Raw genomic sequence first — 56,564 nt, 5'->3', positions numbered from 1 at the left:
GCAGAAGGGTGTCGCCGCCTTCGCCGAGGTCGAGCCGGGCTCGGCGATGCTCACCCAGGTCATCGGCTCCCCGGTGGTCGCAGCGCTCCGGCAGGACATCAACGACAAGAAGATCCTCACCCTGCCGCTCGGCTGGTCGTCCACCCTGCTCGGCCAGGACTACGTCCAGGTCGTCGGCCCCACCTACGACATCGACATGGTCAGCGCGGTCGACTTCCTGACCCGCAAGGCCGGCCTCGCCTCCGGCGACAAGATCGGCCACGTCTACTTCGAGGGCGAGTACGGCGAGAACGCCCTCACCGGCGCCAAGTACGCGGCGCAGCAGCAGGGCTACAGCATCGTCGAGCAGAAGATCAAGGCCACCGACACCGACCTCGGCGCCCAGGTCACCGCCCTCAAGCAGGCCGGGGTCAAGGCGATCCTGGTCAGCGCCGGACCCAAGCAGACCGCCTCCCTGGTCGGCCTGGCCGCCGCCCAGGGGCTGACCGTGCCGGTGGTGAGCAGCGCTCCGGGCTTCGCCCCGCAGCTGCTCGACAGCGCGGCCGCCCCCGCCCTGGAGAAGATGCTCTTCCTGGTCAGCGGCTACCCGGCGCCGAGCGCCGACACCCCGCGGATGCGTCAGCTGGTGCAGGACTACCAGGCCAAGTACCCGGGCGCGCCGGTCGACAGCGGCGTGGTCAGCGGCTGGGTGTCCGCCCAGGTCGCGGCCGAGGCGCTCACCGACGCCTGCGCCGCCAAGGACCTCACCCGGGAGGGCATCGAGGCCGCCCACCGCAGCCAGAAGGCCCTGAACATCCTGGACGTGCCGCTGGACTTCACCGACGCCGCCAAGCCGTCGGCGTACGCCTCCTTCATCCTCAAGCCGTCCAAGCAGGCCACCGGCGGCCTGGCGATCCTCGAACCCGCCCACGAGGTCGCGGCCACCCGCGGCTACCCGCTGCCCAAGGGCTGATCAGCCGGGCGGCCGGGCCGACGGCCCGGCCGCCCCCGCTCCCGACTCCGACGAAAGAGCCCGCACGTGTCGCTCTCCCTCGCCTGTGTCCTCGCCGAGGCCGCCCGCAGGCACCCCGACCGCACCGCCGTGATCGACGGCCCGCTCCACCTGACGTACGCCGAGCTGTGGGCCGACGCACTCGCCCGCGGCGCCGCGCTCGGTGCACTCGGTGTCCGCCCCGGCGACCGGGTCGCGCTGATGGTCCCCAACACGGTGGACTTCCCCCGCGCCTACTACGGCATCCTCGCCGCCGGGGCCGTCGCCGTCCCCGTCCACCTGCTGCTCACCCCCACGGAGGCGTCCTTCGTCCTGCAGGACAGCGGGGCGCGGCTGCTGCTCGTCGACCACTCGCTCACCGGGCCCGGCGCCGAGGCCGCCTGGCTGGCCGGCATCCCCGCCGTCGGCGTCGGCGCCCCCGAACCGGCGCGCCCCGGGCCGGCCGGCCCCGCGGCGGACGCCGACCCGGGCTGGCAGGGCGTGCTGCCCCGGCTGGAGGACACCGCGGCCGAGCCGCTGCGCACCTACGTCGGCCGTCGGCCCGAGGACCCGGCGGTGCTCCTCTACACCAGCGGCACCACCGGCCGGCCGAAGGGCGCCGTGCTCACCCAGCTCAACCTGGTGATGAACGCCGTCGTCAACGCCTTCGACGCCAACGACGTCACCCCCGACGACGTGGTGCTCGGCTGCCTCCCGCTGTTCCACGCCTACGGGCAGACGGTCGCGATGAACACCACCTTCCGGGTCGGCGCCACCCTCGTCCTGATGGGCCGCTTCCAGCCGGAACGGGCCCTCGACCTGATGGCCCGCCACCGGGCCACCGTCTTCCACGGTGTGCCGACCATGTTCGTCGCCCTGGTCGACACGGCCGCCCGCCGCCGGCCGGAGGACCTCGCCCTGCGGATGTGCGTCTCCGGCGGCGCCGCACTGCCGCTGGCCGTCCTGGAAGGCGTCGAGGAACACCTCGGCGCGCCCGTCTTCGAGGGGTACGGGCTCTCCGAGACCTCGCCCACCGCCGCGGTCAACCAGCCGCACTTCGGCCGCCGCGCCGGCACCGTCGGGCACCGGATCTGGGGCGTCGAGGTCGAGATCGCCCGCCCCGGCACCTCTCACCTGGAGCTGCTGCCCACCGGGGAGATCGGCGAGATCGTCGTCCGCGGCCACAACGTCTTCGCCGGCTACCACGGCCTGCCCGAGGCCACCGCCGAGGCGATGGTCGACGGCTGGTTCCGCACCGGCGACCTCGGCACCCTCGACGAGGACGGCTTCCTCACCATCGTCGACCGCACCAAGGACGTGGTCATCCGCGGCGGCTTCAACGTGTACCCCAGCGAGGTCGAGGACGTGCTGATGCGGCACCCGGCCGTCGCCCAGGTCGCGGTGATCGGGCTGCCGCACCCACTGCACGGCGAGGAGGTCTGTGCGGTGGTCGTCCCGGCGGACCCGGCCGCACCGCCCTCCCCGGAGGAGATCGTCGCGTGGGCGGCGGAGCGGCTCGGCCGCCACAAGTACCCGCGTCAGGTCGAGATCGTCGCCGAACTGCCCCTCGGCCCCAGCATGAAGGTCCTCAAGCGCGAACTCCGCCGGACCTTCGCCCCCGCAACGCACTGAAAGGCCGCGCCCCCTTGTGGTTCGCCCCCGGCGTGGGCGGTGGCGTCAGCCGACCAGGGCGGCCCGGCGGGTGGCGGGGCGGTGGAGGGCGGCCGGTGCGGTGGGGAGGGCCGGGCGGTACTGGGCGAGTTCCCGGGCCCAGGCCCGCAGCAGCGGCTCGTAGCGGTAGCGGCCGGGCTCACGCGCCGTCAGCAGACCTGCGTCGGCGAGGCGTTCGAGGGTCCGTTCGGCGCAGGCCGGGGGCTCGCCCAGCATCCGGGACGCGACGGCGAGCCCGACGGTCGGGCTCGGGGCGAGTGCGAGCAGTCGGAAGGCGCGGGCGGCGGGGGCGTCGAGCGTCTCGATGCCGGCGGCGAAGGCGGCCCGTACGTCGAGGCTGCCGAGGCTGAGCTCGTCGAGCGCGCGTTCTTCGTCGGCGAGCCGGTCGGCGAGGTGCCGGACCGTCCAGGAGGGCCGGGCCGCGAGCCGGACCCCGCAGATCCGCAGGGCCAGCGGCAGCCCCCCGCAGGCAGCGGCGAGTTCGGCGAGGGCCTGTGGTTCGGCGGCCGCCCTGGCCGGGCCCACGAGCCTGGTGAGGAACTGCCGGGCCTCGTCCTCGGGCAGCGGCCCGAGGTGGACGGGGTGCGCGCCGTCCAGGTCGGGGAGGCGGTTGCGTGCGGTGACCAGGGCGGCGTTCTGCGGGTCGGCCGGCAGCAGCGGGCGGACCTGGAGGCTGTCCCGGGCGTCGTCCAGGACCACGAGCATCCGGCGGCCGGCGAGCAGCGAGCGGTAGAGCGCGGTCCGCTCCTCGGTGCCGGCCGGAACGGCCGCGGCCGGGATGCCCAGGGTGAGCAGGAAGCTGCCCAGGACGGCGCGCGGGTCGGCGGGCCGGTGCCGGTCGCCCCGCAAGTCGGCGTAGAGGGTGCCGTCCGGGTGGGCATCGCGGGCGGCGTGTGCGGTGTGCTGGACGAGGGCGCTCTTGCCCGCGCCGGGCTGCCCGGACACCACGGCGATCAGCGGCGAGTGCCGGTGGGCGGAGAGCCGCCCGGCGAGGTCGGCGGTGTGCGCGGCGCGTCCGGTGAAGTCGGTCAGGCCGGGCGGAAGTTGGAAGGGCGTCACCAGGGCGGTGCGGGCCGCCACCACCGTACGGGCCCGGGCGGGCCGCTCGGGCCCGTCCAGGTCCGGGTCGGCGCGCAGGATGCTGCGGTGCACGGTGCGCAGTTCGGCGCCCGGGTCGACGCCGAGTTCGGTGGCGAGGATGCGGCGGACCTCGCCGTAGACGGCGAGCGCCTCGGACTGGCGGCCGCCGCGGTACAGGGCGGTCATCAACTGGGCCCAGAACCGTTCGCGTTCGGGATGGGCTGCGGTCAGCCTGCGCAGCTCCCCCAGGAGTTCGGTGTGCCGGCCGAGGGTGAGCCCGGCGTCGAGCCGGGCCTCCAGGACGTCCAGCCGGGCCTCGGCGAGCCGGTCGGACTCCGCGCGCCGCAGGGTGTCGGAGGGGACGTCGACCAGGGCCGGGCCGCGCCACAGGCCCAGTGCCTCGTCGTAGCGGGCGGCGGCCTCCTCGGCCTCGCCCCGGCGCAGGGCCTGGTGGCCGAGGTCGCGCAGCGCGGTGAAGCGGTCGGCGTCGAACTCCTCGGCGGCCACGTCGATGCAGTAGCCGCCGGCCTCGGTGCCGATCCGCGGCCCGGCCTCGCCGAGCGCCTTGCGCAGGCGCATCACGTAGGTGCGCAGGGTGGTGGGCGCGGAGCGCGGCGGCCGGCCGTCCCAGACGGTGTCCGCCAGCACCCCGGCCGGCACCACCTGCCCCCGCCGGACGAGCAGTGCCGCCAGCAGGACGCGCTGCTTGGCCGCCGGGACGGTGCGGTCGCCCGCACCGTCCCGCACCGTCAGCGGCCCCAGGATCCCGAACTCCATCCCCACTCCCCACACCACAGCGTTGCGGCGCCCCCCGGCGCCGCACTCCGATTTCTATGCGGGAAGCGGTTGGCCGGGGAGTCCGTCCGGCGATGGCCAATCAACTCCGTTCACTGGCTGCTCCTCCGGCGTTCGGGCGGCGGGCTGCGGGGAATTGACCGGAGCCCCGTCCGGGCTCGGCCGGGGCACCGGTCAATCAATTCCGGCGACGGCGGCGGTCAGCCGCAGTGGCTCCAACCGCTGGTCCAGGTGGTGCCGTTGTACGAGCCGCCCCAGTCGACGCAGCTCGCGGCCGCCGGGAGGGTCACCGGCCCGGCGTAGTAGGTGAAGTTGCCCGGATTGGACGCCGAGCCCCCGCCCTGCACCTCGAGGGTGGCGTTCATCGGCACCGCCCCGGTGGGGGAAGTCGCTAGGGTCACCACGCAGTTGCGTCCACTCGCGGCCTCGTACAGCAGGTAGGCGGTCGCGCCGCCGAGCGAGTGCGAATCGATCACGCCGAAGCCCGGGCCGCAGACCTGGGTCGGGGTGTACGGGTTGGCCGTGGACGCCGCCACCGGGCTGATGTAGCCGTCGATCCGGTAGCCGTCGGCGGGGTCGACCGTGCTCGGCACGCTGCCGACCGCTCGCTGGGCGGCCGGGATCGTCACCGAGACCACGGAGGAGCTCTTCGCGAACGCCACCTCGCCGACCGCGTTCGGGTCGCCGTTCCAGTCGCCGTTGGCGGTCACCACCGAGCCGTCCGCACCGACCGAAGTCACGATCGCGACATGGTGGATGACGGTGCCCGAGCCGCTGCCGGTGCCGTAGATGACGGCGTCGCCCGGCTGCGGGACGTACGAGGCCGCGGTGTGCAGGGTGCCGTGGTTCTGGCCGTACGTGCGGAAGCTCACCGCCGAGGCGTCCAGACCGGCCACCGACAGGCCCGAGTTGCGCCAGGCCCAGATCGCGAAGTCGGCGCACCAGTACTCCGGCACACCCGCGTAGCCGGCACAGCTGTGCTCGAACTGGTCACCGCCCAGGGTGTTCCTGGTCGGGGTGTTGGCGCAGGTGCCGGCCGTACGGCCGACGTTGGCGGCCGCCAGCCTGGCCGCGTCGGAGGCTGCGGCGGACGCTGTCGCGACGGCCTTCGGGGTGGTGGCGGAGGCGGTGGCCTGCGGCGCCGGGGCGAAGGCCGTCAGGCCGAGAGCGAGGGCTGCGGCGGCGGCCACGGGGGCTATCCGGCGCAGAACGAGCATGGGTTTCACCGGACTCCTCGTGAGGCGGAGGTACGGGCGGACGCGGCACCGGCCGCGGGGAGTCTCCGCCCGCCTGCACCTCCCGCATCCTCCGAAACCCCCGTAGCGTCCCCGTTGCGCCACCACCGACACCGCAGGTGCACCAGGGCAACCGGTCGACCCCGATCGACCACCAGCGTGCGTTCACCTGGCGAACGCGCCCCTGCGGGCCCGGTCAGCCCTGCTTGAGGTCGGGGTAGCGACAGGCGGCCTTGCGGGCGCGGGTCAGCTCCGTCTCGGAGAGTTCCGACCCCGTCATCGCGGTGGCGATGCCGTTGCGGGCGACGAGGCGCGAGTCGGCGACGGCGGTCGGCCCGTCGCCGCCGAGGCAGGCGACGGCCACCACGGGGATGCCGGCTCCCCCGCCCTCGGCGGGTGCGCCGGGCTTCCAGGCCACGGTGAAGCCGGCGGCCGACTCGGAGGTGACGCCGAGTTGCTGCCACTGCGGGGTGGAGCTGCCCGCGCGGGGGAAGTAGGCGGCGTAGCCGACGATCGCCACGTGGTCGCCGGTGGCGCGGAGTTCGAGGGTGCCGGGTTCGCCGGTCCGGACGCCGGCGGTGAGGGTGATCGAGGAGGGCGGGGCGATGCCGTCCGGACAGTCGACGGGCTGGGTGCCGGCGGGCGGATTGCCGTGGACGACGGCGGAGGAGACGTAGCCGCCGGTCGCGATGCGGAACCACCGGATGTCGGGCGAGCCCGAGGTGGCGTCGACGACGACGTCCCCCAGGCAGTAGCCGGTGAAGGCGAGTTTGCAGCCGGAGGGCACCTGGGCGACCACGTCCGCGGCGAGGCTGGCACCGGCGCGGAGGCGGGTGACGGCGTTGTAGGTCTCGCCGCCGAAGAGGCCGGGCGATGCGGCGGGGGCCGGGCAGCCGACGCCGGTCGGCGCTGCCGCGGCCGTGCGGGCGTTGCCGTGGTCCGAGGAGGCCGACCGCAGGGCGACCAGGGCGATGACGGCGGTGAGGGCCAGTAGGGCCACGGTGCCGGCCGTTGTCCAGCGGGCCGGCCAGCGGCGGGTGAGCAGGGTCGCGGGCGGCTCCACGAGATCGACTGAGGTGTCGACCGCCACCCCTGCGGCATCGCCTAAGTCGCCCCCGGGACGGGCCTCGTACGGCCCGCTGCCTGCGGGCGCGTCGGCTGCCCTCTCCGTACGGGCGGGCGCGGCAACGGTCTCGACGGCCCCGGGCCGGACGGCGGGCTCCACGGCACCGGTCTCCACCGCACCGGGCCCGGCAGCAGCGGGCCCGGCGGCCGGGGCGGCCAGCTTCCGGTCGGCCTCGTGCCAGCGCCGCGTCCACTCCTCGACGTCGCCGCCGCAGGCACCGACGTACGCCTGGGTGACCTCCAGGCTGGGCAGCCGGACGCCGCCCGCCGCGTCGCTGAGTGTGGTGGCGCCGAAGCCCGCGCGCTCGGCCAGGACGCGGTATGTGGGGTTGCCGGCCCGCTCCCTGACGATGCGCAGGTCGTGGGCGAAGGCCTGTATGGGGCCGTCCGCCGGATCGACGGGGCGCGGTTTGCGGGCCACAAGGTCTCCTCAGCTGACGGGTCGACAGTCGTTCGAGAAACTTCCGGGTCGCGCCCGGTGTTCCTTCACCTCGTGAACAGATCGCGTGGATCTGATCACGGAGACGTACAAAACATACATGACATGGACATATCCACAGCATGCCGGGAGGCCTGTTGTGCACACGCTACCCCGGCGCTACGCCGGAGCTACGCCCGGAGGTGAGGCTTCGTCAGGGGCCGCGTCCGACGCCGCACCGGGCGCGGCCCCGACCAGACCGCCTCACCACCGGGGAAGCCCTTGACCGACGACACCACCGGAAGCAGCCGTGCTGCCGACGCCGCCGCGGTGGACCTGCTGGTCCGCACCTACCCGCCGGAACTCGTCGACGCAGTGATCGCCTCCTGCGGCCGCACCGAACGCCAGCGCCGGCTGCTCCCGGCCCGGCGGATGGTCTACTTCGTCCTCGGCATGGCGCTGTTCTCGCCCGACCCGTACCTCGACGTGATGCGCCGCCTCGAAGGCGGCCTGCGGCAGGCCGGACTGAGCCAGCCCGGACCGGCCGCGGGAAAGGCCGCCATCTTCCAGGCCAGGGAGCGCCTCGGCAGCGGCCCCCTCGAGGAGTTGTTCAGAACCGCCCCGCGACCGAGCGCCGCCGTCCCGCGCGCCGCCGACCCGCAGTGGCGGGGCCGCCCGCTGCGGCTGCTGACCGAGCACCGCACGGCGCCGACCGAACGCACCGGCCCCGCACCCCGCCTGCCCGTCGCCGGGCTGGTGGACTGCGCCACCGGTGAGATCCTCGACGCACTCTGGGACGAAGCCGGCGCACCGGCAACGCTGTTGCGCTCCGTCGAGCCCGGCGCGCTGCTGGTCTCGGACGGCCCCGCGCCGGACCGCGGGATGGCCGCGGCGGCGGCCGCCCGCGGCCTGGGCACCGTCTGGCGGCTGCCGACCGCACGGCTGCCGCTGCAGCCCGAACGGCGGCTGCCGGACGGCACGTTCCTCGTCCGGCCGCGCGGGCTGCCGCTGCGGGTGATCGGGCCCGGCACGGTGACCAACCTGCTCGACCCGGCCCAGGCTCCCGCCGACGAGCTCCTCGACGCCGTTGCCGCCGCCGCCCGGCGCAGCCCCGCGCTGGGCAGGGCACTGCTCGCCTCCGGGCCCGCCGCCGCGCCGCTCACCAGCCGCACCCCCGACGGCATCGACCAGGAGCTGTACGGACGCCTGCTCGTGCACAACTCCAACCACGCCGGTGCCTCCGACCGGCTCGCCCCGGGCACCGGCCAGGCACGCCTCGTCAGCACCTGCAACGAGAACGCCTCGCTGCGGTTCGGCTGATCGCCACCGGCCGGCCGGGCCCGCTCCCCGGCCGGCACCGGCCGCGCCTGCACCAGGCCGGCCGCAACTGCCGTGCCCCGTACCCGGTTCCGGCGCCCGCCCGGACGCCGTGCAACCACCAGCACATCCCACGAGGAGCCTCCAGGCATGCCCGGTCCGTCCCGCCTCCCGACCGCCCTGGCGGCCGCCCTGGGTGCGGCGGCCGTCCTCGCCTCGGCCACCGGCTGCTCGGGCTCCGCCGACGCCGCCGCGACCCCCGCCCCGGCGGCCACGCCGACCGTGGCGGACAGCATCGACCTGCACCTGCCCGTCTCCGACTACCTGCTCACACCGCAGGCCAAGCTCCAACTCGACCGCGCCGCACAGAAACTGGTCGACCAGTGCATGCACCGCTACGGGCTCGCCCTCTCGGACGACCCGGTCGCACCGCGGAGCACCCCGGCCACCCTCACCCAGATGCGGTACGGGGTCACCAGCGCGCAGCAGGCGAAGACCACCGGCTACCACTTCGGCCCGGCCAACCCCGGCTACCTGCCGGCCGCCACCGCCGGCCCCAGGCCGGAGAACACCGATCCGGGGTACAAGCTCGTCCTGCGGGGCAACGGCACGCCCGGCGAGGACGACGCCACGCCCGCGCCCCACGGCTCGAAGACCGTCCCGGCCGGCGGCTGCACGGGCGAGATGCACAAGAAGCTGTCCGGCCGTGCCGCCTTCCTCGGCGAGGCGGCGCTGGTGCACGAGATCGACGCCAAGAGCTTCGACGAGTCCCGGAAGGTCCCGGCCGTACAGGAGGCCTTCCGCGGCTGGTCCGCGTGCATGCTCGGCAAGGGGTTCCGCTACGCGGCCCCGATGGACGCCGTCAACGATCCGGCCTTCGCGGGGGAGGGCCCGGGTCGCGACGAGCAGAAGACCGCCGAGGCCGACGTCGCCTGCAAGCAGCAGGGCAACGTGGTGGGCATCTGGTTCGCCGCCGAGGTGGACCGCCAGCACGCCATGATGGCCGACCACAAGAACGAACTGCAGACCATCAGGGCCCAGATGGACGAGCAGTCCGCCGCCGTCAGCGAGACCCTCAACACCGCAGGCTGACGCCCGGCCGCCCCGGGCGGCGGGGCTCCCGGTCAGCCCGGGGGAGCCCGCCGGCGCCGGCCGGAAGCCGGTGCTCGAAGCCCGGCCCGGGCCCGTGGGCGTGGAGCCGTCCGGAATCAGGACTTGGTCTCGTTGCTGCAGTACCAGTCGCCGTAGCGGGTGCCGTCGCTGTAGCGGGCCTCGCACACGCGCACGGTGACGTTCTCGGTGATGTCGTAGTTGCACTGGCGGATCTCGGTGCCGTTGTCGCCGATGCTGGTGGTGTCGTAGCAACCGGTGCGGATGTCCCGCCAGACGAGCCCGTCGCAGGCGACGTTGGCACAGCCCAGCTGCTGGATCTTGGCGTGCACCGAGTAGCCGTCGGCGGAGGTGTCGGTGATGTAGAGCCAGTCGCCGTCCGGGTAGAACGTCGAAGTGCCCCAGCTCTTGCTGACGGTCACGTTGAGCCCGCTCGCGGAGGCGGAACCCTCCATCCCGGCAAGCATGATCGCGCTCGCGGCCAGGGCCAGACCCACCCGTGCCAGTCTCTTGAGCCTCATGAAGCGCCCCCTTCGCGCCGGCGTTCGATTTGAGGTGACATGACACATCGCGCAGGATCGAATGTCAACTCGCTTCGCACAGCGACGAGGTGGCGCTCGAACACGTGGGACTAGAGTGCCCGGCATGGAGAAATGGGGAGCGGCTCTGTACGGGGACCCGTGCGGCGCGTGCGGGTTCGGGTGGACGGCGACGGGTGCGGAGGCGGTGGTGGTCGTCGGCGGGCTGCCGGCCCGTTTCCGGGCGCTGCTGGACGGGCGGACGGGGCGGGAACGCCACCCCGGGCTGGCGTGGACGCCCGCGGCGTACGTCAGCCACGTCGCCGACAACCTGCGGATCTGGGCCGAGCGCCTCGCCGGGGCCCGGCTGGCCGGGGCGGTCGAGGTGGGCGGCTACGACCCGGACCTGGTCGCGCAGGGCCGCCGCTACCTGGAGATCGCGCCCGCCGCCGCCCTCTGGTCGCTGGACCACGCGGTCGGGGCGTGGACGGCGTCGGTGACCGCCGCGCTCGCCGGGGGCACCGTCCTGCAACACGCCACCCGCGGGGAGCAGCGCGCCGAGGACATCGCCCGCAACAACGCGCACGACGGCCACCACCACGTCCACGACGTCGCCCGCATCCTGCGGCACGCCGACGCGGGCTGAGCCTTCAGGACTTCGGGGCCCAGTGCGGGTCGCGGCCGGAGGCGGCGAGCGCACGGTGCAGGGCGGGGGCGTCGGCCGGGACGGGCACCGGGTCGGCGAAGCCGCCGTACCGGCGGTAGAGCCCGGCGTTCTCCTCGACCACGGTGAGGACGAACTCGGCGAGGTCGTCCGGGATGTCGACCTCGCCGCCGGTGGCGCGGGCGACGTCCCAGCCGTGCACCACCATCTCCTTGACGATCATCCCGGCGATGGAGACGGCCGGCACGGGCGTGCCGCCGAGGTCGACGTCGCCCTCCCAGGCGGCCGGGTCGGACCAGGCCCGTACGGCCCGGTCCAGCTGCTCGGCGTAGGCCTCGGCCCAGGCGGTGTCTGCGGTGAAGTCCCGGGCGACGAGATCCTGCGGCAGTTCGGTGCGGCGGGCACGGTGCTCCAGGCCGTGGGAGGTGTACAGCACCCAGTGGTTGACCAGCGCCCGGGTGTCGAACTCGGCGCAGGGCGTGGGCCCGTCCAGCTGCTCGGGGCGGACGCCGCGGGCGATCCTGGCGGCCTCGGCGGCGGCACGGACCATCCGGGGGTGGAGGTGGTGAGCGTTCATGCACCGATCCTGTGCGGCGGCCCGGGCGGCCGTCTTGAAGAAACGCGACGCCCCGCCCGGCCGCGGCTACCCTGGCCGCCATGACCGAACCGGACCTCGGACGCGGGGTGCTGCACCCCGACCGGGCCGCCTCGCTGATCCGGGTGGACCGGCGGGAGCCCGCGCCCGGCCCGGCCCGCTTCGTCGAGTTCTACTGGGTGGTCCGCTGGGACTGCCGCGGCCGGCCCCCGTACGAGCAGAAGGTGCTCTCGCACCCCCATGTGCACCTGGTCTTCGAGGAGCCGCGGGCCCTGGTGTACGGCGTAGACCGCACGCTCTTCGTACGCCGCCTGGAGGGCGCCGGGCACGTGCTCGGGGTGAAGTTCCGGCCGGGTGCCTTCCGTCCGTTCGCCGGCCGCCCGGTGTCCGCGCTCGCCGACCGTTCGCTCCCCGCCGCGGACTTCTTCGGCGCCCAGGCCGACCGCATGAACGAGGAGGTGCTCCGCACCCCCGCCGACCCGGACCGCCTCGCCGCCCTAGCCGACGCCTTCCTGACGCCCCGTCTGCCCGAGCCGGACCCGGCGGCCGACCGGGCCGCCGCCGTCGTCGACCGGATCACCTCCTCCCCCGGCCCGCACCGGGTCGACGAGGTGGCCGCGGAGTTCGGCATCGGCGTCCGGCAGTTGCAGCGACTGTTCGCCGAGTACGTGGGCGCCTCCCCGAAGTGGGTGCTGCGGCGGGCCCGGCTGCACGAGGCCGCCCGCCGCGCGGACAGCGGCGCGGACATCGACTGGGCGGCCCTCGCCGCCGACCTCGGCTACGCCGACCAGGCCCACCTCACCCGCGACTTCACCGCCGCGACCGGCACCCCGCCCGCCCGCTACGCCCAGCGCGACGGAGCGTCAGAACACTGACGAGCGAGCTTCCGTGACCGACCGTGCGAGAAGTCGTCACGCCGTGCTACCGTCCGGCTACAGAAAACGGTTGACCCCGGCGGTGCTGGAACACCCCGGGGCACGGCACAGGAGCAGAACCTCCACATGCACGTCCAGTTTACCGCGCCCGCGCGCTATGTCCGGGCATCCCACGACATCGTCCGGCACCCGTGTCTGAGGGGCACCGCCAAAACCCTGCTGCTGTGGGCGCTGTCGCTGCCGCCCGGCAGCATCGACACCGTTCTGACGATCGGTCGGCGCATGCCGGAGGGGCGCACGGCCGTCTCCCGGGCCCGCACCCAGCTGATCGAGGAGGGCTACCTGCACGTCCGCAGGAAGCAGCACCCCACCAAGGGCACCTGGTCCAGCGACGTGATGGTCACCTCCGTACCGCTCACCGACCCGGCGGAGATCGCCGCAGCCTGGCAGGGCGCCGCCCCCGCGGACCGCACCGCCGCCGGGGATCCTGCCGCCGCCGCAGGGAAGACTGCACGTCGAAACCCGGCACTCGGTGCGCAGGGCAGTCAGCGGCTCGGCACTTCACCCACTACCAAGACCAGGGCGAACACCTCACCCCCCGCCGCACCGGCCGCGTCCGACGATCCGCCGGACGAAGCCACCGGGCGGGCCGCCCGGCTGATCTTCGAACTCGCGGAGCGCGATCCGCGGCTGCGTCTCGGCGTCCGCGAGGCCCTCGGCCTCGCACCGCTCGCCGCCGAATGGCTGGCCCGCGACGCCAGGCCGCACCGGCTCCGGCACACGCTCCTCGCCGACCTCCCCGACCCCGTCCGCTCCCCGCAGGGCCTGCTGCGCAACCGCCTCCAGCGCACCATGCCCCCGGAGCCCGCCGCCGCTCCCGGGCAGCAGACGCCCCCGGAGCCCCGGCCCGCCACACCCGCAGCCCTCCCCGACGAGGCCGCCCTGGAACGCAACCGCCGCGGCGTCGCGCGCGCCCGCGACCTGCTCCGCGCCACCCGCCGCACCTGCCCGACCGGCGCCGGCTGAACGGAACCGGCGGCCGAACACCCGGCCCCGGGCAGCCGTCACCCGTACCTCCGGCAGCGGGCCCGGCACTCGCCGGTGCCGGACCGTCAGCGGACCCAGGCCGTCAGCGGTTCGGTGTCGAGCGTGACGGCCACCGGCTCGGGGATCGCCACCTCCCTGCCGAAGGGCACGGTGAGGGTGCGCTCGTAGCGGACGCCGTCGGGGTCGCTGTGGACGGTCACCTCGCAGCTGTCCCGGTCGATCAGCAGGTACACGGGGATGCCGGTCTCGGCGTAGGCGCGCGGCTTCTCGACCCGGTCTCGCCGGTCGGTGTCCGAGTCGTAGGAGGTGACCTCGACCACCATGAGCACCTGTTCGGCCGTGGCCCACTCGCCCTGCCCGACGAAGGCGTCCGCCGGTGCGAGGGTGCCGTCGGGCCGTGCGTGGCCGACCCGGTACGACTGCACCTTCAGGCCCTGGCCGTGCAGCCACAGGTCGGGCCGCGCCTGGATGCAGATCCGCATCAGCCACTGGACGATGCGGCCGTGGTCGCCGTCGGGTACCGGTTTGACCCCGGGCTTTCCGTTGATGAACTCGAGCCGCAGGCCTTCGGCCGTCCTGGCCGCCAGGCGCGCGACCTCCTCGAACTCCTCGGGCAGCATGTGAGGCCGGTCGGAGGGCGCGGTCATGGGCTGTCCTCCTTCGCCTCGGTGCCCTTGCCCTACGTGTCCGACGATAGGGGCCGGCCGGGGCGGAGTCCGGGCGATCGGCGACCGTTTCGGCGCGCGGCCGTTCACGTCCGGGGGCCGTGGCGGAGGACGAGGGCGGCGCCGAGGGTGGTGGCGGTGGCGAGGGTGACCCAGAGGGTGGCGGGGCCTGCGGTGAGGAGGGCGGTGAGGGCGGCGGGTGCGACGGCGCGGCCGAGTCCGCTGGAGAGTTCCCAGCGGGCGAGGGCGCGGCCGAGCTGCCCGGGCAACGCCGCGGCGACCACCAGGGCGGTCCCGGTGCCGGTGTAGAGGATCTCGCCGGCGGTGTAGAGCACGGCGACGGCGGCGATCCCGGCGGCGCCGGCCGCACCGCCCAGCGCGCCGGCCGCCCAGAAGCCCAGGTAGGAGAGGGCGAGGACCAGGCCGGAGGCGGCCAGTACGGACCGCCGGGAGCGGCGGCCGGCCCAGAGCACCACGGCGAGCTGGGTGGTGATGACCAGGACGGTGTTGCCGACGAAGATCCCGGAGGACCAGGCGGGCGAGACGTGCAGGGTGGTCACCAGCAGGGCGGGGAGGGCGACTTCCAGGACGTCGAAGCAGAAGGCGTACGGCAGGTTCGCCAGCCCGAGCAGGCCGGTGCCGGTGCCGGTGCCGTGCCCGGGACCCGTACGGCGGGGGGTGCGGCGGCGGTCGGGCTCCGCGGCGGGGACGGAGAGCCGCAGCGACCACGCCAGGGCGGCCGCGGCCAGGCAGGCGGCCGCGGTGAGCAGCGCGAGCGCCCGCAGGGCGCCGGTGCCGCCCGCCGTCGCCGCGGTGGCCACGAGTGCACCGGCGCCGAGGCCGGCGTTCCGCAGGGATCGTCCGGCGGCGAGGGCGGCGTCCCGGGTGCGTCCTTCGGTGAGGGCGGCGACCACGGCGGCGTGCGCGGTGGGCCAGGTCTGGCTGCCGATGCCGAGCAGGACGGCTGCGGCGGTGTAGCCGGCCAGCCCGCCGGCGGCCAGCAGCACGCCGACGCCGGCCGCCCGGACGAGCAGGGTGGCCGCGACCGGCCGGCTGCGGGCGCCGCGGTCGATCCACCGGCCCGTCAGGGGTACGGCGGTCAGGCCGGCGAGCATGCCGGCGGAGAGGGCCAGGCCGGCGGTGCCGATGCCGATGCCGAGCACGCCGACGCCGTACAGCAGCAGGAAGGGGCGGAGCAGTCCGGCACCGAGTGCGTCGACGAGGACGGCGAGGGCGTAGCGGCCGCCGCCGGCGGTCCGCAGCAGCCGGGCGGTGGCCAGGGCTCCGGTGGCGGGCGGGGCGGGCTTCTGAAGGAGTGCCATGGCGGCCACGCTGCGGCGCCGGGCAGCGGCGGGGCACGCGGATTGACGGTCCCCGTCAACCGTCGGCGGTCGGGCCGGGGCGGGGTGGCAGGATCGCGGCCATGAGCCTGACCATCGACGTCACCGGTCTGCCGGACGGGCGGTTGCTGTTCGCGCCGTCCCCGCTGGCGGAGTTGAACGCGATGCTGCACGCCCTCGCGGAGCCGGCGCACCATCCGGAGCTGCACGGCTGGGTCGCCGCGACGACGGGCGCGCTGCCGCCGGGGCTGGCGGACCGGCTGCTGGAGGCCGACTTCCTGTGGCGGTCCTCGCGGGCGGACTTCCTGTTCCCGGCGCGGCCGGCCGCGACGCTGGCTGAGGAGCTGGACGCGGTGGACCTGCTGGAGGACGAGCAGTACGTGGCCGCGGCGCTGGTGACCACCTGCGGCTCGTCCCGGCTGTCGTACCGGCCGGCGGGTTCGCCGCTGACCGATCCGGTGGCGGCGGAGCGGGCCCGGGATCTCGCGCTGGCCCGGGGGCCGGTGCAGGCGGCGTTCGCGGACCGGCTGCTGGCCGATCCGCCGGCCGTCCGGGTGCGGGTGCGCCGTCTGCTGGAGGACTGCGAGCGGGCGTTCTTCGCGGACGCCTGGCGGCGGGTGCTGCCGGCGCTGGCCGCGGACGCCCGGCAGAAGTCGGACCTGCTGGCCAGGCACGGCCTGGCGGAGACGCTGGCGGCGGTCTCCCCCGCCGTCACCGTGGACGGCTCCGAGCCGGGGCGGCGCCGGATCGTGGTCGACAAGCTGCAGGACAACGCGACGAGCGCGGTCGCGGCGGGCGGTGTCACGTTCATCCCGAGCGCCTTCGGGCGGCCGCACCTGCCGGCGGTGTACGCGCAGGGCTGGCGGCCGGTGCTGCAGTACCCGATCGCCGAGGCGGGCGGGACGGACCCGGTGTCGCTCGCGCTGGTGCAGCAGCGGCTGGAGGCGCTGGCCCACCCGGTGCGGCTGCGGCTGTCCCGGACGCTCGCCCGCGGCCCGCACACCACCGGCGAGCTGGCCGACGCCTGGCAGCTCACCGCGCCGGAGGTGTCCCGGCACCTGGCCGTGCTGCGGCGGGCCGGACTGCTGACCACCCGCCGCCGCGGCCGCTACGTGCTGTACGAGCTCGACCTGGCGACCAGTGCCCGGCTGGGCGGGGACCTGCTGGAGGCCGTCCTGCGGTAGGGCCTGTCGCCAGAGGCAGTCGGGTGTCCCATGAGGGGCGCTGGCGGGCTCCGGCCGAGGCTTCGACGACGCTGACACCGATCGGTTTCCTCGGTGCGTCGCGGGCGGTAGCCTCGCAGCATGGACACCCAGGCGAAGGCCTCCCCGCGCGACCGGCTGCTCGACGCCGCCACCGAGCTCTTCTACCGGGAGGGCGTCGGCACCGGCGTCGAGGCCCTGTGCCGGGCCGCCGGGGTGTCCAAGCGCTCGATGTACCAGCTGTTCGAGAGCAAGGACGAACTGCTGGCGGCCGGCCTGGAGCGCCGCGCGCCCGGGTACGCGGCCCTGCTGCTGCCCGCCGCGGACGACCCGCGGCCGCCGCGGGCGAGGGCGCTGCACGTCTTCGAGCGACTGGAGGAGCTGTCCGCCGAGCCCGGGTACCGGGGCTGCCCGTACCTGGCGGTGCAGGTGGAGGTCAAGGACCGGGAACACCCGGCGAGCGCGGTGGCCGGCCGGGTCAAGCAGGTGCTGACCGACTTCTTCCGCGCCGAGGCCGAGCGCGGCGGCGCCACCGACCCGGCGCTGCTGGCAAGGCAGTTGACCCTGGTCTTCGACGGTGCCAGCGCCCGCGCCGGGGCGGGTGCGGAGATCCTGGCGGGCCTGGCGGTACCGACCGCGGCCGCCCTGCTGGACGCGGCCGGGATGCACTGACCGGGCACCGCGCATCCCGTCCTCCCGAGCCGTTCCCCCAGAAGTGACCCGCGGGTAACATGCCTCCCACGGCGCGGTACGGACGGGAGCGGACGGATGCAGCACGAGGGCGGTCACACGGTCGGCACGGGCTTCTTCACCTCGGTGGACGACGTCCTCACCCGCCTCGCCGAGGCCGGCTACCTCGCCTCGACCGCGGTCGCCACCACCGTCTTCCTCGCCGACCGGCTCGGCAAGCCGCTGCTGGTCGAGGGCCCCGCGGGCGTCGGCAAGACCGAACTCGCCAAGGCCGTCGCCCGGGTCGGCGCCGCCCGCCTCGTCCGCCTCCAGTGCTACGAGGGCATCGACGAGTCCCGCGCCCTCTACGAGTGGAACCACGCCAAGCAGCTGCTGCGGATCACCGCCGGCCGCGACGAGCGCTGGGACGACGCCCGCACCGACATCTTCGGCGAGGAGTTCCTGCTCGCCCGGCCGCTGCTCACCGCGATCCGCGGCGAGGAGCCGACCGTCCTGCTGATCGACGAGACCGACAAGGCCGACGTCGAGATGGAGGGCCTGCTGCTGGAGGTGCTCAGCGACTTCCAGGTCACCGTCCCCGAACTCGGCACCGTCACCGCGAGCCGCCGCCCCTTCGTGCTGCTCACCTCGAACGCCGACCGCGAACTCTCCGAAGCGCTGCGCCGCCGCTGCCTCTTCCTCCACCTCGACTTCCCCGACGCCGAGTTGGAGCAGCGGATCGTCCGCCTCCAGGTGCCCGGCCTGGACGCGGTGCTGGCCGAGTCGCTCGTCCGGGTGGTCGGCGCGCTGCGCGCCATGGAGCTGCGCAAGCCGCCGTCGGTCGCCGAGACGGTCGACTGGGCGCGGACCCTGCTGGCGCTCGGCGCCGAGACCCTGGACGAGACCGTCGTGCAGGACACCCTCGGGGTGATCCTCAAGCACCAGGACGACGTGCTGAAGGCCGCCGCGAAGCTGGCCCCGGCGTGAGTGCCCCGACCGGCGGCGCGGAGGACCTCGCCGCACGCCTCACCGGGCTCGTCCAGGCGCTGCGCGGGCACGGGCTGAGGATCGGCACCGGCGAGACCGCCGACGCGGCGGCCGCCCTGCAGGTGCTCGGGCTGGCCGAACGGGAGCACGTCCGGGAGGGGCTGGCCGCGGCACTGCTGCGCACCGACCGGCAGCGGGCGGTGTTCGACGCGGTCTTCGACCTGTACTTCCCGCTCGGCGTCGGCACCCCGCACGGCACCCGCCCGCTCGACGAGGAGCCGGCCGACCGCGCCGCCACCATCGCCGACCTGCGCGAACGCCTCGCCCTGGCGCTGGCCGCCGCAGACACGGCCGCCACCGCCCGGCTCGCCGGCGAGGCCGTGGAGGCACTCGGCCGCTACGGCGCCGCGGCCGGCCCCGGCGCAGGGTCGGGGCCCGGCTCCGGGCAGGGCGGGCGCCCCGGCTCGGACGGCTGGTCCGCCTACCAGACCCTCGACCGGCTGCGGCCCGAGACGCTGCTGGCCCGGGTGCTGGCCGCGCTGCGGGCCGACGGGTCCGGCCGGGGCGCGGACGGTGCGGCCGGGTTCACCGACCGGCTGACCGAGGACGAGATCCGCCGCCGCATCCGGGCGTTCCGCGCCCAGGTCGGCACCGAGGCCCGCCGCCGGGTCGCCGAGGTGCGCGGCACCGAGCGGATCGCCGAACGCGCCGTCGCCCCCACCCCCGACCGGGTGGACTTCCTCGCCGCCGGCGCCGATCAGCTCGCCGAACTACGGCGCACCGTACGGCCGCTGGCCCGCAAGCTGGCCACCCGGCTGGCCGCGCGCCGGCGCCGGGCCGCCCGCGGCCGGATCGACCTGCGCCGCACCCTGCGCCGCTCGCTCTCCACCGGGGGCGTGCCGCTGCGGCCCGCGTACCGGCGGCGCCGCCCGGCCCGCCCGGAGATCGTGCTGCTCTGCGACGTCTCCGGCTCGGTGGCCGGCTTCGCCAACTTCACCATGCTGCTGGTCCGGGCGATGCGCGACCAGTTCACCAAGGTGCGGGTGTTCGCCTTCGTGAACCGCACCGACGAGGTGACCCGGCTGGTCGCCGGAGACACCGACCCGGCCGGGCTCGGCCGGCGCATCCTCACCGAGGCCGCCGTGGCCGGCTGGCACGGCAGCAGCGACTACGGCGCCGCACTCGGCGAGTTCGCCGAGCGGTACCCCGACGCGGTCGGGCCGCGCACCGCCGTCCTGGTGCTCGGCGACGCCCGCACCAACGGCTGGGACCCCAACCTGCCCGCCCTGCAGCGGATCGCCGACCGGGCCCGCCGGGTGATCTGGCTCAACCCGGAACAGGCCTCGCTCTGGGGCACCGGCGACTCCGCCGCCCTCGCCTACGCGGGCGTGGTCGACATGCACGCCTGCCGCAACGCCCGCCGCCTCGGCGAACTGGTCGGCCGGCTGCTGCCGGTCTGACCGCCGGATCCGCCTCCTCAGGCGGCGAGTTGCGGGTAGAGCCCGGCGAGGTCGCCGGCCAGCCCGGCCTTGACCCGGCGCGACAGGTCGTCGGCCAGCACCTCGTACGCGTCGGCCTCGATCCCGTCCAGCGCCTGCGCGGCGACGTCGGCGGGGTTCGCCTTCGGCCCGGCGACCGCCGCCGTCATGTCGGTGTCCACATAACCGACGTGCAGGCCGGTCACGTTGATCCCGCGCGGCTTCAACTCCAGCCGCAGCGAGTTGGTCTGCGACCACAGCGCCGCCTTGGACGCGCTGTACGAGCCGGCCAGGCCCAGCCAGGACAGCACCGAGTGCACGTTGAGGAGGTGGCCCCCGCCGTTGCGCTCGATCACCGGCACGAAGGCGCGGGCGGTGAGCAGCGGTCCGTAGAAGTTGGTCTCGAACTCCCGGCGCACGTCCTCCACCGGTGCATCGAGGAAGGAGGCGCTGACGGCCGCACCCGCGTTGTTGATCAGGACGGTGACGTCCTGCGCCTGCGCGGCGGCCGCCGCGACCGAGGCCGGGTCGGTGACCTCCAGCGCCAGCGGCACGGCCTCCGGGTGGGTGACCGTCCGCGGGTCGCGGGCGGTCGCGTAGACCTTGCGCGCACCGCGCTCGTACAGGGCGTCGACCATCGCGCGGCCGATGCCGCGGCTGCCGCCGGTGACGAGGACGACGGAGTCCTTGATCGCGGTCATGAGAAAGCTCCCCTCGGAGGAAACCGATCGGTTTCCACCAAGGTAAACCGATCGGTTTCCGTACGCAAGGAGGTCGCGACACAACCCGTCTAGGCTGGAAGGAGACCCGTAGCAGAGCGAGGTGCTGCACGATGCTGCAGGAGAACAAGCACTGGTCGTCCGCCTACTGGGAGGTCTCCGAGGGCCGGGCGGAGGAGTTCGTCGAGCGCTGGCAGGAATTCCTCACCTGGACGAAGGCCGAGGCCGAGGGCTTCTTCGGCGCCCGGCTGATCCGATCCCTCGGCGACCCGTACCACTTCGTGTCCTTCGCCGCCTGGCGCGACGTCGACGCCATGCGCAGCTGGCAGGCCCGCCCCGAATTCGCCGAACGCTTCGGTGCCTGCCACGCCCTGTGCAAGAACGTCCGGAGCGGCGGCTTCGAACTGGCCGTCTCGGTCTGACCGGGCGCCGCTCCCCGGCACCGCCCGGCCGCGGGCGCGGCCGTGCCTCAGCGCGTCCCGGCCGTGCGCAGCACCGCCAGCACCAGCGTCCTCGCCACCTGCACCGTCTCCCGTACGGAGACCTGCTCCCGCGGGCTGTGCGCCAGCCGTACGTCGCCCGGGCCGAACTGCAGGGTCGGCACGCCCGCGGCCGCGTACAGCCGCAGGTCGCTGCCGTAGGGTGCACCGCGTTCGGGCAGCCGCGGGCCGCCGACCGCATCGGCGTGCGCGTCCCGGACGAGGTCCCGCAGCGGGTGCCCCGCCGCCAGCCGCCCGCTCGCGAACTGCCCGCCCGACCACAACACGGCCGCCGGGTGCTCCCGCAGCCAGGGGTCGGCCGCGCAGACCTCCGCCACGCACCGTTCCAGGGCCGCCCGGGCCTCGGCCGGGTCCTCGCCGAGCCGCACCCCCAGCCTGCCCTCCGCCACCAGGAGGTCCGGCACGCTGCTCGCCCAGTCCCCCGCGCGGAGCGTGCCGACCGACAGCGCGTACGGGATCGGGTACTCCGCCATCACCGGGTCCGGATCGGTGTTGCGCACCGCCTCCAGCCGGGCCAGCGCGGCATGGATCGGCAGATAGGCGTCGATCGCACTGGCCCCCTCGTCCCGGGTGCTCGCGTGCGCGGCCCGGCCGGACACCTCGATCCGGAAGGTCAGCGCACCGGCATTGGCCGTCACCAGGGCGCCGCCGGTCGGCTCGGTGATCAGACAGGCGTCGCCGGAGTACCCGCGCTGCAGGGTGCCGAACGCGCCGAGCCCGCCGTCCTCCTCACCGACCACGAAATGCACCGCGACCCGGCCGCGGAGCCGCACCCCGCTCGCCCGGATCGCCTCCAGTGCCGCCAGGTGCGCCACCAGCCCGGCCTTCATGTCGCAGGCCCCGCGGCCGTGCACGGTGTCGCCGACCGCCCGCGGCACGAACGGGTCGCCCACCCAGTGCGCGGGATCGCCCGGCGGGACGACGTCCACGTGCCCCTGCAGCACCACCGTCGGCCCGTCCGCCCCGCCCGTGGTGCCCACCAGCCCCCAGGCCTCCTCGCGCGGCGCCTCGGTGCCGGGGAAGTCCGGGTGCGCCCGCAGCGCCGGCAGGTCCATCGGCCACAGGTCGGTCTCCAGCCCCAACCGGTCGAGCCGGCCCGCCAGATGGTGCTGGATCTCCGACTCCGCGGCACTCCCGGTCACGCTCGGGATCGCGATCAGCTCGAGGAGCGTGCGGGCGACGGACGCCTCGTCCACGGCCGCCAGGGCGGCGGCCTCCTCCGCGGTCAGGGCTGCAGTCATCGGCGGGCCTTCCGTTCGTACGGGATCGCGCGTGCCGGACAGCCTCTCACCTCGTCCGGCGGCCCTCACCCCGCGGCAGCACCCGCCGCCAGGTCGGCCGCACCGAAGCCGACCGAGAACCGGTGGCACCAGATCACCGCACTGCGGACCTTCGACAGGTCGGTGCCGGCCGGCACGGCGTAGTTCTGGTTGCCGATGTTCCCCTTCAGCCGGTCGAGTTCGACGGCGCCGTCGCCGAGCGAGTCCAGCCGCGACTCGGCAGCCGGACGGGTCGACAGGTACACCCGGACGTCCGGCCCCTCCGAGGTCCGCAGATCCTCCAGCCGCAGCACCACCCCGCCGTCCGCCAACCGCACCAGCCGGGCCGTCCCCGTCGTGGTGTGCTCACCCGACACGAACCCGCCCCGCGCCAGCTCCACCGGCCCCGCCACCGGGCTCCCCGCCACGGACGGCGCAGCAGCCACCGACGGCAGCACCTCGTCCACCGCCGTACTCGTGAACGCCTTCCACGGCGCAAACAGGTACACCCCGAACGCGACCCCCACCACCAGAACCACCGCCACCAGCACGGCCACCCTGCGGCCCACCACACCCCGCCCCGACATCGCCACCCCTCCTACCGACACCCCACTACGACACCCCATACCTACCGCCCGCCCTCACCCCCGGCCACCCCCACCACCCATCGGTAAGACTCCCGTAACTCCCACCGCTACGGCGCCCGATCTCCTCGAACTCGCTCTGTTCGGCGGCGCCCGGCATCCCTGGCCGACGGCAGCGCGCCTGCACCGGACGGGCACACCTCCGCCGCACACTGTGCCGACTTCTGCTCAGCTCGCCCGAACCTCCTTCGGCGCGCCACGATCCGGGGGCGGTCGCGGGGCCTGACCTGCGGTCAGAGGGGCACCGGGTGCACCGGCCGGGCAGCGGGGGCGCTAGGTTGCTGACCGATCATCTGATGAGCCGTACGGCCGGATTCGGGACGAAGGGACGGGTGCCATGGTGGAGGGTCTGCTGCTGGACGAGCGCTACGAGCTGCTGGAACGGCTGGGCAACGGCGGGCCGGGCGAGCGGTGGCGGGCGCACGACCGGCAGCTCGGCGCCTCCGTGGTGGTGACCGTGCTGGCGGAGGCCGGCACCGATCCTGCGGACGCCGAACGGCTGACCGCCGCCGCCCGCGCCGCGAAGGAGCGGGCCGAGCACCCCAATCTGGCGGCCGTCCTGGACGGCGGGCGGGACGGGGCGACCGGCACTGTGTTCGCGGTCTCCGAGCAGGTCGAGGGCCGCACCCTGGACGAGGTGCTGGCCGCCGAGGGGGCGCCGAACCCGGGCCGGGCCGCGGACTGGGCCCGGCAGATCTGCGCCGCCCTGGCCGCCTCGCACGCCGTCGGCGCAGTCCACCGCGACCTGCGCCCCGGTCATCTCGTCCTCACCGCGGACGGCACGGTCAAGCTGCTCGGCCTCGGCATCGCAACGGCCGACCCCGGGCAGGCGACCGGCGGGGCCGGGGCGCTGTCCGGGGTGCCGTGGATGTCGCCGGAGCAGGTGCGCGGCGCCGAGGAGGTCGACCACCGCAGCGACCTGTACGCGGTCGGCTGCCTGATGTACCAACTGTTCACCGGCAAGACGCCGTTCGGGCACCGCGAGCCCACCGTGCAGTTCGGCGCGCACCTGCGCGAGGCTCCGGCCCCGCCGAGCCGGCACCGGCCCGGACTCCCGGCCGGACTGGACGAGCTCGTCCTGCAGCTGCTCGCCAAGGGCCCGGAGGACCGCCCGGAGGACGCCGGCGAGGTGCTGGCCCGGCTCGACTCCCTCGCACCGCAGCTCGCCGCCGCGGGCACCGACGCGGCCCTGTTCGGCCTCACTGCACCTGCACTCAACGCACCTGCGGCACCGCCGGTTTCGGGATTCCCCGCCGCCTTCCCCGCTGCCGCCGCAGCCGCTGCGCCGGTGCCGCCGGCCGCCCCGGTTGCGCAGCCCGCGTTCGACTCCTGGGAGGAGGACGAGCGCGGGTCGTGGTGGCGCGGTTCGCCGGGCCGCCGCGCGGGCCTGGTCGCCGGCAGTGCGGCGCTCGCGCTCGCCCTGGTGTCGGGCGTCACCTGGGCGGTGAGTTCGCAGGGCGGCACGGAGGGCGGCGGCGCCAAGGCCGCGGCCTCGGCGGGTGCGTCCGGGGCAACCGGGACGACCGGGGAGGACACCGGCGCGACCGGGGAGGTCCCCGCGGCGGACGGCACGGCGGTGGACGGGACTTCGGCCGCCCCGTCGGGTGCGTCCACGTCCGCCGGTGCGACCGGGGCCTCGTCCCCGGGCGCCCCGGCCGACGGCACCGCGCCCGGCACGACGGGTGCACCGGGCACGTCCGGGCCGTCCGGCACCCGGCCCGGCACGACCCCAGCCCCGGGGACCACGCCGGGCACCGGCTCCACGCCCACCACGGCCGCGCCGGTCAAGGCGCCCCCGTCGCCAGCGACTTCGGCGGCGACGTACGGCTGCAGCGGCGGGCTGGTCGGCAGCTACCCGGTGACGACCCCGGCGGGGGTGGTCTTCGGCTACTTCTACATCTGGTTCGACGCCTCCAGCGGCAAGAACTGCGCCGCCACCATCAAGACGGTCAACAGCGGCTACGGGACGGCGTCTTCGGTGAAGGCGAGCATCAGCCGGTGCACCCAGACCGCCCCGGCCGCGAACTGCAGCAAGGTGGCCGGCACGACCGCCACCGACCAGGGCGACTTCGCCAAGTTCGCCGGCCCGGTGCGGGTCGCCGCGGTGAAGATCTGCATCAACGGCTACGGCAGCATCACCTGGGCCGGCCAGACGGCCACCACGTCCTCGCTCGGCAACCGTGCGGTGCACTGCAGTTGAGCCCGCCGAGGGCCTGAACGCAGCCGCCCCCGGCACCCGACGGGTGCCGGGGGCGACGCGCGTGGAGCCGGTCAGCCGCGGCGGGCGGCGGTGACCAGGGCGGCGACGTGGCCGACCGCGTCGGCGACCGGCACCTGGACGGTCTCGCCGGTGGCGCGCTCGACGACCTCGACCAGCCCCTCCTTCAGGCCGCGCGGGCCGACGGTGATCCGGTACGGGATGCCGATCAGCTCGGAGTCGGCGAACTTCACGCCGGGGCGCTCGTCCCGGTCGTCCAGCACGGTGTCCACCCCGGCGGCGCGCAGGTCGGTGTAGAGGCTCTCGACGACCTTGGTGGTCTCCTCGTCCGCCTTGCCGATCGGCACGACGACCACCTCGAACGGGGCGACGGAGACCGGCCAGACGATTCCCTTGTCGTCGTGGTGGGCCTCGACGACGGCGGCGATCGCCCGCTCGACGCCGATGCCGTAGCTGCCCATAACGGGCCTGATCCGGCCGCCGTCCGGGCCCAGCACGGTGATGTCCAGCGCCTCGGTGTACTTGTAGCCGAGCTTGAAGATGTGGCCGACCTCGACGGTGCGGACCACCTGCAGCGGCTCGCCGCAGGTCGCGCAGGGCTCGCCGGCGGAGATCTCGCGGAAGTCCGCCCACGCGGTGGCGGTGATGTCCCGGTCCACGTCGACGCCGCCCAGGTGCACGCCGTCGCGGTTGGCGCCGGTGGTCATCGACCGGCGGCCGCGCAGCGCCTCGTCCACCAGGACGGGGACGCCCTCGACGCCGACGGCGCCCAGGCTGCCCGGAGAGGCGCCGAGCGCCCCCTGGATCTCCTCGGGGGTGGCGGGGCGCACCGCGCGGGCCGCGGTGGCGTCGATCAGTTTCTGCTCGACCAGGGCGTGGTCGCCGCGCATCAGCACCAGGGTGAGGCGGCCGTCCACGACGTACACCAGGGTCTTGATCTGGCCGGCGGCAGGCACGCCGTGACGGTTCGTCAACTCCTCGATGGTGCGCGCCTCGGGGGTGTCGAAGGGCTCCGGGGCGGCGGGGCCCTCCGGGTCCTCGACGGGCGGCAGGGCGGCGGCGGCCTTCTCCATGTTGGCGGCGTAGTGGCAGGCGGTGCAGTGCACGACCAGGTCCTCGCCGGCCCCGGTGGGCGACATGAACTCCACGGAGGCGGAGCCGCCCATGCTGCCGCTGGACGCCTGCACCGGGATGGCGGGCACGCCGAGCCGGGCGAAGATGCGGGTGTACGCCTCGTGGTGGAGGTCGAAGGAGCGGTCCAGCCCGGCCTGGTCGAGGTCGAAGCTGTAGGAGTCCTTCATGGTGAACTCGCGCACCCGCAGCAGACCGGACTTGGGCCGCGGCTCGTCGCGGAACTTGGTCTGGAACTGGTACCACATCTGCGGCAGTTGGCGGTACGAGGCGAGCTCGTCGGCGAGCGTGGTGAAGATCTCCTCGTGCGTCATGCCGAGGGCGATGTCGGCGCCCTTGCGGTCCTTGACGCGGAACATCTCGTCACCCATCACCTCCCATCGGCCGGAGCGCTGCCAGATCTCGGCGGGGTGCATCGCCGGGAGCAGCCACTCCTGCGAGCCGATCCGGTCCATCTCCTCGCGCACGATCCCGACGACCTTCGACCGCACCCGGACGGCGAGCGGCAGCAGCGAGTAGTGCCCGGCCATCAACTGGCGGACGAACCCGGCCCGGACGAGCAGCCGGTGGCTGGCCGCGTCCGCGTCGGCCGGGTCCTCGCGCAGCGTGGGTGTGTACATCTGGGACCAGCGCATATCTGTCTTTCCTGTCCGGTTGTCAGAACTGTCCGGTGGGCGGCGGATCGGCACCCGGGCCGGCGTCCGCCCTGCCGCGGGCCGGCGGCGGGCGAAGTGAACGCTAGCGGATGCCGCCGCGCGGGCGGGGGGCGGACGCCGGGCGCCGGCCGGGCGGCCGGTGCGCGGGCCGGTGCGCGGGCGTCCACCGTCGGCGACCGCGGACGGGGGCGGGCAGCGGCGACGCGGCGTCCCGACCATCCGAAGACATGATCGAACAACTGCGCCGACCGAGTGAAGTCGACACGCCCCCGCGCGTCGCCGAAAACCTCGGATACGAAGAATCCCGGAGCCGCGCCGAATTCGGCGATTTTTTCGCCCCGCAGGCGACTGATCATTTCAACGGGAATGCAGGCGATATTCCGGCGAAACCGATCACTGAAGGTGTCCGGTTGCTTGCTCAGCGTCGCCGGGCCGCCGTAGTGTCCAGCTCCGTCGGACAACCGTCCGACGGGTCGGCCGGCCACGGCCGGCCCGACCGAACCGTACGGAGAATGGATCCACATGATCGACATGTCCGCCCTGGAGACCGAGACCGCCGAGCTGCTCCCGAAGCGGGAGGCGCTGAGCCGCTTCACCCTCAACCTGCACAAGACCACGGTCATCAAGCACGCCGCCGTCTACGCGGAGAACGCCTCGGTCGCCTACAACGACCACTCGTGGGACTCCCTGGCGGCGTCGGAGGCGAAGCAGTACATCAGCATCCACCAGTGACGGTAGGCCCGTCGCCGACACCCTGCCGACCCGACCCCACGGCCGGGACGGCATGAGCGGATCAGCGCACGCGGCAGGGCAGCCGCGCGGCGTCCGGCCCCCCGACCGGATTCTCTGACCCGTTCATGGAAAAACCTGCGGAAAGTGTTTCCGGTGGCGCCAGAATCGCCGCCGGAAACACTTTCCGCTCCTCTAACGACTGCCAGCTCGGAAGGTGACGTGACCGAGAGCGGAAAAGGTCTCGGCAGCCCGATCCCCACGGCGGCGGAACACATCGGCACCGTCGGCGACACCCGCCGCCGGGCCGAACCCGACCCGTGGGCGCGACCCGGCGCCGAACCTCCCACCGACCCGCCGCCCGATGCCGGCCCGAGTCCCCGGCCCGGACCGCAGACCGCGGCCGTCCCCCCGCCGGCCCCCGGCGAACCCCCGCAGCCCGCCGCCGGTCTCGTCCTCCAGGGCGAGTACCAGGACTCGGGTTTCACCACCCCGCGGTACCTCGTCCGGCGGGCCGACGGACAGATGGTCCAGCTGACCCGGCTGCTCTACCTGGTGACCGGCGCCATGGACGGCACCCGCTCCCACGCGGAGATCGCCCAGCTGGTCAGCGGCCCCTCCGGTCTCGAGCTCGGGGCGGAACACATCGCCCACCTCGTCGAGCACAAGCTCCGCCCCATGGGCCTGGTCGCCGCGCCGGACGGCTCCGGCGCCAGGACACCCCTCCCGGTCACCGACCTGCTGCTCGCCCTCCGGGCGCACAAGGTCCTGCTGCGGCCCCCGTCGGTGAACACCGTCGCCGCCGCCCTCGGCTGGCTCCACCGGCCGGCCGCCGTGGTGACCGTCCTGCTGCTCACCGCCGCGGCCGACGTCTGGCTGTTCGCCGCGCACGGCGCGATGGCCCCCGTCCTGCACACCGTGCAGCAGCCCGCGCTGCTGCTCGCGGTCCTCGCGCTCACCCTCCTGTCCACCGTGTTCCACGAATTCGGGCACGCCTCCGGCTGCCGGTACGGCGGTGGCCGGCCGGGCTGCATCGGCTGCGGCATCTACCTGGTCTGGCCTGCCATGTACACCGACGTCACCGACGTCTACCGGCTGCGCAGGCCGGCCCGGCTGCGGACGGACCTCGGCGGCGTCTACTTCAACGTGGTGTTCATCGCCGCACTGTTCGCCGCCTACGCCGCGACCGGGCAGGACTTCCTGCTCGCCGCCGTCTACCTGGCCCACTTCGAGATCGTCGAACAGCTGCTGCCGGTACTCCGCTTCGACGGCTACTACATCCTCGCCGACCTGGCCGGCGTCCCCGACCTGTTCGGGAAGGTCGGGCCGATCCTGCGCAGCATGATCCCCGGCCGTCCCACACCGCCCGGGGTGGCCGGGCTGAAACGGTCGTCGAGGATCACCGTCACGGCCTGGGTGGTGACCATGGTCCCACTGCTGGCCGCCCAGATCGGCTACGTGCTGTGGAACCTGCCGCGGCTGGTGCGGACGGGCGTGCGCTCCTTCGGCGACCAGATCTCCGGCGCCGCCTCGGCCGCCGCGGAGGGAGCCCCCGCCTCCGCGGCGCTCGGCGTGATCGGCGCCGTGATGCTGCTGCTGCCGACCGTCGGCCTGCTGTACCTGACGGTCAAGCTGGCCCGCCGGGGCGGGCAGGCGCTGGCCCGGGCGCACCGCAGCAGGCGCGGCCGGGCGGTGCTCCTGCTGGTGGCGGCCGCCTGCACCGGCGCACTGCTGGCCCTCGCCTGGGGACAGCGGGCGACCCCGGCGCCGCTCGCCCCCCGGCCACCGCCGGCGCCCTCCCCCGCCCCCGCGCCGACCGGCCGGACCGAGCTCTCGGTCACCCCGTCCGCAGTGCTCACCGACCCGTCGTCCGCCGCGGCTCCGACCGGTGCGGCCTCCACGACTCCCCCCGCGGAGCGGAGTCCGGGCGCCGCCACCGCACGACCGGGGGCGCGCCGAAGCGCCCGGCCCGGCGCCGCCCCGACCGCCGCACCGCGCACCACGGTCTCCCCGGCCGTCACGCCGTCGGCCACGACGCCTTCGGCCCCCGAGCCCTCCACGACCGGCACCCCTGCCGCCCCGGCGACCCCGACCGCTCCGGCGGCCACCGCATCGACCACCCCTTCCCCGATCGACCCCAGCACCGCAGCCACCCCCTGACACCTCTTCATGGAGCCTCTCGTGAACCGATCGCACCCCAAGTCCTCGTCCCACCGCCTCGCACGGCTGTTCCGTTCGGGACCGCTCGTCCCGGCCGCGGCCGCGGCGGTGCTGCTGGTCGGGCCGGCCGCCGGCACGGCGGACGCCTCACAGGTCCGCTGGGAGCGGACCCACGCGGTCAGCGTGGCCAGCCCGGTGCACACCCGCGACACCGAAGTAGCCTTCGAGATCAGCCAGTTCGGCCGCACGGCAGGTGTCTCGGCGGACAACCGGGCACTGGCCACCGCGCGCTACTGCAGCGCCGAACAGCACTGCCGCTCCGTCGCACTGTCCTTCCAGATCGTCACCACCGGCGGCAGCCAGGTGGAGGTCGACGCGAACAACAGCAGCAAGGCCACCACCACCCACTGCACCGGCTGCGAGGCCGTCGCCGGCGCCTACCAGTTCGTCGTGAACACCCCGCAGCCCTTCCGGCTCGGCCAGGACGCGCTGCGCAAACTCGCGGCGGTGGAGCGGACGGTGCGCCAGGCCGCCCGGACCCAGGACCCGGAGCAGCTGAAGGCCACCGTCGACGGCCAGGTCGCGAAGATCGAGGAGATCCTCGGGGCCGCCGTGTCCGCCCAGGCGTCCGAGCCGGCCGGCCCCTCCGCCAGGAGCTTCGCCCCGAAGTCCGGGGTGACGGTGCACCGCATGCTCGACGGCTGGCCCGGCGCGAACGACTGACGGCCCTGATCATGCGCGGGTACGCCCCAAGGGGCGCGGGGAACTGCGCAATTCGGATGCGGGACACCGCCCGGATCACGGCCGGCCCCTGGTCGCCGGCGGCGCCGCGGTCGAGCCGCGGACGACCAGCCCGGTCGGCAGCATCCGGCGCTGCGGCTCCGCCTCGCCGTGCACCGCGGCGAGCAGCGCCTCGGCGGCCGTCCGGCCCTTGGTCTCCATGTCCTGCCGGACGGTCGTCAGGCCCGGGCGGGTGCGGGCGGCCTCCGGCAGGTCGTCGAAGCCGACGACCGACACCTCGCCGGGCACGTCCACCCCGAGGTCGCGGAGCCCTTCCAGGGCGCCGAAGGCCAGGATGTCGGAGAGCGCGAGGATCGCCGTCGGCCGCACCGCGCGGGCCATCCAGTCCCGGGCGGTGCGGTGGCCGTCGGCACGGCTGATCGGCACCTCGGCCAGTTCGACGTCGGCGAGGGTCAGGCCGGCCTCGGCGAGGCCGTCGGCGACCCCGGCGAGCCGCCGGGCGAGCGGGCCGCGGTAGCCGTGGACGGGGGCCTCCGGCCCCGGGTCGAAGGACAGCACGGCGATCCGCCGGTGGCCGAGGCCGAGCAGGTGCCGGACGGCCTCCCGGGTGCCGTGCCGGTCGTCGACGTCCACGCTCGGCGCGTCCGACTGCGGGTCGCCGTCGACCAGCACCACCGGTATCCGGTGCCGGGCCAGTTCGGCCACCTCGCCGCGGTCGGTCTCCAGCCCGCAGACGACGAAGCCGTCCACCGCCGCGTACGGGATCGCCTTGAGCACCGAGTCCTCCAGCGGCGGGGTGAGCAGCAGGGTGTACCCGCGGCGGTCGCAGACCTCGCCGACGCCGCGCAGGAACTCCGTGTAGTAGGGATTGCGCAGGATCGCGGACAGGCCCTGCGGGAGCAGCACCCCCACCGAGCCGGTCCGGCCCGCCTGGAGCATCCGGGCGAGCGGGCTGGGCCGGTAGCCGAGTTCCTCGGCGACGGCCAGGATGCGCGCCCGGGTGGCCCGCGACAGCTGGTCCGGGCTGTTGAACGCGAACGAGACCGCGGTGCGGGAGACCCCCGCCGCGGCCGCGACGTCGCCCGCCGTCGGCTTGCCCCGCCGCCGGCCCGGCCCGCCGTCCGTCATCGCTCCTGCTCTCCTCTCCTCCGTCCGCCGGCTGCCCCCGCGCGTCGGCGGGCGGAGGTCTCCCTCCGCCCGCCGACGCCCGGTGCTGCCGTGCCCGCTACTTCAGGTACGGGCCGTCGGTGCCGATCTTGCCCGGGGCCGCGTTCCTGCCGCCGAGGTCGAGGACGTAGACCCGCAGGTTGCCCTTGCCCGGCGCGGCGACCGTCAGGGTGCCGTTGGCGACCGTCTTCACGTCACCGGTGACGGCGTCCTTGTAGGTGCCGTTGGGGATGCCGCTGTAGGTGGCGCCGTCGGTGACGGCGACCAGGGCGAAGCTGTCCACGCCGGTGGCGGCGTCGGTGTAGCGGCGTTTGAAGTTCATGCCGCCGCTGACGCCGTCGGTGGAGTACTGGCCCATCTGCAGCGCCGGGATCGCCCGGCGGATCTGGTTGAGCCGCTGGAGCTGCTTCACCAGGGGCTGCTGCAGGGTGGTGGCGACGGTGCCGGAGGCGCTGGAGACCACCGAGAAGTCGCCGGCCGTCACGGTGCCGGCGATCTTGTCGCCGTAGTAGGCGCGGCCGGTGCCGGCGAGCGGGCAGCTCGGACCGCAGTCGATCTGCTTACCGGCCTGGAACTCGATCTCCGAGCCGTAGTACAGCGTCGGGATGCCGCGGAAGGTCCACATCAGCGCCATGTTCTCGGCCCAGGCGTCGGTGCCGCCCGCGTAGCGGGTGCTCGACTTGTTGGGCCCGAAGTCGTGGCTGTCGACGTACACCACGTTGTAGGTGGCGTCGTTGTAGCTGTCGTCGGAGTCCTTGCCGTTGTAGTAGGCGTTGTGGGCGTCCCCGAAGTTCATGTGCATCCGCATGTCGATGACGTTCATGCCGGAGAACTGCGAGTGGTCCGGGGTGTGGTACGCGTTGCCGTTGAGGAAGGCGTTGGTGGACGTGGGCTGGTTGGCGGTGCCCATCGTGTTCTCGTAGTTGTACTGGTCGAGCGCGGCCTGCACGTCGTCCGAGGTGTAATCCTTGCGCTCCTTCCAGGTGAAGAACTGCGCGGAGTGGTTCACCGAGCCGCGGTTCCACTTGTCGTTGACGAACGCGCCGACCTCGCCGAAGACGAAGAAGTTCTGCGCCTTGGCCGCGCCCCAGTCCTGGGTGACCCGCTGCTGGATCGCCGGCAGGAAGCGGCGGTTCCAGGTCACCCGCGGCACGTGCACGGCGGTGTCGACGCGGAAGCCGTCCACGCCCATGTCGATGTACTTGTTGTAGGCGCCGATGAGGTAGTTCTGCACCTCGGGGCTCTCGGTGTTGAAGTCCGCGAGGTCCTCGTGCAGCCAGCAGGACCTCGAGTCCTCGCCCTCCCAGTTGCCGATCCAGCACCGGTGGTAGTACTTCGACGGGAACATCCCCGAAGTGGGCGAGGGCCACTGGCAGTTGTAGATGGTGTAGCCCTCGGCGCTCTTGTACTGGGTGGGCGTGCCCCAGCCGACGCAGGTGGAGCCGGCCGGCTTCTCGGTCGACCAGAGGTCGCCGTTGTACCAGGACTTGCCGGTCTTCGGGTCGATCGTCAGGCCGTCGTACTCGAAGCCGGTCTGCTTCTCGTCGTAGTACCAGGACCACTGGGCGTCCCGGACGCCGTAGACGGTGGGCACGTACAGGCCCTTGGCGCCCCACCGGGAGCTGTGGTTGTAGACCACGTCCTGGTAGATCTTGATGCCCTTGGCGTGCGCGGCGTTGATCAGGTCCTGGTACGAGGCGCCGGCGGACTCCAGCCGCGGGTCGACCTTGTAGAAGTCCCAGCCGTGGTAGCCGTGGTAGTCGTAGTCGGAGCGGTTGAGCACGACCGGGGTGATCCAGATCGCCGAGAAGCCGAGCCCCTTGACGTAGTCGAGCTTCTGGACGAGGCCCTTGAAGTCGCCGCGGAACATCGGGTCGTTGTTGGCCGCGTTGCCGGACTTCACGTCCTGGCTGCCGCCGCGGTTGTTGCCGCTGTCACCGTCGTTGAAGCGGGCGGTGAGGACGAAGTAGATCGGGTCCTTGCGTGGGTCGGTGCCGATCATCTCGCCGTTGGCCGGCTGCGGCGGGGCGGTGCCGGTGGTGGCCACGGCCGCCGCGGAGGCCGCCGAGACGTTCCCGACCGCGTCCTGGGCCTTCACCGTGTAGGTGTAGACGGTGTTCGCGTCGAGACCCGCGTCCGAGTACACGGTGGAGCCGACGTTCACCACGACGGTGCCCCGGGTGCCACCGGTGCGGGTGACCTGGTAGCCCGTCACCCCCTTGTTGTCGGTGGACGGGTCCCAGGTGAGGACGATCGAGGTGTTGGTGGCGGCGGCCGAGACGTTGGCCGGCACGCTCGGCGCGGTGGTGTCCGGCACCTCGGCGGCGCACGGGTCGGCGGCGTTCGCCGTCACCTTGCCGTTCTGGACGGTCACCGTGCCGGACGGGACCACGTAGTTGGCGCCGTTGTTGTTGTCCCAGGTGCCGTTGCCGTTGTTGAAGGTCGCGGCCATCGTCGACGCGGTGCCGAGATGGACCGTCTTCTTGAACCAGCCGGTGCAGGCCGCCTCCATGCCGATGCCGGGCACGGCCGTCCAGGCGGCGCCGGCCGGCGCGTAGTGCAGGTTGACGGTGCTCCAGCCGGTCACGGCGGTGGAGTAGTACACCGTCGAGGTGTTGGCGGAGGTCGGGGACGGGCTCGGCGAGGGGTCGGTGCCGCTGCCGCACGGGTCGCTGTGCGCGACGACGCCGTCCTTGACGGTGATCGAGCCGGTGCCCAGCGCGTAGTTGCGGCCGCCGTTGTTGTCCCAGGTGCCGGAGCCGTTGTTGAAGGTGGCCTGCAGCCCGGTGGCGGAGCCCAGGTCGACGGTCTTCTTCACCCAGTTGGTGCAGGCCGCCTCCATGGCGGTGCCCGGCACGGTCGTCCAGCTGCCGCCGTCCGGGGCCCAGTGCAGGTTGTACGTCGACCAGTTGCGGCTCTTGGTGTAGTAGAAGACGGTCGCCGTGTTGGACGTCTCGGCGGTGCTCGCCGCACTGGCCGAACCGCCCAGTGGCGCCGTCGACAGCAGCGTGGCCGCGAGGCCCGCGGCCGCCGTCAGGGCGACGGCCGTGGGGCGCCGCCGATGGCGTGATCGCGAAGTCAAGGTGAATCCCTCGGGTAGTGCCGCGGGCAGGGGGGAACCCCGGCCTCCACCGCGCCCGGGGACACGGGAGCAGTGTGGGGGCATCGGAGACGCGGGGGTGCCGGAGCGGCAGGGAACAGGTGGGGTGGGTGATGGTGCGGGTGGCCGTGCCCGGAAAACAGGGGCCGACGGCCGCACTCCTGCCTCGCCGCTCCCCGGGCCGGCGGGTGCGCCGGCTCCCCGGACGGGGCAGCTGCGAAAAGGGCGGCCTCTCCACCGGGGCCGCCGCTCCTTGCGCAATTCGCTGCAAGAAGCATCAGAAGGTTACCGACCGGAACCCCCCGCGTAAACCCCCGTCAGGTCCGGAGGGCCCTACCGGGCACGGCAGGTGAAGGATCGTCGACCTACTGAATCGAGCCAGAAGGACTACTGACCCGATTCAGGGCGAAATTGTTTTCAGAAACTTTCAATTCTCATGCCCGAGGGGCTTGACCACCCCTTTGCCCCCGCGGCATCGTCCTCTCGACCGACACCACCCCTGCCGGTTTCCCCGCCCGCCGGACACCCCCACGTCCGGCGGGCACGCGGGCCCCACCACCCGCGCTCCCCCACCGCACCCGCCGTCCTCCCAGGAGCCGCCGCTGCCCTCCCGACAACGAGCTGCCCCCCGACAAATGAGAGGGCCGCACCGGCGCCGCCTCAGGAGCGGCGGCGGGGCTTTCCGCGCTTGGCGCCGGACGCGCCTCCGGAGCCGGTGCGCGAGCGGCCGCCCGCCGCCTTGCCACCACCGGCGGACTTGCCGGCGCTGCCGGCCTGGGCCTTGCGGCCGGCCTGTGCCTTGCCGCCGCTCTGCGTCCTGCCGCCCGCGGCGGGACGCTGCTGCCGGCCGGACGGGGCGTCCTTCGCCCGGTCGGCGGGCTGGGTGCGGCCGCGCGAACTGTTGGCCGTCCGGCCCCGGACGATGCCGATGAACTCCTCCACCAGGTCCGTCGTCCGGTCCTGGGGCCAGGAGAGGGCGATCTGCGACTGCGGGGCGTCGGTGAGCGGCCGGTAGGTGAGGTCCCTGCGGTGGTGCAGGCGGGCGAGCGACTGCGGCACCACCAGGAGCCCGATCCCCGCGGCGACCAGCTCGATCGCGTCCGCCGTGGTGGCGGGGCGCTCGAAGGCGGGCAGGCCCGGCAGGCCCTCCCAGGCCAGGGTGTCGTCCAGCGGGTGCAGCACGATGTCCTCGGCCAGCTCGCCCGTGGTCACCTCGTCGGCCGCGGCCAGCCAGTGGTCCTTGGGGAACACGACCACCGTGGTCTCGGTGTACAGCGGGATCGCGTTCAGCACCGCCTTGTCCACCGGCAGCCGGACGAGACCGGCGTCCGCGCCGCCGTCCTGCAGCACACCCGCGCCCTCGGCCGCGGCGACGGCCACCAGCGCCAGCGGGACGTCGGGCAGCCTCTCCCCCCAGACGCGCACCCACTTGGCCGGGGTCACACCCGGAACGTACGCCAGCCGGAAGGAGGAGGGGGCAGCCTGCATGTCAGTCACGCAGCCCAGGCTACCCACCGTGATCGGGGCGGGCACAAACTCGCTTACCCTTGTCACCATGACATCGCGCAAGCCCAAGACGACCCAGACGATGAAGCCCGCGACGGCGGCCAAGAAGCTGGGCGTCTACCTCGAGGCCACCCCTGCCGAATTCCAGGAGGGCGTGGTCTCCCGTGACGAGCTGAACGCGCTGCAGACCGAACCGCCCGTGTGGCTCCAGGAGCTGCGCCGCAACGGCCCGCACCCGCGCCAGGTCGTCGCGGACCGGCTCGGTGTCTCCGTCTCCGGCCTCGCCCGCGGCGGTGTCACCGAGGCGCTCACCACCGAGCAGATCGACGCCCTCAAGGCCGCCGAGCCCGAGTGGCTGCAGCGCGAGCGTGCCACCCAGGCCGAGGTCCGCCGCGAGACCGTGCGGATCAAGGAGAAGCAGAAGCAGCAGGCCGCCGCCCGCAACGGCCGCTGAGGCCGCGCGCCGCACTGCACGAACACCGCACGGGCCCGCCCGGCACCTGCCGGACGGGCCCCGCGCATGCCGGGGCTCAGCCCTTGAGCCGCGGGACTCCCACCACCCCCGGACGGAGAGGGCGGGAGCCCCGCGGCACGTGCGGTCAGCAGGTGCCGTTGTCGCGCCAGACGGCCCAGGAACCGGGGTCGTTCGGCGCTGCACCGGTGGAGTAGTAGGTGGCGGTGTACTTGTGGCCCGCGTGGGCGACGGTCTCGCCGGGGACGTAGGACCTGGTGGAGCTCCAGGGCGCCGGGCAGGCCGTCCCGCCGCCTCCACCTCCGCCGCCGGTGGTGGCGGTGGTCGCGGTGACGGCGGCGGACTGGGTGCCCGCCTTGCCCGCGGAGTCGACCGCGGCGACCGTGTAGCGGTACCCGGTGGCGGCGGTGAGCCCGGTGTCGGTGTAGGAGGCGCCGGTGGCCGTGCCGACCTTGGTGCCGCCGCGGTAGACGCTGTACGAGGAGGCGCCGGAGACGGCCGTCCAGGCGAGCGAGACGCTGCTCGCGGTGGTGCCGGTGGCCCGCAGGCCGGTGGGGGCGGGCAGGGTGGTCGTACCGCCACCGCCGCCGGAGCCGCCGCCCGAACCGCCGCCGGAGCCGACGAACTTCCAGGTGATTCCGGAGACCACGCCGAGGTTCAGGTCGGCGAGCTTCTGGAACGCGGTCTTGCTGAGGTCGATGTGCTCGGCGCTGCAGGACGGGCACTTGTCCTTGACCGGGACGGTGATCGTCCTGCCGTTGTAGGAGACCTGCACGGAGATGCCCTTGCAGAGGTCGTCGTTGTTCGGGTTGGCCGACGTCCACCAGGACGTGGAGACGGCGACCAGGTCCTCGGCGGCCGCGTTGATCGCCGTGCCGCAGGCTCCGTAGCCGGCGTCGTCGTACCAGGTCATCTTGCCGGTCCTGGACTCGCCGACCGGGATGGAGGCCAGCGCCGATCCGATGCCGAACACCGTGAGCATCAGGGCGCCGACCAGGGCGGCGATCCACCGCCGGCGTATCCGTTTGGGAGCGGAGTGCACGCGTCCTCCTGGAGGGATGGGGATGGTGTCTCGTCGTGCCGGCAGGTCCGCACACAGCCCCGACTGACTGGCCATCATCAATAACGAACCCGGACCGTCCGGTCAACGCCCCTCCGCTGCGGGCGGCTTGGGCGCGCCGGGCCTCCCCGGGGCCCGACCTCCGATGTTTCCGCAGGTCACGACGGTCGGGGTGAGGGTGGGCCGGCGCCGCGGGTCTCACGCGGACGGAGCACCCTTATGCCGCCGTTAAGTTCGCCACAAGGTGGTGGTCTCGACCTCTACCCGGCCCCCGCCCACTCGGGATCACCCGGGTCCGGCCGGGCTGCGGGGCGGCCCCGAATGGAATCCGAATGGAATCCGGGCGGCCCGCGCCCGGCCTCGTACGGCACCCGAACAAGCACGCCGCCCTGCAGCACACCCGGCCGCGGACGTGCGCCGACCTGCCCCTTCACTCGATCCCCCTACCCCGAGGCACAGTTACCGACCGCTTCCGGTGACGCCGGTCGCCTCCCGGGACGGGCGTGGTTGCGCGGCCGGAGCCTTGACGCCGGGATTGGTCTACTCCATGTTGTGGGCCCCGACCCGGCGCGGACGCCCCGCCTCCCCGGCCTCCGCCAGCTCCGCGCCGGTCGCCCCACCTCCCCCACCCCCGGAGGTCCCGTGTACCCCCGAAACCGCCTGCCGGCCACGGCCGGCCTTCGGGCAGGGCCCGGGCCGCCGAACCGAAAGGAGACGCCGTGCGCATCGGGAGGACCAGGACACTGCTGCTCGGCGCGGTCACCGCCGCGGTGGTGCTCGTCGCGACGGCCGTACCCGGCCAGGCCTCGATCACCTTCCAGAACGCCGGCACCCTGGCCGGCTGGGACTCGGTCGGCCGCGAACACCTGGGCACCGTCGACCAGGTGGCCGCACCTGCCCTCGCCGGCAGCGAGGCACTGAAGTTCACCCAGACCTACGACCCGGCCTGGACGGGCCGCTACCACTCCGAGGTCACCAGGAAGGGTGTCGCACAGCGCGGCACGCACCGGTACTACTCGTACGCCTTCCGGCTCTCCGACGACTGGGAGTTCGCCTGGAACAGCGGCAGCGTGATGCAGATGATCACCGTCTTCAAGGGGTGCAGCAACTGGGTGCCGACCTTCATGGACGCGGTGGAGAACGACGACTTCCTGCTGCACCTGCGCACCGGGGACCCGTGCGCGCCCACGACCACCAAGTTCCGGGTCGCCAAGCTGGAACGCGGGAAGTGGTACCGGGTCGTCCACGACATCACCTTCGCCAGCGACGACACCGGCCAGTACCGCGTCTTCCTCAACGGCGCCCAGGTCTTCAGCCGGACCGGCCAGCCCAACATGGTCGCCTCCGACAGCCCGATGGACTGGCGGGTCGGCCTCTACATGGGCAGTTGGGCCAAGGACGCGCGCGGCTTCCAGGGCACCCAGAAGACCAAGACCGCCTACATCGACCAGGCCCGGGTCTCCTCCACCTGGGCGGAGGCCAACGGCTGGTTCGGCGGTCCCACCGCGTCGCCCACCAGCACCCGGCCCACCCCCGCGCCGTCGCCCACCTCCGCTCCGACCGGCGCCTCCGCCTGGACGGCCGGCACCGCCTACCGGGCGGGCGACCAGGTGGCGTACGGCGGACAGCGCTACCGCTGCACCCAGGCCCACACCTCGCAGACCGGCTGGGAGCCGCCGAACGCCCCCGCGCTCTGGCAGCGCAGCTGAGCCGGACCGACACTCAAGGAGTTCCGTGAAGAGAAGGACGTTCATCATCGGCAGCGCCGGCCTCGCCGGCGGAGCCGCCGCCGCCTCCTGGGCGGCCATGCCCGCCACGGCCGCGATCGGGTCGGGCTGGACGGAGGTCAGTGCGGACTACAAGGTCCACCAGCCGACCGGCCTGACCCGGCACACCGTCGACGGCACCGGGCTGCACCACTTCTGGCTCAACGACACCGACCCCGCGCTCTGGCCGGAGAGCTCCTCCGGGCCGCGCAGCGAGATCCGGTTCCTCGACGAGTACACCTCCGGCTCCGCCCAGTTCGAGGCCGACATCAAGATCGGCACCGGCGCCCACCGGGTCTGCGTGATGCAGGTCTTCGGCGGGGCCACCGCCGCCACCGCCTTCATGGCACTCGCCATGAACTCCGACAGCATCAACTACTACGACTCCGCGACCAAGCTCCACTCCCCCGTGTACGAGCGGTGGACCCGCCTCAACGTCGTCCACGACGCCGACGCCGGCAAGGTCCACGTCTACGTCAACGGGCAGCTGAGGAACACCTTCAACGACCGCGGCAACAACACCCACTACTTCAAGTGCGGCATCTACGGCCGTACCGGGATGTCGCAGCGGACGGACGTCCAGATCAAGAACATCCGGCTCTACCGCAAGAACGGCGGAGCCGCCCCCACGACCGCACCCACCACGACCGTCTCACCCACCTCCTCCCCGACCCGGGCCGCCACACCCCCGCCCACCTCGACGGCGGCCGCCGCCTGGACGGCCGGCCGCAGCTACGCCGTGGGCAACCGGGCGGCCTACGGCGGCCTGCTCTACAGCTGCCTCCAGGCGCACACCGCGCAGACCGGCTGGGAGCCGCCCTCGGCCCCGGCGCTCTGGAAGTCGGTCTGACGCTCCGGGCCGGCCCGCCACCGGGCCGGCCCGGCCGGACGGGCATTTCCTCCTGCCGCTCCGAGGATCTAGGCTGCTCGCGCCGGGGGGCAGGATGCGAAGGGGTGGTTCACCCAACCATGCTGTTGACATATCAACTTCTCGGTCCCGTCCGGGTCTTCGACGGAGCCGTCGAGCTGGACGCCGGGCCGGCCAAGCAGCGCGCGGTCCTCGCCGTCCTGCTCACCGCCGACGGACGGTTCCTCTCCCGCCGCGAGATCGTCCGCGGCGTGTGGGGCGACCGGCCGCCAGCCACCGCTCCCCAGCTCGTCGCCACCTACGTGGCCCGGCTCCGCAAGACCCTGGAACCGGACCGCAGCCACCGGGCGGGCTCCACCGTGCTGCTCTCCCGCGGCGACTCCTACGCGCTGCCGGTGGACCCCGAACGCCTCGACGCGGCCGTCTTCGAGCAGGCCCGGCAGGCCGCCCACCGCCACCACCGCGCCGGCGAAACCGGCCTCTGCGCAGCCGAGTTGGACCGCGCCCTGGCCCTCTGGCACGGCCGGGCCCTGGAAGGCGTCCCCGGCCCGCACGCCGAACTGCACCGCCGGCGGCTGGAGGACCTGCAACTGTCCACCTGGGAGGACCGGTTCGCCCTGCTGCTGGAACAGGGCCGGCACCACGAGACCGTCCCCGAGCTCTCCGCCCTGGCCGCCGCCCACCCGTGCCGGGAACGCGTCCGCGCCCTGCTCATGCTCGCCCTCTACCGCGCCGACCGGCAGGCCGAGGCACTCGCCGTCTTCCAGGACACCTGGCGGACCCTGGTCGAACAGGCCGGCATCGAACCCGGCACCGAGCTGCGGGACCTCCAGCGGCGCATCCTCGACGGCGACCCCGCACTGCGACCCGCGCCGGCCGAGCCCCCGGCCGCAGCACGCCCCGCCCTGTGCCAGATCCCGCCCGACACCGCCGACTTCGTCGGCCGGCGCAGCGAGCTCGCCGCCCTCGGCAGGCTCGCCTCGCCCCGCCCGGCGGACCGCACCGCGCCTGGCACCCCCACCGCCCCCAGAGTCGCCGTGATCACCGGCCCCGGCGGGATCGGCAAGACGGCGCTCGCCGTCCACGCCGCCCACCGCCTGGGCCACCACTATCCCGACGGCCGGCTGCACGTCCGCCTCGACGGCAGCACCGACCGCCCCGCAGACAGCGCCGACGTCCTCGCCTGTCTGCTGGAGGACCTCGGCGTCCCGTACGACCGGATACCCGCCGACACCGGGCGCCGCATCTCCCTCTACCGCAGCGCCACGGCCGGCCGCCGCCTGCTGCTCCTGCTCGACGACGCCGGGCACACCGCCCAGATCGAGCCGCTGCTGCCCGCCTCCGCCGCCTGCCTCGTCCTGGTGACCGGCCGCAGCCGGCTCACCGACGCCCCCGCCCGCACCGTGCTGCGGCTCGGCGCCCTCGACACCGCGGATGCCCGCGGGCTGCTGCGCAAACAGGTCGGCGCCGACCGGGTCGACGGCGAGGCGGAGAGCGTCGAGGAGGTGCTGGACGTCTGCGCCGGCTACCCGCTCGCCCTGCGGGTGGTGGCGGCCCGGGTCGCCGGGCGCCCGGTCGGGGCCTTCGGCCTGATGGCCCGCCGGCTGCGCGACGAGGAACGAAGACTCGGCGAGCTGACCGCCGGCGGCCTGGCCGTCTCGGCCACCCTCAGGGTCAGCTACGACAGCCTGCCCGACGGCGAGGCCGCCTCCGCCTTCCGGCTGCTCAGCGAACTGGAGGTGCCCGACCTCAGCGGCGCCACCGCCGCGGCGGCCCTCGGTGTCCCGGACGACCAGGCCGAGGAGCAGCTGGAGGCCCTCACCGACGCCCACCTCCTCGAGGCCTTCGCGCCCGACCACGCCACCCGCTACCGCTACCGCTTCCACGACCTGCTGCGGGTCTTCGGCCGGAGCCTCAACAGCCCTGCCGAACGCCGGACGGCGCTCACCGCCGTGCTCGGCCGCCTCACCCGGGCCCACCTGGCCGCCGTCCATGCGGCCGACCTGCTGCTGCGCCCTGGCCACAGCGCCGGCAGCGCCTACCGCGGCCCGGAAACGCCGTACGCCGAGCACGCCTTCGCCGACGCCCACGAGGCACTGCGCTGGCTGGAGGCGGAACGCGGCGCCGTCGTCGGCGCCGCCCTGCAGGCCGCCGCCACCGGCACCGTCGAACCCGGCGTCCTGGCCGAACTGACCACCCGCCTGCGGGCGTTCCTCCAGCGGCGCGGCCACTGGCAGGACTGGGAGCGGCTCGCCCGGGCCAGCGTGCAGCTCGCCCAGGACGGGCCCGAGCCCGACCCCGCCGCCGAGGCCGTCGGGCGGCTCGAACTCGGCACCCTGGCCGCCGCCCGCCACCAGTACGACACCGCGGTGGACGAACTCCTGGCCTCCATCCGGCTGTTCGCCCGCTCCGGGGACACTGCACGGCAGGCCCGGGCCTACAACAACCTGGGCCTGGCCTACCTGGAACTCGGCCGGCACGGGCCACCACCGCCTGCCTGGCCCGCTCGCTCGCCATCCACCGGGCGGGCGACCAGCCGGTGGACGCCGCCATCGCCCTCGACAACCTGGCGCTGCTGCACCTCCGCCGCGGCGTGCTCGACCGCGCCGAGGAGTGCTGCCACCGCAGCATCGGCACCCACGAGGCGAACGGCACACCGGAGTTGGCCTCGGCCGCGCTCAACATCCTCGGCCTGGTCCGCGGCCGGCAGCAGCGGCACGCCGAGGCCGTCGACTGCCAGCGCCGCAGCCTGGACCTCGCCCGCTCGCAGGGCAACCTCTACCGGGAGGCCTTCGCCCTGCTCGACCTGGCCGCCGAACACCGCACGGCCGGGGAGCACCGGGAGGCCGTCGAGTGCGCCGAGCAGGGCCTCGTGCTGCGGCAACGCCTGGGCGACCCCCATGGCACCGCCACCGCCTTCACCGAGCTCGCCGCCGCCCTGGACGCCGCCGGCCACCCCGACCGCGCCGAGGCCTGCCGCGCCGAGGCCGCCGCCCACCGGGCGGGCTGACCCCGGCCACCCGTCTGCGGCACTCTCACCGGCCTCCCGCTGCGCACAGCAGCGCCGCCCACAGGTCCAGGCGGGTCGGGCTGCGCTCGGTCAGCCGCCGCTGCGGCACACGTCCGCGGCCTTCATCACGGACCCTACCCAGGACCGCCGACGGCTGCGGGCCAACGCCGGAAGGGCCGGAGGCTGCTGCCTCCGGCCCTTCCGTCCGTACGCGGTGCGCCGGGACCCTGCGGGATCAGACCGCCGGGGCCGGGTAGGTCGGGTACTCCACGCCGGAGACGTGCTGGACGACCCGGATCACCTGGCACGAGTAGCCGAACTCGTTGTCGTACCAGAGGTACAGGATCGCGTTGTCGCCCTCGACCTTGGTGGCGCCGGCGTCGACGATCGACGCGTGGCGCGAGCCGATGAAGTCGTTCGAGACCGCGTCGGGGGCGGTGGTGAAGTCGATCTGGCGCTTCAGCGGCGAGGTCAGCGACACCTCGCGGAGGTACTCGAGGACGTCCTCGCGGGTGGTCTCGCGGGCGAGCTGCAGGTTGAGGATCGCGATCGAGACGTCCGGCACCGGGACGCGGATCGAGCTGCCGGTGATCTTCGCCTTGAGGTCCGGCAGCGCCTTGGCGACGGCGGAGGCGGCACCGGTCTCGGTGATGACCATGTTCAGCGGCGCGGAGCGGCCGCGACGGTCGGCCTTGTGGTAGTTGTCCAGCAGGTTCTGGTCGTTGGTGAACGAGTGGACGGTCTCCACGTGGCCGCGGAGCACGCCGTACTTGTCCTCCATCGCCTTCAGCGGCGGGACGATCGCGTTGGTGGTGCAGGAGGCGCAGGAGAGGATCTGCTCCTCCGGCTTGATCGTGTCGTGGTTGACGCCGTGCACGATGTTCGGGACGTCGCCCTTGCCCGGCGCGGTGAGCACGACCTTGTCGATGCCGGGGCGCAGGTGCTTCGACAGACCCTCGCGGTCGCGCCACTTGCCGGTGTTGTCGATCAGGATGGCGTCATTGATGCCGTACGCCGTGTAGTCGATCTCGGACGGGTCGTTGGCGTAGATCACCTTGATCTCGTTGCCGTTGGCGACGATGGTGCTGTTCGCCTCGTCAACGGTGATGGTGCCCTGGAACTGGCCGTGGATGGAGTCGCGGCGCAGCAGCGAGGCGCGCTTCACGATGTCCTGGTCGCCGCCCTGGCGCACGACGATGGCGCGCAGCCGCAGGCCGTTGCCGGAGCCGGCCTTCTCGATCAGCAGGCGGGCGACGAGGCGGCCGATGCGGCCGAAGCCGTAGAGGACGACGTCGCGCGACCCGGAGCGCTCGATCTTGTTGGCACCGGTGGCACCGACGACCGCCTCGGCGGTGAACTCCTCCACCGACAGGCCGCGGCTGTCCGCCTTGTAGGTGGCGGCGAGCATGCCGATGTCGATCTGGGAGGGGCCCAGGTCGAGGGCGGTGAGGGCCTGCAGGAACGGCAGGGTCTCGGTGACCGAGAGCTCCTCGCCGGCGATCTGGCGGGCAAACCGGTGGGTCTTGAGGATGCTGACCACGGACTTGTTCACCAGGGAGCGGCTGTGAACCAGGACGGTGACGTCCCTCTCCCGGTGCAGTCGGCCGATGATCGGAATCATCGACTCCGCGATCTCCTCGCGGTTCATCCAGTCCGTGAACACGTCGTCGTTGACAGTCACAAGTCCATCTTTCGAGCTAGGAGGGTGCCCCCATGCTAGCTTTCGCCAGATTTGATCACGCGGCCGGTCCCGCTCCCCCGCCCTCCGGCCCGCCCCTCCCCGGCCGGTCGCACACCGTGCGCCGCCGCCCGCCGTCGGGGCGGAACCCGGTCCGGCAGGGGTCCGTCCGAGCCACCCCCGCCAGACACTCTTTGAACAGATGGCCCATTCCAGCGCCCACATATGTTCAAGTAATGACCATAGCCGCCGGACGCCGCCGCCGGGCTTGCGGAACCGAACACTCCATGTGTTCACTTCACGGACGGACACCCTCGAAGCGCGGGACGACCACCGCCCGATCGCGGACGCTGCGCCGGGTCCGTACCGGCCCTGGCGATGCCCTCGGATGCCGGAGGCCGCCCGGGCCCGCGCGGCCGGACGGCGGGCCGCCGCCGTGGCAAACCTCACAGGCCCGTCCGGCCGCCGACCCGGCCCGCGCGGGATCTCAGCCGGCCGTCACCTTGGTCGCCGCCCGCACCTGGGTCTCCACGGCGGCCTTGGCCCTGGCCATGGCGGCGGCGTTGGCGGCGATCGCCTGCTGCTGGTAGCCGGTGTCGACGGCGTACCAGACGCCGACCACGTTGTGGGTGTGGCGGCAGGCCGCGTCCGCCGTGGCCACCTTCACCTCCGCGGGCGTCGGCAGCGGGGTCTTCCGCCACTGCGGGTCGCCCAGCGCCGCGAGCGGGTCCGGGTAGCCGAAGCCGGCGTCCTTCATGCACTGCGACCACTTGCCGAACACCGCCTGCGTCCGCGGGTCGTTCCGCGACTGCTCCAGCGTCGTGAACTTGACGTCGTCGGCGAACTGCGGGTTGCCGATCTCGCCGTCCGCCGCCCCGGTCAGCTCCTTGACCGCTTCGCCGATGCAGCCGCGCTCCGGCACCTTCCGTCCGTTGACGGTCTGCCCGCCGGCGCCGGCCCGCGCCGCAGGGTCCGCGGTGCCCCGCAGCACGAGCTCCGTCTCGGGCGAGAACGACGGACCGCTCGGCCTGGCGGAGGCCCCGGCAGGGACGCCGCCCTCCGGGTGGTAGCCCCAGACCGCCATCAGCGCGGCGCTCTGGTGGCCGTAGCGGGCGTCCACCCTGGTGGTGGGGGCGTCGCTGTCCCGGTGGCTCCTGCTCCCGGTCGGCGGGGCGTAGGTGAGGCCGAAGCCGGCCATGCAGTCGACGATCAGCTTCTGCTGGGCCTTCTCGACGGTGGCCAGCTGTGCCGGGGCGAGCAGATAGGGGTCGAGCGGCATCGGCTTCGCATTGGCCGAGTCCAGCTGCGGCGTCTCGGCGACGACGGGCGGCGCCGATGCGGTCTGCACGCTCGCCCTGGGGCTCGGCGGAGCGGCGTCGCCGGGGTTCGGACCGGTGGTGCTCGCGCAGCCCGCCAGGACCAGCGGCAGCAGGGTGAGGATCACGGCGGAGCGGGACGAACGGCTGGACACAGTCGGAGTCTCTTTCGGAACGGCGCGGCCGGCCGGCCGTATGGACGGGTTGCCCCGGCGGAGGTCGTCACGGGGCGGGTTGTCGTGGGACGGTCCCCGGCCGAGCGGGCGGCCGGGGACCGATGGGTGTGTCGGTGCAGCAGGCGTCAGGTCACGGACCGACGAACTCGCCCGAGGCGTTGTTGTTCTTCAGCTGGGAGTTGAGGTCCCGGCGGCTGTTCATCGGGATCGCCTGGCAGGCGACGCTGCAGTCCCAGCCGCTGTTGTAGAAGACGTTGAACGTGCCGTACCAGTGGTTGTCCACCGCGGCCGCGTTGTTCTTCACCGCGACGCCGGCGCCGGAGCTGCCGTTCTTGCCGGCCTTGAACGTCAGGCCCGCGTAGTTCTCGATGCTGGTGTTCTCGACGTACACCGCGCCGTAGCCGTGGGCGCTGGAGTTGTAGTACAGACAGACCTGGCCGCCCTGGCAGTCGGCCGTGAAGGCGGACGCCTCACCGGCGGTCGCAAGGCCCGCAGTCGCCACGGCGCCGGCCACGACGACCGCCGAGATGAGCTTCCTGATAACCACGTTGATCCTTCCGTTCAGGGCACACCGGTACGTCCGGCGCCCTCCGCGGGGGACCACCAGGTCCCGGCGCGCGGTGGTGTCGGCCCTGCGGTGATCGCGGGGGCCGATGGCGCATTCATGCTGGCGAAGGGCGGTATCGCGGCCGTATCGCTCCGATGGCGCGGGTTCCGGGCGCGGTCGCGCCGGCTGCAACCGGCGCGATACGGGCGCGCTATCAAGATCGCTTAGCGTCCCGGACGGAGCGCGCCCGGACACGAGCACCGACGGCTCCGCCCTTCCGTGCAACGCCCGTTCAGAGGAGACCCGTCCGTTGCGAAAGCTCATAGGCCGCACCGCCAAGGCCGCCGTTCTGTCCCTGGCCGCCGCGGCCGGCGTGGTGCTCGCACCCGCGACAGCGGAGGCAGCCGACTACAACAGTGCCTGCGGCAGCGGCTACCGCGAGATCGACCACCTCACTCTCAGCGGCTACGGCACCGTGTTCCTGACCTACAACGGCTCGACCGGCAAGAACTGCGTCGTCACCGTCCGGGACAACCCGGGCGAGCGCCTCTACATGAACGCCCTCGTCCGGCTGGCCGGTTCGCAGCAGTGGATCGGCGACTACGGCGACTTCACCTCCTATGCGGGCCCGGTCTACGTCTCCGCGGCGGGCCGCTGCATCGACTGGGGCGGCGAGATCGAGACCGTCTACCTCTACCGCCAGAACGTCCACTGCGGCTGACCGTCACGGGAGCCCGCACCCGTCGACGATCCCCGGTGCCCCTGCGAGCCCGGCCGGCCCCGCCCGGTCGGGCTCGCCGCGCTTCCGGCCGGTGGGCCTGCCACGGTGGGCCCGCACCGGCTCCCGACGCAGAAAGCCCCCGTACGGGGGCAGACCGCCGCCGGGCACGAGGCGGCTCGTACCCGGCGGCGACGGGAAGGCTGCCGGCCGGGGAGGTCGCCCCCGGCCGCCGTGGACGGATCAGCCGGAGATACGGATGGCGTAACTGTGGCTGCCGTACACGTTGGTGATGTGGACGCTGCTGGTACCGCGCGGCGGGCGGCCTCGATGATCCGGCCGTTGCCGATGTACAGCGCGACGTGGTCGGTGTTGCCCGGGCTGCCCCAGAAGATCAGGTCGCCGGCCTTGACCGAGCTGTACGGGACCTGGATGGCCTGGACGGACTGCACGTCGGTGTTCTGGCCGATCTCCTTGCCCGCGGCGGCCCAGAAGATGTAGTCGGTGAACCCGGAGCAGTCGAACCCGAAGCGGTTGTAGTCGTTGTAGCCGCTCGGCGAGAGCGAGGCCGTGCCGCAGCTCGGGCCGCCCCGGCCGCCGCCGCCCCAGGCGTAGCCGAGGCCCCTGGTGGTCTGCGCCTGGCGAGGGCGATGATGCGGTCGATCTTCTCGGCGCTGGTCCCCGTGGTGCTCCCCGCCGGGCCGCCGATCCGGCCGTGGCCGACCCTGTCGCAGTCGCCGTTGCCGGTGGTCGGGCCGGTGGGGCCGTCCGGCGAGCCGCCGGACGGCTGCTCGAAGTCACAGCGCGGCATGTTCGACAGGAAGCCGTCGGACCCGGTCTGGGCGTAGAAGTCCGGCACCCGGACGCCGTCGGTGGTCTTGTCCCAGATCGCCGAGCCGTACGCCTCCTCGCCGCGCGCCTGGCACGCGACGGGCACGGTCTGACCCTGGCGGTACATGTCCACCTTGACGGTGTTGGCGTTCAGCGACGGCCCGTCACGGCCGTTGAGGTCCGTCTTCGCCGTGAAGTTGGTGACGGCGGAGGTCGTCACGGGGCGGGTTGTCGTGGGACGGTCCCCGGCCGAGCGGGCGGCCGGGGACCGGTGGGGTGTGCCGGTGCAGCAGGCGTCAGGTCACGGACCGACGAACTCGCCCGACGCGTTGTTGTTCTTCAGCTGGGAGTTGAGGTCCCGGCGGCTGTTCATCGGGATCGCCTGGCAGGCGACGCTGCAGTCCCAGCCGCTGTTGTAGAAGACGTTGAACGTGCCGTACCAGTGGTTGTCCACCGCGGCCGCGTTGTTCTTCACCGCGACGCCGGCGCCGGAGCTGCCGTTCTTGCCGGCCTTGAACGTCAGGCCCGCGTAGTTCTCGATGCTGGTGTTCTCGACGTACACGGCGCCGTAGCCGTGGGCGCTGGAGTTGTAGTACAGACAGACCTGGCCGCCCTGGCAGTCGGCCGTGAAGGCGGCGGCGCTCCCGGCGGACGCAAGTCCGGCCGTCACGACGGTGCCGGCCACGAGTGCGGCCGAGATGAACTTCCTGATCGCCATGGTGATCCTTCCGTACGGGGCGCCGGGGTGTCGGTGCCCTGCGCGGGCGACCGTCCGGTCCCCGCCGCGTGATGCCGGCCGCCGCGGTGATCGCGGCGGCCGGTGGCGGATTCATGCTGGCGAAGGGCGGTATCGCGGCCGTATCCGCCCGATGGCGCGGCCCGCCCGAGCCCCGACTCCCTTGCGCAGGGCCGTCGTTGCGGCCCGGTCGTCCTGCCCGGGCGAGCCCGGGCGCGATACGGGCGCGCTATCGACACCTCCTAGCGTCTCGAACGGATCACGGGTCCCGACGCGGGCCCCGCGACGCAACCCCCTTGCCCGACAACGGGACGGGGTCAGAGCCGATCCTCCACCGAACCGGAAGGAACCACCGCATGGCATCCGCCATCAAGACCCGGAACACCGCAACCCGACTGCTCGCGGCCGTCGCCGTCCTGAGCGGCCTGGTGCTGAGCGTTGCACAGGCCCACGCGGCAACCCCAACAACCCCTGCCGGGGCACCGGAGGCCACCGCTGCCGCGCTGCCCGTGGTGGACATGGAAGCCACTGTCAAGGCTGCCCAGATCGACCCCCGACGCGCCGACAGCACGCTGACCCCCGGGGCCAAGGACTCGGTCCTGGCCGTCGAACGGGCTCTGCAGGCCCGTGGTCTCCTCGACGCCCGCTGGGTGGACGGGTACTTCGGCACCACCACCATCACCGCCTACTCCTCCTTCCAGCGCTCCCTCGGCTACACCGGCCTGGACGCCAACGGACTGCCCGGCGCCACCTCCCTCGCCACACTCGGGCAGGGCCGATTCACCGTCAGCCACAAGATCGGGCCCGGCGCGAAGCTGCAGCGCGACGGATACACCGTCAACACCCGCACCCAGAACATGCTCACCGAAGCCGAGCGCCTCCTGGGCTTCAAGCTCACCCTGTCCCAGGGCTCCTACAACCCCGGCGGCGACCCCACGTCCGCCGGCACCCACGACGGCGGCGGCGTCGTGGACATCAAGGTCGACGGCATGTCCAGCAGCACCCGCACCGCCGTCGCCAAGGCACTGCGCCAGGTCGGGTTCGCCGCCTGGGTCCGTAACCCCAACCAGGGCGACTGGCCGTGGCACATCCACGCCGCAGCGATCAGCGACACCGATCTGTCCACCCAGGCCCAGCACCAGACCGGTGACTACTACCTCGGCCTCAACGGCCTGGCCAACCAGGCCGCCGACGACGGCCCCCGCATCCCCATCCAGACCTGGGAGGAGTACCAGCGCAGCCACTGACCGCGCCGGCACCACTCGAGCACGACCGAAGAACCCGTCGATGACACGTCACGAAAAGAGCAAGCCTTGAAGAACATACGCACCATGGTCACCGTCGCCGGCACCGCACTGGCCGTGGCCGCCCCCCTCATCGCCACCACCCCCGCCTTCGCCGCCGGCCGCGACGGAGTCTGCGACTCCGGAGAGTTCTGCCTCTACTACAACAGCGACCAGGCCGGCTCGGTCTCCGACTTCACCGGCTCCATCAGCGACTACGGCGCCACCCAGCCGTCCTGCTACGAATTCAAGGGCGCCGGCAACGGCCAGGGCGTCTGCGTCAAGAACAACGCCGCCTCGGTGTGGAACCGCACCGGGAAGACCGTCCGCGTCTACTTCAACAGCGGCTACGCCGGCGCCAGCCAGGACTTCGCCCCCGGCGCCAAGGGCAACCTCAACTCCACGCTGAAGAACAACGAGGCCTCCCACCAGTTCCTCGGCAGCACCGGCGGCGGCAGCAACGAGAGCCCCACCAACGACTTCGACCACGGCACCCGCGGCTTCGCCGCCAACAACTGCACCGCCTTCGCGGCGTTCCGCATCGCCGACCGTCTCGGCGTCCCGAACTTCAGCAACTCCTACGGCGGCACCACCTGGGGCAACGCCAACACCTGGGACGACGCCGCCCGCCGCGTCGGCGTCACCGTCAACACCACCCCCAGCGTCGGTGCCATCGCCGTCAACGACACCCACGGGGACTATGGCCACGTCGCCTACGTCAACGCGGTCCACGCCGACGGCTCCTTCGACGTGGAGGAGTACAACTGGAACAACCGCCTCGCCTACGGCACCCGCAAGAACCTCCGCGTCAGCAGCGCGGAGAACTCCTTCCAGCACATGCTCCACTTCTGAGCAACCACCAGCAGGACACCGGCACACCCGCGCCAAGGACGACCTCGCAGCCGGGGTGATCTTGCGGGCGTGCAGGTAGCGGCGGTGTGACGATGCGGGCCGGAGCCGCAGCGATACGCATCGAAAGCCCCGTCGGGCAGGTGACCTTTCCAAGTCGCCTTCGCCCGACGGGGCTTCGACGTGCCGCCGGGCTGCCGACGCCCGCACCGTCGAGGTCGGCGGTGGCCGGGAAGGACGAGGAGTCCAGCGAGGTGCCGCCGCAGCGGGGCACGCCCGGCGCGAAGCCGTCCGAGCCGGTCCGGACATAGAAGTCCGGCACCCAGACGCCGTCGGTGGTCCTGCCCCAGATCGCCGAGCCGTACGCCTCCCCGCCGCGCGCCTGGCACGCGACGGGGCACGGTCCGGCCCTGGCGGTACATGTCCACTGGGCCCGGCCGGCCGGTGCGGTGCTCGACCGCCGCCACCGGAGCCGCTACAGGCGCGCTACCCCGCGGCGATAGAAGGTGCGTGTTCGGACCACACCCCACAGACCCCGGAGGCACCACCATGCGCAGGACTCTCTCGGCACTGGCCGCCGCAGGCCTCGTACTCCTCGGCGGCATCACCCTCGCCCCGGAGGCGAACGCCGCGACGACGTACGGCTGCAGCGGCACCCTGGTCGACACCTACGACCTCAAGACCAACGGCGGCACCGGCACCAAGTACGGCGAGATGTACCTCTACTACAGCAGCGCCGACGGCGGCACCAACTGTGCCGCCGCCGTCGACACGCACTTCGCGTCGGGCGTGACCAAGTACCAGGCCGTCTACATCTACCGGTGCGTGGCCGGCACCAAGCCCGGCGACTTCTGCGACTACGACCGGTCGGACAAGAACACCGGCAACTTCACCTGGTACGCGGGCCCGGCGAAGATCACCGGCACGGCGAACCGGTGCATCATGCTCTACGGCCGGGTCGACGACCCGAGCAACCGCGCGGTCGCCGACAAGAGCACCCTGGCCACCCACTGCGGCTGACGACACCCGGCGGGGGCGGCGGGCTCCACAGCCGGCCGCCCCGCGCCTCCCCCTCAGCCGCGGCGGCGCAGGCGGGGGATCCGGTCGAAGACGGCGGCGAGCCGGGCCGCCTGGTCGAAGAGCTGGGCGGGCCGGGAGCGGTCGCCGTCCAGGTGCGTCAGCGTCTCCATCCCGAGGTAGAACGCCACGGCTGCGCTCGCCACCACCTGGACCCTGACCAGGGAGGCCAGCGGCTTGCCGCGCAGCAGGGTGGTCAGCACCTCCTCGGCCAGTTCCTCCCAGCGGCGGGTCTCCGTCATCAGCCGGTCGGCCGCCCGGGAGCCCGGGCGGGCGCCCGCGTAGATCTCCTGGACGGCGGCGATGTGCCCGACCTCGGTGTCCTCCCGGTAGAGCTCGCGGAGCAGCTCGACCGCGCGCCCGGCCCGGTCGATCCCGGACAGCTCGGTGCGGTAGCGGCGGGCCCGCGCCTCGCAGGTGTGGGCCAGGGTCGCCACCAGTAGGTCGTCCAGGTCGGCGAAGTGGTAGTAGATGACGCCGGGCGCGAAGCCGCCGAGCTGGGCGATCGCCCGGGCGGTGGTGCCGCCGTAGCCGTTGCGGACCAGGCTGGCGAGGGTGGCGTCCAGGATCCGGGTTCTGGTCTCGGCGCTCCGGCTGTCGGCGCCGCGGGTCTCAGACAACGCGCACCGGCTGCACGCCGTTGGCGGTGAAGTACGGCTCCAGCCGGCGCGCCAGCTCCGGCAGGTGGTGGCTGGGCACCTGGGGGTAGAGGTGGTGTTCCAGGTGGTAGGTGAGTTCGAGGAAGAGCGCCGGCACGATCCGCCCCCGCAGCGTCCTGGTCCTGGTCAGTGGGGTGTCGCCGTAGTCGTGGTGCGGCAGGTACACCGTCAGCAGCGGATACACCCAGCTTCCTACGATCACCATCACCGCGTACGTCAACACCCCAGGAGCATAAGGCCAGAGCAGTATCCCGCCGACCAGCGCGGTGATCGGCGCGGAGGCTTCGGCCAGCAGCCAGCCGCGGTCCTTGCCGCGCCGGAACGACCACCACCAGAGGCGGACCAGGAAGACCGGTCCGTGGAGCACCGCGCCGAGGAACGACAGGTCGGCGGGGTGGCCCTCGGGGTCGTCGGGGTGCGGGAAGTACCGGTGGTGCTGGGTGTGGGTGGCCCGGTAGGCGTGGCCGCTCTCCAGCAGCACCAGGCCGGTTGCGAACAGCGCCCACTCGGTGGCCCGTTCGGACAGTCCGATGGTGCGGTGCACCACGTCGTGGGTGACGTTGACCACCGCGACGAAGACCAGGAAGGCGACCACCGGGGTGAGCCACCACCAGCCCGCCCGGGCCACGCCCGCGAAGAGCAGCACCCCGGCGAACGGGCGGGCCAGCGCCACCGTCCTGCGGCGGCGCGAGGTGACCAGCAGGTCGGTGCCGAGTTCGGCCAGGGTCGGTGCGTTCACCGGTGGTGTCCCTTCTCGCGGAGCATGCCCTCGGCGACGATCCGGCTGCCCAGTACGCAGGCCACCGTGCCCAGTCCGGGCCAGGTCGAGTCGCCGACCAGCCAGAGGCCCGGACCGCCCAGGTCGTGCGGGACGGCGAACTGGTTGGTGTTGCGCAGCCGTTGGCGGGGTCCGCCGACCGCCCCGCCGGGGCGGAACCCGAACCGCTGGTAGCTGCGCGGTGTGCCGGTCTGCGCGAACACCGCCCGGCGTGCCAACTCCGGGTAGGCGCGGCGGGCGTGGCCGATCAGCCGCTCGCCGATCTCCTTCTTGCGCAGGGCGTACTCGCCGTCGTCGATCCCGTTCCAGGCGGCGAGTTCGGTGTGGGTGGAGATCATCACGGCCCGGTGGCCGGGCGGGGCGCTCACCTCGTCGCCCGGTGCGGATACGGAGACGAACATGTTGTTCCCGTCGCCCAGCGGCAGGTCGTAGGACTGCAGCAGCTGGTGGTGGGTGAGCTCCTGGCCGGCCACCTCCTCCTCCGGCACCCCGAGGAAGACCACGACGGCGCCGCCCATCTCCTTCTCGTCCCGCACCAGGTACGGCCGCAGCCGGCGCGCGACCGGGAGCCCCGCGCATATCCGCGCCGTGGTCGCGGCCGGCACGGCAGAGACCAGGCGGCCCGCGGTGACCGTGCCCTGCCGCGTCTCCAGCCGGTACTCACCCGGGCCGCCGTCCACCCGTGACACCTCGCAGCCGACCCGGAGCGAGCCGCCGAGCTCCCGGTAACGCGCCACCAGTACCCGCCAGAAGCCGTGCATGCCGCCGGTGTGCCGGCTCAGCCCGGCACCCCGGATGGTGACGCCGAGCGCCGCGTTGATCAGTGGCGCATCGTCGATCCCGGCATGGACGGTGTCCTCGACCAGCATGCTCAGCAGCCCGACCAGCGGCGCGTCGGAGCGAAGGCCGTGGCTGTGCAGGGCGTCCCCGAGCGTCCGGTTGAGATGGCGGGCGAGCGGCACCCCCGCGAGACCGACCGCCCGTAAGTCCTGCAACGCGGTCGCGGGCGAGCGCACCGGCAGCCGTACACCGGCACGGCTGGCCCGCCAGAACGTCTCCGCCAGGCGGTCCAGCAGCGCCCAGAAGCGGCGGTGCCGCTCGGTGTCGCCGAGCATCCGCAGCCGTTCCGCGTGCCAGGCGTCCGCATCGCGGTGCAGCACCACCTCGCGGTCCGGCAGGAAGGCCCGGTATCCCGGCAGCGCCTGCGCCTCCAGCGGGCCGATGCCGACACTCTCCAGCAGTTCGGCCCCGACCCCGCCGGCCTCGAAGTCCACCAGCGTGGTCGCCCCGACGTCGAAGGAGAAGCCCCGCTTGCGGTAGTACCCGGCACAGCCACCGGCGTGCCCGTGCGCCTCCAGCACCACGGTGGAGAGCCCGGCCGCCTGCAGCCGTAGCGCGGTCGCCATGCCTGCCATGCCTCCGCCGATGACCGCCACATCGGCACGGGTGGATGTCTGAACGTCCGTTCTGAACATACGTTCAGAATGAGACCAGGCCTGAACGAACGTCAAGAGATGGTGTGAATCATGCAGTTGAGGGCAGGTGGAAGCGGCCGGGCCGACCGCCCCGCTACGGCGTCGGCACCCTCTCGAGGCCGTCGCGCCCGCGGCCGGGATGTTTCCGGGGCTGTTTTGTCACGCCACGGTGCCCGGATTGACCGCAGTTATGAGGAATACCCGTATTGGGCGGCGGAGCCGTCGCGGCCGTTTCGTTCCGGCAGGCCGCTCGTTTCGTCGCCTACTCGGCGGCCGGGTTGTCCCGCTGCTGGGCCCGGTGGGCGCGGGAACGGCAGCGCGGCGAGCAGTAGCGGCGGGGGCGGCCGGTGCTGCTGGAGGGCGGCAGTGCCCGCCCGCACTGGGCGCAGCCGGCGGACCCCTGCAGCGGGCTGGCGAGCTGCTGGTCGTCGTCGGCGGACAAGACGCTGGTCAGGTTGAGGCGTTCGGCGATGGCACCGGCCTGGAAGCGGCTCTGGGCGCCGAGCGTCTCGAGGAGTTCGGAGACATGGCGCCGGCAGGTACGCAGGGAGACGCCGAGACGCCGGGCGATGGCCTCGTCCTTGAGGCCGTTGGCGAGCAGGACCACGATGTTCTGCTTGAGGTCCTCCGAGATCTCACGCGCGGCCCGGGGGCCGATGCTGAAGGGGAAGGCCGTCTCCCAGTCGCGCTCGAAGGTCTTGATCAGGAAGGCCAGCAGGGACGGTTCCCTGATCAGCAGGGCACCGCCGGGGCCCGCGGGGAGGAAGGCCAACTCCCGGTCGACGATGATCATCTGCGGGAGGGTGTCGGTGAGCGTGCGGATCTCGGCGCCGGCGGCGATGAGTTGCTCGGCGTTGGCGCGCGTGGCGGGATCGAAGCGGGTGGTGTGCTGGTAGAGATTCCTCATCCGTACGCCGGAGCGCAGGAGTTCCAGGTCCCGGGGCAGGGCCTCGCGCATGGCGCCGGGCGGGAAC

At 73.6% G+C, this 56,564-nt stretch carries 48 protein-coding genes and 1 pseudogene (2 of these 49 only partly in view); 25 read left to right on the top strand and 24 right to left on the bottom strand.

Features of this window, described 5'->3' with window-relative positions:
• Positions 1-952, top strand: partial view of an ABC transporter substrate-binding protein gene (locus ACQ614_RS27280; RefSeq protein ID WP_431681380.1) — the 3' portion only. The gene continues 305 nt to the left of window position 1, outside the view; 952 of the gene's 1,257 nt are visible here — the last part of the coding sequence; its start codon lies beyond the left edge, outside the window; its stop codon occupies positions 950-952.
• 66 nt (positions 953-1,018) lie between these two features.
• The gene (locus ACQ614_RS27275) at positions 1,019-2,602 is read left to right on the top strand and encodes a long-chain-fatty-acid--CoA ligase (protein WP_431681379.1); all 1,584 of its coding nucleotides are present in this window, start codon (positions 1,019-1,021) and stop codon (positions 2,600-2,602) included.
• Between the two features lie 45 nt (positions 2,603-2,647).
• Here the strand turns inward: ACQ614_RS27275 and ACQ614_RS27270 are convergent, their stop codons facing one another.
• The 3 genes from ACQ614_RS27270 to ACQ614_RS27260 all read right to left on the bottom strand — a co-directional run bounded on the left by ACQ614_RS27270 (position 2,648) and on the right by ACQ614_RS27260 (position 7,297).
• The gene (locus ACQ614_RS27270; protein ID WP_431681378.1) at positions 2,648-4,498 is read right to left on the bottom strand and encodes a BTAD domain-containing putative transcriptional regulator; all 1,851 of its coding nucleotides are present in this window, start codon (positions 4,496-4,498) and stop codon (positions 2,648-2,650) included.
• Positions 4,499-4,716: 218 nt separating this feature from the next.
• Positions 4,717-5,733, bottom strand: a complete 1,017-nt coding sequence (locus ACQ614_RS27265; RefSeq protein ID WP_431681377.1) for a CHAP domain-containing protein — start codon at positions 5,731-5,733, stop codon at positions 4,717-4,719.
• Positions 5,734-5,947: 214 nt separating this feature from the next.
• Complete coding sequence (locus ACQ614_RS27260; RefSeq protein WP_431681376.1) at positions 5,948-7,297, bottom strand: helix-turn-helix domain-containing protein; 1,350 nt, start codon at positions 7,295-7,297, stop codon at positions 5,948-5,950.
• A 279-nt stretch (positions 7,298-7,576) separates the two neighbouring features.
• On the opposite strand from ACQ614_RS27260, the gene ACQ614_RS27255 reads away from it, so the two are divergent.
• Positions 7,577-8,614, top strand: a complete 1,038-nt coding sequence (locus tag ACQ614_RS27255) for a transposase domain-containing protein (RefSeq protein WP_431681375.1) — start codon at positions 7,577-7,579, stop codon at positions 8,612-8,614.
• Positions 8,615-8,761: 147 nt separating this feature from the next.
• Entirely contained in the window at positions 8,762-9,703 is a 942-nt protein-coding gene (locus tag ACQ614_RS27250) for a hypothetical protein (RefSeq protein ID WP_431681374.1), read from the top strand.
• A gap of 116 nt (positions 9,704-9,819) precedes the next feature.
• On the opposite strand, the gene ACQ614_RS27245 is transcribed toward ACQ614_RS27250, so the two are convergent.
• Positions 9,820-10,242: a hypothetical protein gene (locus ACQ614_RS27245; protein ID WP_431681373.1), complete on the bottom strand. Its 423-nt coding sequence runs from the start codon at positions 10,240-10,242 to the stop codon at positions 9,820-9,822.
• A gap of 124 nt (positions 10,243-10,366) precedes the next feature.
• Between ACQ614_RS27245 and ACQ614_RS27240 the strand changes: the two genes are divergently transcribed.
• A complete protein-coding gene (locus ACQ614_RS27240; RefSeq protein WP_431681372.1) occupies positions 10,367-10,885 on the top strand; it encodes a hypothetical protein in 519 nt (172 codons plus the stop codon).
• A gap of 4 nt (positions 10,886-10,889) precedes the next feature.
• On the opposite strand, the gene ACQ614_RS27235 is transcribed toward ACQ614_RS27240, so the two are convergent.
• On the bottom strand, positions 10,890-11,480 hold the full coding sequence (locus ACQ614_RS27235) for a TIGR03086 family metal-binding protein (RefSeq protein WP_431681371.1): 591 nt from the start codon (positions 11,478-11,480) through the stop codon (positions 10,890-10,892).
• Positions 11,481-11,560: 80 nt separating this feature from the next.
• Between ACQ614_RS27235 and ACQ614_RS27230 the strand changes: the two genes are divergently transcribed.
• Entirely contained in the window at positions 11,561-12,373 is an 813-nt protein-coding gene (locus ACQ614_RS27230) for an AraC family transcriptional regulator (RefSeq protein ID WP_431681370.1), read from the top strand.
• A gap of 126 nt (positions 12,374-12,499) precedes the next feature.
• Positions 12,500-13,399, top strand: coding sequence for a hypothetical protein (locus ACQ614_RS27225; protein ID WP_431681369.1), 900 nt, complete (start codon positions 12,500-12,502; stop codon positions 13,397-13,399).
• 86 nt (positions 13,400-13,485) lie between these two features.
• Here ACQ614_RS27225 and ACQ614_RS27220 read toward each other — a convergent pair whose 3' ends face one another.
• Together ACQ614_RS27220 and ACQ614_RS27215 are read right to left on the bottom strand one after the other, a co-directional pair.
• Complete coding sequence (locus ACQ614_RS27220; protein ID WP_431681368.1) at positions 13,486-14,067, bottom strand: Uma2 family endonuclease; 582 nt, start codon at positions 14,065-14,067, stop codon at positions 13,486-13,488.
• Between the two features lie 104 nt (positions 14,068-14,171).
• Positions 14,172-15,407, bottom strand: coding sequence for an MFS transporter (locus ACQ614_RS27215; RefSeq protein ID WP_431681367.1), 1,236 nt, complete (start codon positions 15,405-15,407; stop codon positions 14,172-14,174).
• Positions 15,408-15,508: 101 nt separating this feature from the next.
• On the opposite strand from ACQ614_RS27215, the gene ACQ614_RS27210 reads away from it, so the two are divergent.
• The 4 genes from ACQ614_RS27210 to ACQ614_RS27195 all read left to right on the top strand — a co-directional run bounded on the left by ACQ614_RS27210 (position 15,509) and on the right by ACQ614_RS27195 (position 19,743).
• Positions 15,509-16,609 carry a DUF5937 family protein gene (locus tag ACQ614_RS27210; RefSeq protein ID WP_431681366.1) on the top strand — a complete coding sequence of 367 codons (1,101 nt, stop codon included), beginning with the start codon at positions 15,509-15,511 and terminating at the stop codon, positions 16,607-16,609.
• 120 nt (positions 16,610-16,729) lie between these two features.
• Positions 16,730-17,299: a TetR/AcrR family transcriptional regulator gene (locus tag ACQ614_RS27205; RefSeq protein ID WP_431681365.1), complete on the top strand. Its 570-nt coding sequence runs from the start codon at positions 16,730-16,732 to the stop codon at positions 17,297-17,299.
• A gap of 96 nt (positions 17,300-17,395) precedes the next feature.
• On the top strand, positions 17,396-18,283 hold the full coding sequence (locus tag ACQ614_RS27200) for an AAA family ATPase (protein WP_431681364.1): 888 nt from the start codon (positions 17,396-17,398) through the stop codon (positions 18,281-18,283).
• A complete protein-coding gene (locus tag ACQ614_RS27195; RefSeq protein WP_431681362.1) occupies positions 18,280-19,743 on the top strand; it encodes a VWA domain-containing protein in 1,464 nt (487 codons plus the stop codon). The genes ACQ614_RS27200 and ACQ614_RS27195 overlap by 4 nt, the downstream gene beginning before the upstream one ends.
• A gap of 17 nt (positions 19,744-19,760) precedes the next feature.
• On the opposite strand, the gene ACQ614_RS27190 is transcribed toward ACQ614_RS27195, so the two are convergent.
• Positions 19,761-20,462: an SDR family oxidoreductase gene (locus ACQ614_RS27190; protein ID WP_363496650.1), complete on the bottom strand. Its 702-nt coding sequence runs from the start codon at positions 20,460-20,462 to the stop codon at positions 19,761-19,763.
• 131 nt (positions 20,463-20,593) lie between these two features.
• Between ACQ614_RS27190 and ACQ614_RS27185 the strand changes: the two genes are divergently transcribed.
• Positions 20,594-20,902, top strand: coding sequence for an antibiotic biosynthesis monooxygenase family protein (locus tag ACQ614_RS27185; protein ID WP_431681361.1), 309 nt, complete (start codon positions 20,594-20,596; stop codon positions 20,900-20,902).
• A gap of 47 nt (positions 20,903-20,949) precedes the next feature.
• Here the strand turns inward: ACQ614_RS27185 and ACQ614_RS27180 are convergent, their stop codons facing one another.
• Both ACQ614_RS27180 and ACQ614_RS27175 read right to left on the bottom strand, forming a co-directional pair.
• Entirely contained in the window at positions 20,950-22,221 is a 1,272-nt protein-coding gene (locus tag ACQ614_RS27180) for an ArgE/DapE family deacylase (RefSeq protein WP_431681360.1), read from the bottom strand.
• A 65-nt stretch (positions 22,222-22,286) separates the two neighbouring features.
• On the bottom strand, positions 22,287-22,826 hold the full coding sequence (locus ACQ614_RS27175) for a DM13 domain-containing protein (RefSeq protein WP_431681359.1): 540 nt from the start codon (positions 22,824-22,826) through the stop codon (positions 22,287-22,289).
• 394 nt (positions 22,827-23,220) lie between these two features.
• Between ACQ614_RS27175 and ACQ614_RS27170 the strand changes: the two genes are divergently transcribed.
• Positions 23,221-25,083, top strand: coding sequence for a protein kinase domain-containing protein (locus tag ACQ614_RS27170; protein ID WP_431681358.1), 1,863 nt, complete (start codon positions 23,221-23,223; stop codon positions 25,081-25,083).
• A gap of 71 nt (positions 25,084-25,154) precedes the next feature.
• Here the strand turns inward: ACQ614_RS27170 and ACQ614_RS27165 are convergent, their stop codons facing one another.
• Positions 25,155-26,867, bottom strand: a complete 1,713-nt coding sequence (locus ACQ614_RS27165) for a proline--tRNA ligase (RefSeq protein WP_431681357.1) — start codon at positions 26,865-26,867, stop codon at positions 25,155-25,157.
• A 543-nt stretch (positions 26,868-27,410) separates the two neighbouring features.
• Here ACQ614_RS27165 and ACQ614_RS27160 point away from each other — a divergent pair.
• From ACQ614_RS27160 to ACQ614_RS27150, 3 genes are all read left to right on the top strand, one after another.
• A complete protein-coding gene (locus ACQ614_RS27160; RefSeq protein ID WP_431681356.1) occupies positions 27,411-27,620 on the top strand; it encodes a hypothetical protein in 210 nt (69 codons plus the stop codon).
• Positions 27,621-27,839: 219 nt separating this feature from the next.
• Positions 27,840-29,777 carry a hypothetical protein gene (locus tag ACQ614_RS27155; protein ID WP_431681355.1) on the top strand — a complete coding sequence of 646 codons (1,938 nt, stop codon included), beginning with the start codon at positions 27,840-27,842 and terminating at the stop codon, positions 29,775-29,777.
• A 21-nt stretch (positions 29,778-29,798) separates the two neighbouring features.
• Positions 29,799-30,500, top strand: coding sequence for a hypothetical protein (locus ACQ614_RS27150; protein ID WP_431681353.1), 702 nt, complete (start codon positions 29,799-29,801; stop codon positions 30,498-30,500).
• A 75-nt stretch (positions 30,501-30,575) separates the two neighbouring features.
• On the opposite strand, the gene ACQ614_RS27145 is transcribed toward ACQ614_RS27150, so the two are convergent.
• The 3 genes from ACQ614_RS27145 to ACQ614_RS27135 all read right to left on the bottom strand — a co-directional run bounded on the left by ACQ614_RS27145 (position 30,576) and on the right by ACQ614_RS27135 (position 36,273).
• Positions 30,576-31,646 (bottom strand): LacI family DNA-binding transcriptional regulator, encoded by a 1,071-nt coding sequence (locus ACQ614_RS27145; RefSeq protein WP_431681352.1) that lies wholly within the window; start codon positions 31,644-31,646, stop codon positions 30,576-30,578.
• A gap of 97 nt (positions 31,647-31,743) precedes the next feature.
• The gene (locus tag ACQ614_RS27140) at positions 31,744-34,689 is read right to left on the bottom strand and encodes a carbohydrate binding domain-containing protein (protein ID WP_431684038.1); all 2,946 of its coding nucleotides are present in this window, start codon (positions 34,687-34,689) and stop codon (positions 31,744-31,746) included.
• 756 nt (positions 34,690-35,445) lie between these two features.
• Positions 35,446-36,273: a LysR family transcriptional regulator substrate-binding protein gene (locus ACQ614_RS27135; protein ID WP_431684037.1), complete on the bottom strand. Its 828-nt coding sequence runs from the start codon at positions 36,271-36,273 to the stop codon at positions 35,446-35,448.
• A gap of 67 nt (positions 36,274-36,340) precedes the next feature.
• Between ACQ614_RS27135 and ACQ614_RS27130 the strand changes: the two genes are divergently transcribed.
• A complete protein-coding gene (locus ACQ614_RS27130; RefSeq protein WP_431681350.1) occupies positions 36,341-36,745 on the top strand; it encodes a DUF5997 family protein in 405 nt (134 codons plus the stop codon).
• 145 nt (positions 36,746-36,890) lie between these two features.
• Here the strand turns inward: ACQ614_RS27130 and ACQ614_RS27125 are convergent, their stop codons facing one another.
• Positions 36,891-37,805 (bottom strand): cysteine/serine endopeptidase inhibitor, encoded by a 915-nt coding sequence (locus ACQ614_RS27125; RefSeq protein WP_431681349.1) that lies wholly within the window; start codon positions 37,803-37,805, stop codon positions 36,891-36,893.
• 737 nt (positions 37,806-38,542) lie between these two features.
• On the opposite strand from ACQ614_RS27125, the gene ACQ614_RS27120 reads away from it, so the two are divergent.
• The 4 genes and pseudogenes from ACQ614_RS27120 (at position 38,543) to ACQ614_RS27105 (ending at position 43,467) form a co-directional block, all read left to right on the top strand.
• The gene (locus ACQ614_RS27120; protein ID WP_431681348.1) at positions 38,543-39,532 is read left to right on the top strand and encodes a heparin lyase I family protein; all 990 of its coding nucleotides are present in this window, start codon (positions 38,543-38,545) and stop codon (positions 39,530-39,532) included.
• A gap of 25 nt (positions 39,533-39,557) precedes the next feature.
• Positions 39,558-40,439, top strand: coding sequence for a polysaccharide lyase family 7 protein (locus tag ACQ614_RS27115; RefSeq protein WP_431681346.1), 882 nt, complete (start codon positions 39,558-39,560; stop codon positions 40,437-40,439).
• Positions 40,440-40,558: 119 nt separating this feature from the next.
• Positions 40,559-41,956 (top strand): annotated as a pseudogene (locus ACQ614_RS27110) (BTAD domain-containing putative transcriptional regulator); the annotation flags it as partial.
• A 1,040-nt stretch (positions 41,957-42,996) separates the two neighbouring features.
• Positions 42,997-43,467 carry a tetratricopeptide repeat protein gene (locus tag ACQ614_RS27105; protein WP_431681344.1) on the top strand — a complete coding sequence of 157 codons (471 nt, stop codon included), beginning with the start codon at positions 42,997-42,999 and terminating at the stop codon, positions 43,465-43,467.
• Positions 43,468-43,702: 235 nt separating this feature from the next.
• Here ACQ614_RS27105 and ACQ614_RS27100 read toward each other — a convergent pair whose 3' ends face one another.
• The 3 genes from ACQ614_RS27100 to ACQ614_RS27090 form a co-directional block, all read right to left on the bottom strand.
• Positions 43,703-45,148 carry a glyceraldehyde-3-phosphate dehydrogenase gene (locus ACQ614_RS27100; RefSeq protein WP_363496697.1) on the bottom strand — a complete coding sequence of 482 codons (1,446 nt, stop codon included), beginning with the start codon at positions 45,146-45,148 and terminating at the stop codon, positions 43,703-43,705.
• Between the two features lie 484 nt (positions 45,149-45,632).
• A complete protein-coding gene (locus ACQ614_RS27095) occupies positions 45,633-46,616 on the bottom strand; it encodes a hypothetical protein (protein WP_431681342.1) in 984 nt (327 codons plus the stop codon).
• Positions 46,617-46,767: 151 nt separating this feature from the next.
• Complete coding sequence (locus tag ACQ614_RS27090) at positions 46,768-47,184, bottom strand: hypothetical protein (protein ID WP_431681341.1); 417 nt, start codon at positions 47,182-47,184, stop codon at positions 46,768-46,770.
• A 310-nt stretch (positions 47,185-47,494) separates the two neighbouring features.
• On the opposite strand from ACQ614_RS27090, the gene ACQ614_RS27085 reads away from it, so the two are divergent.
• A complete protein-coding gene (locus ACQ614_RS27085) occupies positions 47,495-47,905 on the top strand; it encodes a spore-associated protein A (protein ID WP_431681340.1) in 411 nt (136 codons plus the stop codon).
• Here the strand turns inward: ACQ614_RS27085 and ACQ614_RS27080 are convergent.
• On the bottom strand, positions 47,878-48,636 hold the full coding sequence (locus ACQ614_RS27080) for a C40 family peptidase (RefSeq protein ID WP_431684036.1): 759 nt from the start codon (positions 48,634-48,636) through the stop codon (positions 47,878-47,880). The two genes, ACQ614_RS27085 and ACQ614_RS27080, sit on opposite strands and share 28 nt — an antisense overlap.
• Before the next feature lie 398 nt (positions 48,637-49,034).
• Complete coding sequence (locus tag ACQ614_RS27075) at positions 49,035-49,451, bottom strand: hypothetical protein (RefSeq protein ID WP_431681339.1); 417 nt, start codon at positions 49,449-49,451, stop codon at positions 49,035-49,037.
• Between the two features lie 374 nt (positions 49,452-49,825).
• Here ACQ614_RS27075 and ACQ614_RS27070 point away from each other — a divergent pair, with 374 nt between their 5' ends.
• The 3 genes from ACQ614_RS27070 (at position 49,826) to ACQ614_RS27060 (ending at position 52,621) form a co-directional block, all read left to right on the top strand.
• Entirely contained in the window at positions 49,826-50,716 is an 891-nt protein-coding gene (locus ACQ614_RS27070) for a peptidoglycan-binding domain-containing protein (RefSeq protein ID WP_431681338.1), read from the top strand.
• Positions 50,717-50,782: 66 nt separating this feature from the next.
• Entirely contained in the window at positions 50,783-51,604 is an 822-nt protein-coding gene (locus ACQ614_RS27065) for a CHAP domain-containing protein (RefSeq protein WP_431681337.1), read from the top strand.
• Positions 51,605-52,150: 546 nt separating this feature from the next.
• Positions 52,151-52,621 carry a hypothetical protein gene (locus ACQ614_RS27060; RefSeq protein ID WP_431681335.1) on the top strand — a complete coding sequence of 157 codons (471 nt, stop codon included), beginning with the start codon at positions 52,151-52,153 and terminating at the stop codon, positions 52,619-52,621.
• Positions 52,622-52,674: 53 nt separating this feature from the next.
• Here the strand turns inward: ACQ614_RS27060 and ACQ614_RS27055 are convergent, their stop codons facing one another.
• The 4 genes from ACQ614_RS27055 to ACQ614_RS27040 form a co-directional block, all read right to left on the bottom strand.
• Complete coding sequence (locus tag ACQ614_RS27055) at positions 52,675-53,298, bottom strand: TetR/AcrR family transcriptional regulator (RefSeq protein WP_431681333.1); 624 nt, start codon at positions 53,296-53,298, stop codon at positions 52,675-52,677.
• Complete coding sequence (locus tag ACQ614_RS27050; protein WP_431681332.1) at positions 53,291-54,076, bottom strand: fatty acid desaturase family protein; 786 nt, start codon at positions 54,074-54,076, stop codon at positions 53,291-53,293. Before ACQ614_RS27050 ends, ACQ614_RS27055 begins: the two co-directional genes overlap by 8 nt.
• A complete protein-coding gene (locus ACQ614_RS27045; RefSeq protein WP_431681331.1) occupies positions 54,073-55,590 on the bottom strand; it encodes a phytoene desaturase family protein in 1,518 nt (505 codons plus the stop codon). Before ACQ614_RS27045 ends, ACQ614_RS27050 begins: the two co-directional genes overlap by 4 nt.
• Positions 55,591-55,852: 262 nt before the next feature.
• On the bottom strand, positions 55,853-56,564 hold the 3' portion of the coding sequence (locus ACQ614_RS27040; RefSeq protein ID WP_431681330.1) for a helix-turn-helix domain-containing protein. Its footprint extends 503 nt past the window's final position; the window shows 712 of its 1,215 coding nt (coding positions 504-1,215); the start codon falls outside the window, past its right edge; its stop codon occupies positions 55,853-55,855.

It is taken from the genome of Kitasatospora dryopteridis (genome assembly GCF_050749075.1).
Lineage (GTDB): Bacteria > Actinomycetota > Actinomycetes > Streptomycetales > Streptomycetaceae > Kitasatospora.
Note: the sequence above shows the minus strand (reverse complement) of the source record. Positions and strands in the feature narration are given on the sequence as shown.

Excerpts from the sequence above, each read along its gene's own strand:
- ACQ614_RS27270 (WP_431681378.1), bottom strand. The coding sequence starts at position 4,498 with ATGGAGTTCGGGATCCTGGGGCCGCTGACGGTGCGGGACGGTGCGGGC.
- ACQ614_RS27265 (WP_431681377.1), bottom strand. The coding sequence starts at position 5,733 with ATGCTCGTTCTGCGCCGGATAGCCCCCGTGGCCGCCGCCGCAGCCCTC.
- ACQ614_RS27250 (WP_431681374.1), top strand. The coding sequence starts at position 8,762 with ATGCCCGGTCCGTCCCGCCTCCCGACCGCCCTGGCGGCCGCCCTGGGT.
- ACQ614_RS27245 (WP_431681373.1), bottom strand. The coding sequence starts at position 10,242 with ATGAGGCTCAAGAGACTGGCACGGGTGGGTCTGGCCCTGGCCGCGAGC.
- ACQ614_RS27240 (WP_431681372.1), top strand. The coding sequence starts at position 10,367 with ATGGAGAAATGGGGAGCGGCTCTGTACGGGGACCCGTGCGGCGCGTGC.
- ACQ614_RS27235 (WP_431681371.1), bottom strand. The coding sequence starts at position 11,480 with ATGAACGCTCACCACCTCCACCCCCGGATGGTCCGTGCCGCCGCCGAG.
- ACQ614_RS27230 (WP_431681370.1), top strand. The coding sequence starts at position 11,561 with ATGACCGAACCGGACCTCGGACGCGGGGTGCTGCACCCCGACCGGGCC.
- ACQ614_RS27225 (WP_431681369.1), top strand. The coding sequence starts at position 12,500 with ATGCACGTCCAGTTTACCGCGCCCGCGCGCTATGTCCGGGCATCCCAC.
- ACQ614_RS27220 (WP_431681368.1), bottom strand. The coding sequence starts at position 14,067 with ATGACCGCGCCCTCCGACCGGCCTCACATGCTGCCCGAGGAGTTCGAG.
- ACQ614_RS27215 (WP_431681367.1), bottom strand. The coding sequence starts at position 15,407 with ATGGCACTCCTTCAGAAGCCCGCCCCGCCCGCCACCGGAGCCCTGGCC.
- ACQ614_RS27210 (WP_431681366.1), top strand. The coding sequence starts at position 15,509 with ATGAGCCTGACCATCGACGTCACCGGTCTGCCGGACGGGCGGTTGCTG.
- ACQ614_RS27205 (WP_431681365.1), top strand. The coding sequence starts at position 16,730 with ATGGACACCCAGGCGAAGGCCTCCCCGCGCGACCGGCTGCTCGACGCC.
- ACQ614_RS27200 (WP_431681364.1), top strand. The coding sequence starts at position 17,396 with ATGCAGCACGAGGGCGGTCACACGGTCGGCACGGGCTTCTTCACCTCG.
- ACQ614_RS27190 (WP_363496650.1), bottom strand. The coding sequence starts at position 20,462 with ATGACCGCGATCAAGGACTCCGTCGTCCTCGTCACCGGCGGCAGCCGC.
- ACQ614_RS27185 (WP_431681361.1), top strand. The coding sequence starts at position 20,594 with ATGCTGCAGGAGAACAAGCACTGGTCGTCCGCCTACTGGGAGGTCTCC.
- ACQ614_RS27180 (WP_431681360.1), bottom strand. The coding sequence starts at position 22,221 with ATGACTGCAGCCCTGACCGCGGAGGAGGCCGCCGCCCTGGCGGCCGTG.
- ACQ614_RS27175 (WP_431681359.1), bottom strand. The coding sequence starts at position 22,826 with ATGTCGGGGCGGGGTGTGGTGGGCCGCAGGGTGGCCGTGCTGGTGGCG.
- ACQ614_RS27170 (WP_431681358.1), top strand. The coding sequence starts at position 23,221 with ATGGTGGAGGGTCTGCTGCTGGACGAGCGCTACGAGCTGCTGGAACGG.
- ACQ614_RS27165 (WP_431681357.1), bottom strand. The coding sequence starts at position 26,867 with ATGCGCTGGTCCCAGATGTACACACCCACGCTGCGCGAGGACCCGGCC.
- ACQ614_RS27160 (WP_431681356.1), top strand. The coding sequence starts at position 27,411 with ATGATCGACATGTCCGCCCTGGAGACCGAGACCGCCGAGCTGCTCCCG.
- ACQ614_RS27145 (WP_431681352.1), bottom strand. The coding sequence starts at position 31,646 with ATGACGGACGGCGGGCCGGGCCGGCGGCGGGGCAAGCCGACGGCGGGC.
- ACQ614_RS27135 (WP_431684037.1), bottom strand. The coding sequence starts at position 36,273 with ATGCAGGCTGCCCCCTCCTCCTTCCGGCTGGCGTACGTTCCGGGTGTG.
- ACQ614_RS27130 (WP_431681350.1), top strand. The coding sequence starts at position 36,341 with ATGACATCGCGCAAGCCCAAGACGACCCAGACGATGAAGCCCGCGACG.
- ACQ614_RS27075 (WP_431681339.1), bottom strand. The coding sequence starts at position 49,451 with ATGGCGATCAGGAAGTTCATCTCGGCCGCACTCGTGGCCGGCACCGTC.
- ACQ614_RS27070 (WP_431681338.1), top strand. The coding sequence starts at position 49,826 with ATGGCATCCGCCATCAAGACCCGGAACACCGCAACCCGACTGCTCGCG.
- ACQ614_RS27060 (WP_431681335.1), top strand. The coding sequence starts at position 52,151 with ATGCGCAGGACTCTCTCGGCACTGGCCGCCGCAGGCCTCGTACTCCTC.
- ACQ614_RS27045 (WP_431681331.1), bottom strand. The coding sequence starts at position 55,590 with ATGTTCAGAACGGACGTTCAGACATCCACCCGTGCCGATGTGGCGGTC.